Annotated in this window: 57 protein-coding genes, 1 tRNA gene, 1 pseudogene and 1 riboswitch (1 of these 60 only partly in view); of the genes and pseudogenes, 33 read left to right on the forward strand and 26 right to left on the reverse strand. The window is 57.2% G+C overall.

All coding sequences use genetic code 11. From position 1 onward, the window contains the following. Positions 1 to 372: 372 nt before the first annotated feature. From HYPGJ_RS19480 to HYPGJ_RS11560, 9 genes and pseudogenes are all read right to left on the reverse strand, one after another. Positions 373 to 510: pseudogene (locus HYPGJ_RS19480) on the reverse strand (transcriptional repressor NrdR); the annotation flags it as partial. Between the two features lie 78 nt (positions 511 to 588). Continuing rightward, on the reverse strand, positions 589 to 1,893 hold the full coding sequence (gene glyA / locus HYPGJ_RS11520) for a serine hydroxymethyltransferase (protein WP_046847291.1): 1,305 nt from the start codon (positions 1,891 to 1,893) through the stop codon (positions 589 to 591). 369 nt (positions 1,894 to 2,262) lie between these two features. Next, a complete protein-coding gene (locus tag HYPGJ_RS11525) occupies positions 2,263 to 3,582 on the reverse strand; it encodes a porin (RefSeq protein WP_046848354.1) in 1,320 nt (439 codons plus the stop codon). Between the two features lie 709 nt (positions 3,583 to 4,291). Continuing rightward, positions 4,292 to 4,780, reverse strand: coding sequence for a 6,7-dimethyl-8-ribityllumazine synthase (gene ribH, locus HYPGJ_RS11535; protein ID WP_046847293.1), 489 nt, complete (start codon positions 4,778 to 4,780; stop codon positions 4,292 to 4,294). 193 nt (positions 4,781 to 4,973) lie between these two features. Further along, positions 4,974 to 5,948, reverse strand: coding sequence for an electron transfer flavoprotein subunit alpha/FixB family protein (locus HYPGJ_RS11540; protein WP_046847294.1), 975 nt, complete (start codon positions 5,946 to 5,948; stop codon positions 4,974 to 4,976). Continuing rightward, positions 5,948 to 6,787 (reverse strand): electron transfer flavoprotein subunit beta/FixA family protein, encoded by an 840-nt coding sequence (locus HYPGJ_RS11545; protein ID WP_046847295.1) that lies wholly within the window; start codon positions 6,785 to 6,787, stop codon positions 5,948 to 5,950. Before HYPGJ_RS11545 ends, HYPGJ_RS11540 begins: the two co-directional genes overlap by 1 nt. Next, entirely contained in the window at positions 6,784 to 7,611 is an 828-nt protein-coding gene (locus HYPGJ_RS11550) for a (Fe-S)-binding protein (protein WP_052750889.1), read from the reverse strand. The genes HYPGJ_RS11545 and HYPGJ_RS11550 overlap by 4 nt, the downstream gene beginning before the upstream one ends. Before the next feature lie 15 nt (positions 7,612 to 7,626). After that, positions 7,627 to 8,901, reverse strand: coding sequence for a (Fe-S)-binding protein (locus tag HYPGJ_RS11555; protein ID WP_046847296.1), 1,275 nt, complete (start codon positions 8,899 to 8,901; stop codon positions 7,627 to 7,629). 87 nt (positions 8,902 to 8,988) lie between these two features. Further along, complete coding sequence (locus HYPGJ_RS11560) at positions 8,989 to 10,311, reverse strand: acyl-CoA dehydrogenase family protein (protein ID WP_046847297.1); 1,323 nt, start codon at positions 10,309 to 10,311, stop codon at positions 8,989 to 8,991. A 375-nt stretch (positions 10,312 to 10,686) separates the two neighbouring features. On the opposite strand from HYPGJ_RS11560, the gene HYPGJ_RS11565 reads away from it, so the two are divergent. Then, positions 10,687 to 11,322: an HTH domain-containing protein gene (locus HYPGJ_RS11565; protein WP_046847298.1), complete on the forward strand. Its 636-nt coding sequence runs from the start codon at positions 10,687 to 10,689 to the stop codon at positions 11,320 to 11,322. Between the two features lie 235 nt (positions 11,323 to 11,557). On the opposite strand, the gene HYPGJ_RS11570 is transcribed toward HYPGJ_RS11565, so the two are convergent. Next, entirely contained in the window at positions 11,558 to 12,193 is a 636-nt protein-coding gene (locus HYPGJ_RS11570; protein ID WP_046847299.1) for a GTP cyclohydrolase II, read from the reverse strand. A 23-nt stretch (positions 12,194 to 12,216) separates the two neighbouring features. Continuing rightward, entirely contained in the window at positions 12,217 to 13,824 is a 1,608-nt protein-coding gene (locus HYPGJ_RS11575; RefSeq protein ID WP_244466103.1) for an acyl-CoA dehydrogenase family protein, read from the reverse strand. Between the two features lie 68 nt (positions 13,825 to 13,892). Here HYPGJ_RS11575 and HYPGJ_RS11580 point away from each other — a divergent pair, with 68 nt between their 5' ends. The 9 genes from HYPGJ_RS11580 (at position 13,893) to HYPGJ_RS11615 (ending at position 20,572) form a co-directional block, all read left to right on the forward strand. Then, positions 13,893 to 14,432: a flavin reductase family protein gene (locus HYPGJ_RS11580; protein WP_083984110.1), complete on the forward strand. Its 540-nt coding sequence runs from the start codon at positions 13,893 to 13,895 to the stop codon at positions 14,430 to 14,432. A gap of 723 nt (positions 14,433 to 15,155) precedes the next feature. After that, complete coding sequence (locus HYPGJ_RS11585; protein WP_143440516.1) at positions 15,156 to 16,094, forward strand: hypothetical protein; 939 nt, start codon at positions 15,156 to 15,158, stop codon at positions 16,092 to 16,094. A 95-nt stretch (positions 16,095 to 16,189) separates the two neighbouring features. Then, positions 16,190 to 16,435 carry an AlpA family phage regulatory protein gene (locus HYPGJ_RS18805; RefSeq protein ID WP_200185728.1) on the forward strand — a complete coding sequence of 82 codons (246 nt, stop codon included), beginning with the start codon at positions 16,190 to 16,192 and terminating at the stop codon, positions 16,433 to 16,435. A 57-nt stretch (positions 16,436 to 16,492) separates the two neighbouring features. Continuing rightward, complete coding sequence (locus HYPGJ_RS11590) at positions 16,493 to 17,158, forward strand: hypothetical protein (protein ID WP_143440517.1); 666 nt, start codon at positions 16,493 to 16,495, stop codon at positions 17,156 to 17,158. A 39-nt stretch (positions 17,159 to 17,197) separates the two neighbouring features. Further along, positions 17,198 to 17,551: a hypothetical protein gene (locus tag HYPGJ_RS19115; protein WP_046847302.1), complete on the forward strand. Its 354-nt coding sequence runs from the start codon at positions 17,198 to 17,200 to the stop codon at positions 17,549 to 17,551. Between the two features lie 62 nt (positions 17,552 to 17,613). Further along, positions 17,614 to 18,687, forward strand: a complete 1,074-nt coding sequence (locus HYPGJ_RS11600; RefSeq protein ID WP_046847303.1) for a hypothetical protein — start codon at positions 17,614 to 17,616, stop codon at positions 18,685 to 18,687. Further along, the gene (locus HYPGJ_RS19220; RefSeq protein ID WP_046847304.1) at positions 18,671 to 19,321 is read left to right on the forward strand and encodes a hypothetical protein; all 651 of its coding nucleotides are present in this window, start codon (positions 18,671 to 18,673) and stop codon (positions 19,319 to 19,321) included. Before HYPGJ_RS11600 ends, HYPGJ_RS19220 begins: the two co-directional genes overlap by 17 nt. A 123-nt stretch (positions 19,322 to 19,444) precedes the next feature. Next, entirely contained in the window at positions 19,445 to 19,792 is a 348-nt protein-coding gene (locus HYPGJ_RS11610; protein WP_046847305.1) for a hypothetical protein, read from the forward strand. Positions 19,793 to 19,999: 207 nt separating this feature from the next. Further along, entirely contained in the window at positions 20,000 to 20,572 is a 573-nt protein-coding gene (locus HYPGJ_RS11615; RefSeq protein WP_046847306.1) for a helix-turn-helix domain-containing protein, read from the forward strand. 65 nt (positions 20,573 to 20,637) lie between these two features. Here HYPGJ_RS11615 and HYPGJ_RS11620 read toward each other — a convergent pair whose 3' ends face one another. Beyond that, on the reverse strand, positions 20,638 to 20,826 hold the full coding sequence (locus HYPGJ_RS11620; protein WP_046847307.1) for a hypothetical protein: 189 nt from the start codon (positions 20,824 to 20,826) through the stop codon (positions 20,638 to 20,640). Then, positions 20,819 to 21,070: a hypothetical protein gene (locus tag HYPGJ_RS11625; protein ID WP_046847308.1), complete on the reverse strand. Its 252-nt coding sequence runs from the start codon at positions 21,068 to 21,070 to the stop codon at positions 20,819 to 20,821. Before HYPGJ_RS11625 ends, HYPGJ_RS11620 begins: the two co-directional genes overlap by 8 nt. A gap of 366 nt (positions 21,071 to 21,436) precedes the next feature. Here HYPGJ_RS11625 and HYPGJ_RS18450 point away from each other — a divergent pair, with 366 nt between their 5' ends. The 4 genes from HYPGJ_RS18450 (at position 21,437) to HYPGJ_RS19340 (ending at position 24,332) form a co-directional block, all read left to right on the forward strand. Next, complete coding sequence (locus HYPGJ_RS18450) at positions 21,437 to 22,336, forward strand: SEL1-like repeat protein (protein ID WP_052750891.1); 900 nt, start codon at positions 21,437 to 21,439, stop codon at positions 22,334 to 22,336. Positions 22,337 to 22,462: 126 nt separating this feature from the next. Then, positions 22,463 to 23,005, forward strand: coding sequence for a hypothetical protein (locus HYPGJ_RS11635; protein ID WP_046847309.1), 543 nt, complete (start codon positions 22,463 to 22,465; stop codon positions 23,003 to 23,005). A gap of 563 nt (positions 23,006 to 23,568) precedes the next feature. Continuing rightward, a complete protein-coding gene (locus HYPGJ_RS19225) occupies positions 23,569 to 23,739 on the forward strand; it encodes a hypothetical protein (RefSeq protein ID WP_159108298.1) in 171 nt (56 codons plus the stop codon). A 134-nt stretch (positions 23,740 to 23,873) separates the two neighbouring features. After that, complete coding sequence (locus tag HYPGJ_RS19340; RefSeq protein ID WP_070104067.1) at positions 23,874 to 24,332, forward strand: hypothetical protein; 459 nt, start codon at positions 23,874 to 23,876, stop codon at positions 24,330 to 24,332. A 325-nt stretch (positions 24,333 to 24,657) separates the two neighbouring features. Here HYPGJ_RS19340 and HYPGJ_RS19540 read toward each other — a convergent pair whose 3' ends face one another. Next, complete coding sequence (locus tag HYPGJ_RS19540) at positions 24,658 to 24,792, reverse strand: hypothetical protein (protein WP_280136163.1); 135 nt, start codon at positions 24,790 to 24,792, stop codon at positions 24,658 to 24,660. A 63-nt stretch (positions 24,793 to 24,855) separates the two neighbouring features. On the opposite strand from HYPGJ_RS19540, the gene HYPGJ_RS11650 reads away from it, so the two are divergent. The 3 genes from HYPGJ_RS11650 (at position 24,856) to HYPGJ_RS11660 (ending at position 28,946) form a co-directional block, all read left to right on the forward strand. Beyond that, entirely contained in the window at positions 24,856 to 26,946 is a 2,091-nt protein-coding gene (locus tag HYPGJ_RS11650; RefSeq protein ID WP_143440518.1) for a hypothetical protein, read from the forward strand. Between the two features lie 360 nt (positions 26,947 to 27,306). Further along, on the forward strand, positions 27,307 to 28,443 hold the full coding sequence (locus HYPGJ_RS11655) for an ImmA/IrrE family metallo-endopeptidase (protein WP_244466104.1): 1,137 nt from the start codon (positions 27,307 to 27,309) through the stop codon (positions 28,441 to 28,443). Next, positions 28,443 to 28,946 carry a DUF4411 family protein gene (locus tag HYPGJ_RS11660; RefSeq protein ID WP_046847313.1) on the forward strand — a complete coding sequence of 168 codons (504 nt, stop codon included), beginning with the start codon at positions 28,443 to 28,445 and terminating at the stop codon, positions 28,944 to 28,946. Before HYPGJ_RS11655 ends, HYPGJ_RS11660 begins: the two co-directional genes overlap by 1 nt. A 42-nt stretch (positions 28,947 to 28,988) precedes the next feature. Here the strand turns inward: HYPGJ_RS11660 and HYPGJ_RS19120 are convergent, their stop codons facing one another. Beyond that, complete coding sequence (locus HYPGJ_RS19120; RefSeq protein ID WP_143440519.1) at positions 28,989 to 29,363, reverse strand: hypothetical protein; 375 nt, start codon at positions 29,361 to 29,363, stop codon at positions 28,989 to 28,991. A gap of 14 nt (positions 29,364 to 29,377) precedes the next feature. After that, positions 29,378 to 30,325, reverse strand: a complete 948-nt coding sequence (locus HYPGJ_RS11665) for a tyrosine-type recombinase/integrase (protein ID WP_159108299.1) — start codon at positions 30,323 to 30,325, stop codon at positions 29,378 to 29,380. A gap of 170 nt (positions 30,326 to 30,495) precedes the next feature. On the opposite strand from HYPGJ_RS11665, the gene HYPGJ_RS19230 reads away from it, so the two are divergent. Beyond that, a complete protein-coding gene (locus HYPGJ_RS19230; RefSeq protein WP_159108300.1) occupies positions 30,496 to 30,642 on the forward strand; it encodes a hypothetical protein in 147 nt (48 codons plus the stop codon). 23 nt (positions 30,643 to 30,665) lie between these two features. Here HYPGJ_RS19230 and HYPGJ_RS11670 read toward each other — a convergent pair whose 3' ends face one another. Beyond that, positions 30,666 to 32,492, reverse strand: a complete 1,827-nt coding sequence (locus HYPGJ_RS11670; RefSeq protein WP_046847314.1) for a methanol/ethanol family PQQ-dependent dehydrogenase — start codon at positions 32,490 to 32,492, stop codon at positions 30,666 to 30,668. A gap of 231 nt (positions 32,493 to 32,723) precedes the next feature. Then, positions 32,724 to 32,786, reverse strand: a riboswitch (Fluoride riboswitch). A gap of 542 nt (positions 32,787 to 33,328) precedes the next feature. Here HYPGJ_RS11670 and HYPGJ_RS19235 point away from each other — a divergent pair. Further along, positions 33,329 to 33,499 (forward strand): hypothetical protein, encoded by a 171-nt coding sequence (locus HYPGJ_RS19235; RefSeq protein WP_159108301.1) that lies wholly within the window; start codon positions 33,329 to 33,331, stop codon positions 33,497 to 33,499. A 476-nt stretch (positions 33,500 to 33,975) separates the two neighbouring features. Here the strand turns inward: HYPGJ_RS19235 and HYPGJ_RS11675 are convergent, their stop codons facing one another. Then, positions 33,976 to 34,266, reverse strand: coding sequence for a hypothetical protein (locus HYPGJ_RS11675; RefSeq protein WP_046847315.1), 291 nt, complete (start codon positions 34,264 to 34,266; stop codon positions 33,976 to 33,978). Positions 34,267 to 34,340: 74 nt separating this feature from the next. Between HYPGJ_RS11675 and HYPGJ_RS19545 the strand changes: the two genes are divergently transcribed. Then, a complete protein-coding gene (locus tag HYPGJ_RS19545; protein ID WP_280136164.1) occupies positions 34,341 to 34,475 on the forward strand; it encodes a hypothetical protein in 135 nt (44 codons plus the stop codon). Between the two features lie 2 nt (positions 34,476 to 34,477). Here the strand turns inward: HYPGJ_RS19545 and HYPGJ_RS11680 are convergent, their stop codons facing one another. Then, positions 34,478 to 34,945: a PRC-barrel domain-containing protein gene (locus HYPGJ_RS11680; RefSeq protein WP_070104068.1), complete on the reverse strand. Its 468-nt coding sequence runs from the start codon at positions 34,943 to 34,945 to the stop codon at positions 34,478 to 34,480. A 125-nt stretch (positions 34,946 to 35,070) separates the two neighbouring features. Here HYPGJ_RS11680 and HYPGJ_RS11685 point away from each other — a divergent pair, with 125 nt between their 5' ends. The 4 genes from HYPGJ_RS11685 to HYPGJ_RS11700 all read left to right on the forward strand — a co-directional run bounded on the left by HYPGJ_RS11685 (position 35,071) and on the right by HYPGJ_RS11700 (position 38,433). Beyond that, positions 35,071 to 36,564, forward strand: a complete 1,494-nt coding sequence (locus HYPGJ_RS11685) for a CHASE3 domain-containing protein (RefSeq protein ID WP_046847316.1) — start codon at positions 35,071 to 35,073, stop codon at positions 36,562 to 36,564. 25 nt (positions 36,565 to 36,589) lie between these two features. Beyond that, a complete protein-coding gene (locus tag HYPGJ_RS11690) occupies positions 36,590 to 37,003 on the forward strand; it encodes a response regulator (protein WP_046848362.1) in 414 nt (137 codons plus the stop codon). Position 37,004: 1 nt separating this feature from the next. Then, positions 37,005 to 38,030 carry a response regulator gene (locus tag HYPGJ_RS11695; RefSeq protein ID WP_046847317.1) on the forward strand — a complete coding sequence of 342 codons (1,026 nt, stop codon included), beginning with the start codon at positions 37,005 to 37,007 and terminating at the stop codon, positions 38,028 to 38,030. A 61-nt stretch (positions 38,031 to 38,091) separates the two neighbouring features. Beyond that, positions 38,092 to 38,433, forward strand: a complete 342-nt coding sequence (locus HYPGJ_RS11700; RefSeq protein WP_046847318.1) for a cupin domain-containing protein — start codon at positions 38,092 to 38,094, stop codon at positions 38,431 to 38,433. 300 nt (positions 38,434 to 38,733) lie between these two features. Here the strand turns inward: HYPGJ_RS11700 and HYPGJ_RS11705 are convergent, their stop codons facing one another. Together HYPGJ_RS11705 and HYPGJ_RS11710 are read right to left on the reverse strand one after the other, a co-directional pair. Continuing rightward, on the reverse strand, positions 38,734 to 39,087 hold the full coding sequence (locus HYPGJ_RS11705; RefSeq protein ID WP_046847319.1) for a response regulator: 354 nt from the start codon (positions 39,085 to 39,087) through the stop codon (positions 38,734 to 38,736). A gap of 16 nt (positions 39,088 to 39,103) precedes the next feature. Beyond that, on the reverse strand, positions 39,104 to 40,105 hold the full coding sequence (locus HYPGJ_RS11710) for an HWE histidine kinase domain-containing protein (protein ID WP_046847320.1): 1,002 nt from the start codon (positions 40,103 to 40,105) through the stop codon (positions 39,104 to 39,106). Positions 40,106 to 40,846: 741 nt separating this feature from the next. On the opposite strand from HYPGJ_RS11710, the gene HYPGJ_RS11720 reads away from it, so the two are divergent. Further along, positions 40,847 to 41,098, forward strand: coding sequence for a hypothetical protein (locus HYPGJ_RS11720; RefSeq protein WP_046847322.1), 252 nt, complete (start codon positions 40,847 to 40,849; stop codon positions 41,096 to 41,098). A 44-nt stretch (positions 41,099 to 41,142) separates the two neighbouring features. Here the strand turns inward: HYPGJ_RS11720 and HYPGJ_RS11730 are convergent, their stop codons facing one another. Together HYPGJ_RS11730 and HYPGJ_RS11735 are read right to left on the reverse strand one after the other, a co-directional pair. Next, positions 41,143 to 42,366, reverse strand: a complete 1,224-nt coding sequence (locus HYPGJ_RS11730) for a site-specific integrase (RefSeq protein WP_046848363.1) — start codon at positions 42,364 to 42,366, stop codon at positions 41,143 to 41,145. 174 nt (positions 42,367 to 42,540) lie between these two features. After that, positions 42,541 to 42,630, reverse strand: a tRNA-Ser gene (locus HYPGJ_RS11735). A 151-nt stretch (positions 42,631 to 42,781) separates the two neighbouring features. Here HYPGJ_RS11735 and HYPGJ_RS11740 point away from each other — a divergent pair. Together HYPGJ_RS11740 and msrA are read left to right on the forward strand one after the other, a co-directional pair. Continuing rightward, on the forward strand, positions 42,782 to 43,279 hold the full coding sequence (locus HYPGJ_RS11740) for a hypothetical protein (RefSeq protein ID WP_046847323.1): 498 nt from the start codon (positions 42,782 to 42,784) through the stop codon (positions 43,277 to 43,279). 115 nt (positions 43,280 to 43,394) lie between these two features. Next, positions 43,395 to 44,042 carry a peptide-methionine (S)-S-oxide reductase MsrA gene (gene msrA, locus HYPGJ_RS11745; RefSeq protein WP_046847324.1) on the forward strand — a complete coding sequence of 216 codons (648 nt, stop codon included), beginning with the start codon at positions 43,395 to 43,397 and terminating at the stop codon, positions 44,040 to 44,042. A 41-nt stretch (positions 44,043 to 44,083) separates the two neighbouring features. Here the strand turns inward: msrA and mepA are convergent, their stop codons facing one another. Beyond that, positions 44,084 to 45,559, reverse strand: a complete 1,476-nt coding sequence (gene mepA / locus HYPGJ_RS19585) for a penicillin-insensitive murein endopeptidase (protein WP_046847325.1) — start codon at positions 45,557 to 45,559, stop codon at positions 44,084 to 44,086. Positions 45,560 to 45,832: 273 nt separating this feature from the next. Between mepA and HYPGJ_RS11755 the strand changes: the two genes are divergently transcribed. Beyond that, the gene (locus HYPGJ_RS11755; RefSeq protein ID WP_348270905.1) at positions 45,833 to 46,435 is read left to right on the forward strand and encodes an alpha/beta family hydrolase; all 603 of its coding nucleotides are present in this window, start codon (positions 45,833 to 45,835) and stop codon (positions 46,433 to 46,435) included. 117 nt (positions 46,436 to 46,552) lie between these two features. Further along, on the forward strand, positions 46,553 to 48,205 hold the full coding sequence (locus HYPGJ_RS11760) for a lysine--tRNA ligase (RefSeq protein ID WP_046847327.1): 1,653 nt from the start codon (positions 46,553 to 46,555) through the stop codon (positions 48,203 to 48,205). Positions 48,206 to 48,220: 15 nt separating this feature from the next. Here the strand turns inward: HYPGJ_RS11760 and HYPGJ_RS11765 are convergent, their stop codons facing one another. Beyond that, positions 48,221 to 50,026, reverse strand: a complete 1,806-nt coding sequence (locus HYPGJ_RS11765) for a DUF262 domain-containing protein (RefSeq protein ID WP_083984115.1) — start codon at positions 50,024 to 50,026, stop codon at positions 48,221 to 48,223. 161 nt (positions 50,027 to 50,187) lie between these two features. Here HYPGJ_RS11765 and HYPGJ_RS11770 point away from each other — a divergent pair, with 161 nt between their 5' ends. From HYPGJ_RS11770 to pdeM, 4 genes are read left to right on the forward strand one after another with little or no spacing between them, the layout of a single operon-like run. Beyond that, a complete protein-coding gene (locus tag HYPGJ_RS11770; protein ID WP_046847328.1) occupies positions 50,188 to 50,541 on the forward strand; it encodes a DUF952 domain-containing protein in 354 nt (117 codons plus the stop codon). Next, positions 50,535 to 51,623, forward strand: a complete 1,089-nt coding sequence (locus tag HYPGJ_RS11775; RefSeq protein WP_046847329.1) for a quinone-dependent dihydroorotate dehydrogenase — start codon at positions 50,535 to 50,537, stop codon at positions 51,621 to 51,623. Before HYPGJ_RS11770 ends, HYPGJ_RS11775 begins: the two co-directional genes overlap by 7 nt. Before the next feature lie 31 nt (positions 51,624 to 51,654). Further along, positions 51,655 to 54,237 (forward strand): ligase-associated DNA damage response DEXH box helicase, encoded by a 2,583-nt coding sequence (locus HYPGJ_RS11780; protein WP_046848365.1) that lies wholly within the window; start codon positions 51,655 to 51,657, stop codon positions 54,235 to 54,237. Further along, the gene (gene pdeM, locus HYPGJ_RS11785; RefSeq protein WP_046847330.1) at positions 54,203 to 54,925 is read left to right on the forward strand and encodes a ligase-associated DNA damage response endonuclease PdeM; all 723 of its coding nucleotides are present in this window, start codon (positions 54,203 to 54,205) and stop codon (positions 54,923 to 54,925) included. The genes HYPGJ_RS11780 and pdeM overlap by 35 nt, the downstream gene beginning before the upstream one ends. A 3-nt stretch (positions 54,926 to 54,928) precedes the next feature. On the opposite strand, the gene HYPGJ_RS11790 is transcribed toward pdeM, so the two are convergent. After that, positions 54,929 to 55,478: the 3' portion of a TIGR02186 family protein gene (locus HYPGJ_RS11790; RefSeq protein ID WP_046847331.1), read on the reverse strand. Its footprint extends 245 nt past the window's final position; the window shows 550 of its 795 coding nt (coding positions 246–795); its start codon lies off the right edge, out of view — the gene reads right to left on this strand; it ends in the stop codon at positions 54,929 to 54,931.

Consider the following 55,478-nt stretch of genomic DNA (forward strand, 5'->3'; position numbering starts at 1 on the left):
TCGACAACCCAGCATCCTCCGGGCGGAGGACGTGGGCCGTGCATATGACAAACCTACCGGCCGATTTGGACGTGACCTCACCGACGTCCGTATTCAATCCTGTAAACATCGCCTAACGTCATTCCTTTGCCGTGAAGCGGTGAAACCGCCACATCGATCACTCCCCATCACGCGACGATCCCGAGCGAAAGCGCCAAGGGCCGAGCTGACGCGCGACGGCACTTAGCGCTTCGTCGTCGGACGGCGCGCCGGCCATATGTCGAAAACGCTAATTGTGGGACATCCCTGCTAGTGCTTCTTCTGGCTCGCCGCATCGTCGAGCTCGACACCGCAGCGCTCGCCGATATCGAGATGCCTGCGCGCATCGGCGGCCAACTCGCGAATCCGCGCGCGCTCGAAACGTCCATTACTGTCCGAACAAATTCGGCGATGGCGGATCGCAGCGTTTTCGCCCCACGCCCGGCTGTCCTTAACCTGGCTATCCTCCCTTCCTCAGAACGGACGGCACATCGATTACTCCTAGCCGCAAGAAAGACAGTTTATGGCTCTTAGCCATCCGCGGAACCCTAGTGAGTTATTAAGTGCGGCTCAGGCGTAGATCGGAAAGCGCTCGCAGAGCGCCGTCGCCTTGGCCTTGACGGCTTCCTCGACGGCGCCGTTGTTCTCTTCGCCGTTCTTTGCGAGGCCTTCGAGCACTTCCGAGATCAGACGGCCGATCTCCTGGAACTCGGCGACGCCGAAGCCGCGCGTCGTGCCGGCCGGCGAACCGAGGCGAATGCCCGACGTCACCATCGGCTTCTCGGGGTCGAACGGAATGCCGTTCTTGTTGCAGGTGATATGCGCGCGGCCCAGCGCCTTCTCGGCCTTGTTGCCCGTGATCTTCTTCGGACGCAGGTCGACGAGGATGAGGTGCGTGTCGGTGCCGCCCGAGACGAGCGCGAAGCCGTTCTGCACCAGCACCTCGCCAAGAGCGCGGGCGTTGTCCATCACGTTCTTCATGTAGACCTTGTAGTCGGGACGCAGCGCCTCGCCGAATGCAACGGCCTTGGCAGCGATGACGTGCATCAGCGGGCCGCCCTGAATGCCAGGGAAGATCGCCGAGTTGACCTTCTTCGCGATGTCTTCGTCGTTCGTCAGGATCATGCCGCCGCGCGGACCGCGAAGCGTCTTGTGCGTCGTCGTCGTCACGACGTGCGCATGCGGGAACGGGCTCGGGATGAGACCAGCCGCCACGAGACCGGCGAAGTGCGCCATGTCGACGAGGAACGTCGCGCCGACTTCGTCAGCGATGGCGCGGAAGGCCGCGAAGTCGATCTTGCGCGGATAGGCCGAGCCGCCGGCGATGATGATGCGCGGCTTGTGCTCATGCGCCAGCTTCTTCACTTCCTCCATGTCGATGAGGTGCGTGTCCGGCTTCACCGTGTAGTGCACGGCCTTGAACCACTTGCCCGACTGGTTGACGGGCGCGCCGTGGGTCAAGTGACCACCGGCTGCGAGCGACAGACCGAGGATCGTGTCGCCGGGCTTTGCGAGCGCGTTGAATACGCCCTGGTTCGCCTGGCTGCCGGAGTTCGGCTGCACGTTGGCGAAGCCGCAGTTGAACAGCTTCTTGGCGCGATCGATTGCGATCTCTTCGGCGATGTCGACGAACTGGCAGCCGCCGTAATAGCGCTTGCCCGGGTAGCCTTCGGCATACTTGTTCGTCAGCACCGAGCCAGCGGCGTCGAGGACAGCCTGCGAGACGATATTCTCGGAGGCGATGAGCTCGATCTCATGCTGCTGGCGACCAAACTCTTTCTGGATCGCGCTGAAGATTTCGGGATCGGTTTCCGAAACATGCGCCTTGAAAAAACGCGACGTCTGCGAAGTTCCAGCGGCCGGTGCGGTCGACATCAGGGTTTCCTCTGAAAAAGGATGATTTTTTGAATTCTGGCATTTCGGGCATGGACCACGCCGAATGGTCGAAATGAGCCCGCTAGCGTATTTCCCGCGCTGGAAGAGGAGGCGGGATTCGATTGGCGAGATCTGCTTTGCAGATCACATTGGGCAACCTCATTGCCTCGACCGAGAAGGTGGGAAATTTGATCGAGTGCTCTCGGAACATCAGCCCATTGGAGCGCAGGTGCCTTCTCAACGGTTTTCTGGTCAAAGCCAAACGGATCTTCTCCGCATTCGCATTTTGTCACGGGAGAAGGAGTTGCGGGTTTATTATTCCCTCAACTCCCTCCGCGCTTTGACATGCTGTGATTGGGTAGGTCAGCGTTAGTAGCTAATCATGGCGCCAGCACCGACATATTGAAATCCTTTATAGCTCACTCCGACTTGGTTATCGTCCGCATAATCAAGGTGACGATATTTCAACCAAATCGACATGGCTGCTGCATCGATTTCCTGCACGACTCCAATACCCCAAAGCTTAGTTGTGTTTTCGGTCGCATCGAAGTTGTTCGCGATTTGCGCTGATTGCGAAAATTCCCCGGTGCCATGCACGTGCAAGAACTCGCTGTAGAGGACGCTATGGCCGAGCGAATTCCAACTCCGCCTAATTCCGCCTTTCAGGTGGTATGCCTCCGATTGCCCCGGAGCGGAGTCATAGCTATCGTGTCCATAAGCTCCGTAAGCAAACAAACCTGTGGGAATGTGCTGAAGGTATGCAGCCGCTTGAAAATACTGCTGAGTAGCGCTCACTCCTAGATTAAGATTCTCGTCAGTGCTCTCAAAATATGCCGCCGTAGCGGTAATCTTGAAATCAGCCCACTCGCCGGCGTATCGCCCGGCAAGCGACCAGATGTCGTCCTCGCCCCAAGAGGCCGATCCCGAAAAACCCGCGAAGGTCGGCGAGTCATATCGAACGACGTTCCTTGGAAAACCATCGCAATCGCCCAGGGCTCCGCCGGCGCTCTGGCAGTATCTCCCGCCGCCCCAGATCAAGGCCGATTCGGATGCTGTTCGTACAGGACCTGTCGGGCCGACAAACGCCCCATTTTTCATCCGTATGCCGAAGCTATTAACATCGTAAGCGACCCAGTTCGCAAAAAGTGCCGAGCCTGAACCATCGATGAAAATGGCCGCGTGGGTCGATGCCGTATGTTGCTTTCCGACCGACAGCTTGCCGAGTTGATCGCTCTTGATGAACCAATACGACTGCAGGGCCGAAACTCCGTTGGACCCCGATGTTTGGCTTACGACATTGAACCCGTCAGCTCGATCTTGATTGGTCGACAAGCTGTCCGATCCAATTGTTTCAAGATGCAAAACATAACCTGCCGTCCAACCTTGAGTGATTGTCGCTTCACCAGTAAACTTCACATTGCTCGCAATTCCCGATCCGAGATCGTGAACATAGGCGTTCGACTCTGAACCGTCGTCCCACCACATCACCTGCTGGCCGATCCATCCCGATACGGTGAGTGAAACCTTGCGGTTTCCCTTACGCGCGGTGGTGGCCTCCAATTCCGCTATGCGTTCCTCAAGATCGGCGCAGCAATTGCCGCCCAGATCAGCGGCATCCGCTGGTACCCCCCACGCCAACAGCCCTGCCAGGCTGAGTAGTACAGGCGCCCCAAACTTCATCTTGCTCATTTCCATTGCCCCTAATGCGACCGTTACTCCGGCCAATTCGCACTCCCCACCAACTATCTTCACTTTTCTATTTAACTTTAATTCGCGATTCTCATGATAAAAACCGCTACATTTTAATTCCAGTTTTTCGCTGTTGCTAAAAATTGAATTCACAATTCAATGAATATCTTACTCATAAATCTGATTACGATCAGCCCTTCCAAATTTTTGGAATTATACAAACTCGGCAGCCGCCAAAAAGGCGCTATTATTATTGATTTTCTCGTCATTTTTGATGCATTTGGCACTAGAACCGAGCCGTATTCTTTTCCAAAGACAGCGCGAGCCAAATCACCAATCCGAACGAGCACTCTTCAATTGCCCACAATCAATTCGGTGATTGCGTTTAGCGTACTCGAGATATACCAATTTTCGTTTTTTTATTCTGACAGTGCGTGAATGGAAATCCCGACCCCGATACGAGCCGACCTTGAGGCGGCTAGTGACGACGCCGAATTCACTCTCTCCAAAAGCTGATCGTTCCCCACTTTCAACGCGTACCGCGCCGCATCTCGAAAACTTCTTTGGTCTTACGATCCCCCAAGCACGGAGCCACTACGCTATCACCATATAAGCTACTTTAAATGCTTTTATGTGTCAAAAGAATTTAAGGATGATGCCACAAGTTTTTTTGGACTCGCCTTCGACCATTAAAGCCAGGCGTTTTAAGCTAGAACGATCGTGCGATTTTTATGAGCTGCGCGCAGGCACGCACCCCGTCGCCACCTTTGCCGCGCAAACCGCCTTCAGCACGGGCTAACGCTTGGGCACGAGTATCTACCGTGAGAATTGCATTACCGACCGGCACTGCCTGCTGAACCGCAACATGCATCAGCCAATGATTGGTGTTGTTGCAAACGACATCGTAATGTGCCGTCTCGCCGCGAATGACACATCCGAGCGCAACCACGCCGTCAAATTTCAAGATGCCCGCCTTGCGCGCCGCAACGGCGGCAGCAAACGCCTGTGGAATTTCTAACGCACCTGCAACAACGATTCGCTCGTACGTAATGCCGTGCTGACCGCACGCTAGGGCGGCGCCTTCGACAAGCAAATCTGCAATATCTTCGTAAAATCTCGCTTCAATGAAAAGAATATGCGCTCGAAGGTGAAACGCGGCGTTTTCCTTCAAAGGCGCTGGCAACGTGCTCCGAACCATATCGAGTTCTCTATAGCTTCTGTTGACAGGTTAACTCCGGAGCAAACTGTCCAGCAGATCAGCAGATCATGCCCGCCAAGCCGCTGATGATCTGTTGGCCCGCGCCACAAACGAATTGGCGGTGAACTTCCGTTCAACCACCAACCCGCCATCGGACAAGAAGCAATGGATTGCTTATCTACCTATCGTGCACTCAGCTTTGCCGAGCGCGCGCGCATGCTTCCATAAATGCTGGAACGAACTCATAGAGATCACCGACGACACTATAATCCGCCTCGGCATGTATTGGCGCTTTTGCATCGCTGTTAATCGCAACTACGGTGCGCGAATCCTTCATGCCGACGATGTGTTCGATCTGCCCGGAAATACCGCAAGCCACATAAAGATTGGGTTTGACGGTCTGACCTGAAAGCCCAATGCGGCTATCGACAGGCAGCCAGTCGACGTCGCCCGTCAGAGGACGCGATCCAGCGAGAACGCCCCCCAACGTGTCGGCGAGCCCGTTCAGCAACGCCAGATCTTCCCTCTTCTTCACTCCTCTACCCGCTGCCACAATAACTTCCGCCTTAGTCACGTCGACGGCACTTCGCACACGCTGGGCCGCCCCTAGAATACGAACGCGCGGCGGAGACGAGGTGATGGGAACTTCTTTGATCGAAGCTTTCGGCGCCTGCACGGGATTCGCTTTGGCAAATCTATTGGGCGGAATCGACGCAATCCGCGGCGAGCCCTCCAGAACCTGCAGCGCGACGAAGCGACCGCCATAGACCCGTCGTGTAATTTCTATCTCACCATCGGCGATCCGTTTTAGTGTCATGCAATCGCTAGCGCAGGGCGCCTTCAGCTTCTGAGCAAGGCGCGCTACCGTATCCGCTCCGAGGCGCGTCGCACCGACCAAAATCGTCGCCGGATGAACCTTCTCAACCACCTCATGAAGAATTGCAGCCATTTGTCCGGCGTCGGACTCAATCTCGGCCGATGTCTTCACTACTAGAATTTCGTCTGCGCCATGCGCCAGGCTCGTCTCCGCCATAGCTTGAGGCGCTTCACCGATCGCGGCTACGAAGATCGGATCGTTGGCATCGCCTCTCAGCGAGAGCGCGACAGTTAGAAGCTCAAGAACAAGGTCCTGATCTTCGGAAAATATCAGTATGCCTGTAGCGTCCATCAGAACTTTACCTCTCCATCAGCACCCAGCTTCGCAAGAAGCTCTGCGGCTTTTGCTGCGATGTCATTACCTTCGACGATGATGTTTTTACGAGCCCGCACCGGCGCCAGAACATCAAGCGTCGAAAGCGAGGGGCCTTCGTTGAATGATTCGACGTCCAACCCCGGTAAGTCGGCAAGCAAGACTTCGCGGATCGGCTTTCGGCCTGCACCCATGACTTGCAGCACGGTGGGAATGCGTGCCTGATTGATTTCCATGCCAACAGTCACCACACACGGGAGGCTTGCCTGCAAGGTTTCCGACCGGTCCTCCAGGGCGCGATCCGCTACGATGGTGCTGTCCCTGATTTCGATGCGCGTAGCATAGGCAATAACTGGAATGTCCAATGCAGTCGCCAATCGCGGGCCGACTTGGGCATTGTATTGATCCGCAGACGCCTCACCGCAAATAAGCAGATCCCATTCTGAAATCTTTTCCTCGCTACAGATGAATCGGCTCGCCGACGCGAGGGCCGCGGCAAGACGATAAGGCTCATTAAGGAGATGATCCTGATCGACAATGAGATAAAGTTTCTCCAGTCCCATAGCCATCGCCCTGAGCAAGACATCCCGAGGCGGCGCCTTGCCGTGTACGACGCTTACACCGTAAACGCCTCCTCCGTGTGCGGAGCAAAGCTGAAGTCCGGCCTCTATGGCATTCTCATCGAAGGTGCTGATTCGAAATGGCGCCGCCCCTAAATCCGGACGACCGTTTGAGTTGACCTTCAACTGATTAGGATCCGGAACAAATTTTATAAGAGCCAGGATCTTGAGCGATTGATTGCCGTCCGTGTTCGTCATGAATTTTCCCTTCCATCGTGCGAAGACCGCGCGGCGGAGCTTTCGGTCTTTGAGTGTGAATCCGTATCGCTAACGTCAAGCGCATCCGCCACGACTTCGGCGATGTCCTTGACGCGAATTTTGTCGTCGGCGCCGGAAATCTGCGCCCCCTGCTCGAGCATTTTTATGCAGAATGGGCATTCAGCAACGACGAGCTCAGCTCCCGACTGAACCGCCTCAGTTACGCGTTGCGCACCCGCCGGCGTCTTTTTCTTCTCGACGTCGTACCAATAATTCGCGCCACCGGCGCCGCAGCAAAAGCTGTCCCTACGGCTTCTTGGCATCTCGACAAGCTTTTCACCGTAGACAGCCTTCACAACCGAGCGAGGCGCGTCGAAGATTCCGTTGTAGCGACCGACGTAACAGGAATCGTGAATTGTCACTTGCACATCGGCATCGCCGCGCAACCGTATTTTTCCATCTTCCAAAAGACGAGATATAAGCTCCGCGTGATGCATGACCTCAAAGTCCGCACCGAAGCGGGTGTATTCGTTTTTCATGACGTGAAAGCAGTGCGCACAGTGCGTCACGATCCGCCGTGCGCGGTGCCGTTGAAGCGTTTCGATATTTTGCAACGCGAGTTGTTGGAAAAGACCTTCTTCGCCGAGGCGTCGTGCTGCATCTCCAGAACACGCCTCCTCAGATCCGAGGAAACGCACATTGAGACCGCCAGCGCGGAGGACCTTCGTCGTTGCCTTGACTACGGCGGCAATGCGAGGATCGTAGTTCGCGGCACACCCTGTCCAATAGATCCAGTCGTCCAAGGTTTCTGCATCTTGGCTCATGCGCAATTCCATTCCCTATTGACTATCCAGCTTTGAACCAAGTTCTTCGGCGAGCTGCGCTCGTCGCTCGGCGGCTAAACCGTACGGGTTTGCGCTGCGGCCAAGATTGGCAAGAAAATCACTCTGCCGTTTTTGAAGAATCTGCCGGCTGACGAGTTCGCGTCGAAACGGAATGATATAATCAACCGGCCTGATGAAGACGGGACACGCCTCGACGCACGCAGCACATGAGGTGCACGCCCAAAGCTCCTCCGCCGTTATGACTTTTGACGTCAGAACATCGTCTGAAATGTTTCCACGCAGCATCACTTTGCGGAGCGTCTGCACGAGTCTGCGAGGAGACAAAGCCGTACCCATCGCGAAGGCTGGGCAAACGCTGTCACAACGTCCGCAATTTGTGCACGCCTGGACCGCGAAGCGCATTTCTGGTTCCAAATCGGCAAACGTCGCTACCCCAGGCTTTACGTCGAAGTTGCCACTTTCTAAAACCTCGCGGAGATCGAACGGCGTGCTGAGTTCAAGCCTAGGTTTGCCAGGCTGCGCCATGACGTTGAGCGGCGCGGCACCCGCGTGAAGAAAAACGGTGTATGGAAGCGACGCAATCAGCGCAAAGACAACCAAGCCATGCGCCCACCAAATCCAGTTGTAGAGCGTCGGCGCGATCGCCTCGACACCCGTTCCGGAAAGCATTGCTGCCAAATGCGCACCGACAAATGACCAATTTGCCCACTCCGTAGGACGAATGATCAAGCGCAGAGATTCAAGCAGAAAGCCCGTCACGCCAAGATACAAAAGGACCGTCGTCAAAGCCAAAAACTGGTATTGAACCCGGCGTTGATCCGGCCCTGCTTGCGGCAGCTTCGCGAGCCTCCAAACGAGGGCGCCGGTCAATCCAACAACAAAAATCAAACCGAGGGCGTCAACGATGAATTCGAAATAAAGATAGCGCGCTCCGTTCAACACGCGAAATCCTAGAGGCCGTGCAATATCCCAATCGATAGCGACAATCGTGGTCGCCAGAAGCAATGTTATGAAGCCGGAAAAAATCGCCAGATGCGGCCAACCGCGAGCACGCCGGCCAACGCGCCTCTGAAGAAAAACATTGAGCAGCAGACGCCGTACTGCGCCGGTGAGACCTCCTGGACCGCGCAGAATTGCAAGTACCAACCCGGAACGACCCAGCCGCAACCACAAACCATAGGCGAATACGGCTGCGAATGGCAGAAACACGAGATAGAAGATCGACACTGTTCCAGGCGGCACGAGGCCGAATGTTTCGCGTACGGGCATCGTTTGTCTGCTTGCGATGAAAAAGGGGTGTGACGCGGGAGCGAGTCACACCCCAAGTACAGAGGAAACGTGGGACTTAGACTTTACTTAGCCCTTGGGGGGAGGTGTTCCCGCTGTACCGATACCCTCCATCTCCTTCGTGAACTCGATGCGCTCATTGTCCATGAAGGCCCGCGGATTAAAGTTCTCCTGCGCCATGACACCCCAGATCTTACGACGCTGCATACCCATATTGCCGGCGTCGTAGATCGGGAAGCACAGCACGTCGCGCAGGTACTTCTCCAACGGATGGCTACGGCGATCGTAGCTGTTGATGCCCATGACGCGCATGCAGTCGTAGACGGCCTGGAAGCAAGTCTCGCCTGCGTATATCTTCGACATCGCACCGAGAGCATGGTTCTCGTAGTTGTGGCTGTCGGCATAGTGCGCGGCTTTATACGAGAGATAGCGCGATGCTTCGATGCGCATTGCGATATCCGTAAGCATATAGCCGACGTTCTGATGATAGATGATCGGATCCAAACCGCCTGCCGTGTATGTTTTCGCCCAATTCAAAACATACTCGTAGGCAGCGCGCGCTGTGCCGACGGCGGCAATACCAGCAACAGGACCTGACCACGTGAAGGCCTTGCTGATAGCAAGATCGCCATCACCCAGAGCAAAAACGTTCTCAGCCGGAACACGGACGTTGTTGAAGTGGATGTCGGCGTTCTGGTTGAGGCGCTGCCCCATCGTGTCTATCAGAGGTTCGTAAGTAATGCCTGGGGTACCGCGCTCGATAATGACGCACGACAGGGCACCGCGACCGCCCTTATTGCGATCCGTGCGAACGACCATGACGTTGACGTCAGCGCCTTTCATGTCCCAACCAGCAGCGCTCGATGGCCAGTACTTGCGGCCATTGATGACGTATTCGCCATTCTTGAGATCTGCCGTCACCTGGATGCCAGCTTTCGGGCTGGGATGGTCGAAGTTCGCCGTTCCGCCGGGGCTTCCGGCCGGCTCAGACACCAACCAACCTGCCAGGTAATCCTTTGATTTCGACGTGCAGGCCTGCGTTAGCCATTTCTTTTTCTGCGCGTCATTGCCGAACCAAAGCAGCGGCATCAGCGCCAAACCGTTGACCAGCAAAATGCAACCGAAACCTGGATCGACTGCCGCAATCTCTTCGACGGCAATTAGAACGTCCATATTCGTGAGGCCGCCGCCGCCATATTCTTTCGGCAGATAGCCCGTCGCAAAGCCCATCTCATAGGCCTTTTCGTAGGCCGGCTTGATCGTCTGAAAACCCTTAAGCGGATCAGGTTCGGCATCGGCCGCACGGACAAGCGGCTTTAAAATATCCTGTGCGAACTCCCTTGCGACTTTTTGCAAGGTTTGCTGCTCCGGGGTCAGCGAAAAATCGATCATGGCATTTCATCCCAATTGCTTGTTGTTTTTCGATCAACAGCCAGCCCGGAAGGATCGCAAAGATCTTGGCAGACCCCTGCGATCTAGCGCCGGCGCGTGGCAGGTGAAATCACGCCGAGGAGGTAAATGACGTGCAGACCGCCTTTGTATATTTTATGCAGTTTATTTAGTCAAAAGTATTTTTGCAAAAAAGCGCCGCTTTTTCGCTGGCCCCTCGGAATGGATAAGGCGGTCGACGTGCACTCCCGGGGGCTTACCGCCAATAGACCTAAATGTTGATGGGCGTGCGTCGCGGCGGAGACCTTGCGCCGAACGCAGGTTTAGCTATAAATCGTTGAAATAGGCGAAGGTTTACAAACTAAGAGCGCTACAAACATGCTTGTCGGCGGCGACAGCCAGCAACAGGTTCTGAGACGGCTGCTAGAACATAAGACTGGCATGACCGTTGATGAGCTCGTGGATTCTATCGGACTAAGCCGAAGCGCCATTAATCAACATCTTTTGGTGCTCGAGCGCGAAGGTCACATAGAGCAGGTGACAGCGCGAAAAACAAAAGGTCGTCCCGGCCGCGTTTATGTCCTCACGGAAAAAGGCACGAATACCTTTCCGAAAAAATATTCCTGGTTCTCGAGAGTGCTTATCCAGGCACTTGAAAGGAGCGTAGGAAGCGAAGGATTGGCGAAGTACATGTTCGACCTCGGGGTGGATATGTCCGCAGTCGCAATCCCGAGATTGGTAGGAAAAAATCGTGCGGAGCGCGTGGATGAGATTGTAAAAATCATGAACGAAACGGGCTTTTCCGCCTACACCGTTCCCGGCAAGAAAAATGAAAAGCTTCCGAGGATCGAATGCAAAAATTGCGTGTATCACGATCTCTCGAAGGAATTCACCGCGGTATGCAGATTTGATATTGGCTTCCTGTCCGGATTAATGGGAGTCGAGGTCGAACATGAAACATGCATGCAACAGGGCGAAGATGCGTGTCGATTTCGCTTTAAGGCGCCTTCGTAACCTCATACCGACTCCTACCCTTGCTGGTTAGAGCGGCAGTCCCCCATAAAGGGCGCAAAATCGATATATGTCCGCGTCCATCGTCTATAGACATTTAAACGTACGGGGCGCCGACTGGCCGTATAGAGATCGGCTCCTTCATCAATCCAGAGCATGGAAAGCGCCGTCGTTTTTTGGGCCCCTGCAGGACTCGGGGATTTGCCGCAGCAATTGAAAGCTATTGAAGTGCGCTACCCTAGAGATCGTGCGCCATCCGTTCGCGCTTCGTCTCGAGATATCGCCGATTGAATTTGTTGGGCGGAATCACAAGCGGCAATCGTCGTACGATATTGATGTCCAATGCCCGAAGCGCCAGTTCTTTTGCCGGGCTATTCGAGAGCAGATTGATATTGGTCATGCCGAGGTCATGCAACGCACGAGCGGCTAACGTATAGTCTCTACCGTCGACAGGAGCGCCAATCTTGATATTGGCTTCGATAGTATCCAATCCTCTGTCCTGCTGAGCATACGCCTGAATTTTTTTAAACAGGCCAATACCTCGACCTTCGTGATACGGGACATAGACGATGGCACCGAAGGATGTGTCTGCAATCGCGATAAGCGCTGCCTGAAGCTGCTCATAGCAATCGCAGCGAAGAGAGTGGAATATATCACCCGTCAAGCAACCGGAATGAACCCTCACAACGGGCACAGAATCAGGGCGTGCATGTTCGCTACGATGGACAAGTACAATAACCTCGTGGTCGGCAGACTCCCCTCGAAAAGCATGAGCTTCAAGAAGAAGCTCGCGACCTTGAAACGCAATAGGAAGGAGCGTTTCAGCGCCCCCAGCAAGGGGAAAGGGCGATCTTGCCGATGGATTTGGCTTCATCTGCTCTAAGAACCTTTCGAGGTCTATTTGTTCTTCTCGCCAATGCGATTGCGATCGCTAGCACCTTGGCGAGTTTTGCGTGTCTTAGCTAAAGCTGCGCGTGGCGTCGCAACATCCCCGCCTGCACATTTGCTCGTCTCTCGACCAGTGGTGATAGCTTCGGGAATGTCAGCTTTCGTAAATTTGCAGCCATCCGGGTTCGTCGCTGACTGACGTGACAAATTAGAGGTGCTTTCATTCGATATCCAAGTCCCGGCACCTTCCATGGATTTGTCAAACCGGATAGGCCGACAGTCGGCTATCGCCCGCGGGTCAAATTCTGAATCCTTCATTACCCCCCAAATTTTCCGCATCTGCATGCCGATATTGCCGGCATCGTATAGGGGGAACACGAGTGACTCGCGCAAAAATTTCTCTACAGGATGGGCTTTGTCCAATGCGTTGACGCCCATTGCCTGCATTGCGCGAAAGACGGCTCCGAAGAGCGTTTCACCACAGTGGACTTTCGCCATGGCAGCAACAGCGTGACCTTCCGCATCGTGCAGATCGAGATAGTGCGCCGCCTTCCAAGCAAAGGCCCTGCAAGCTTCGATCTTCATCGCAACTTCTGCCATAAGATAACCGACCGCTTGGTGATTAATGATCGGCGTTCCTCCACCAGCGGTGTAGGTCTTTGACCACTTGAGAATGTATTCATAAGCCGAGCGGGCAACACCGACTGCCGCGATCGCAGCGACGGGACCAGACCAAGTGAAGGCCTTGCTGATAACCAGGTCGCCGTCGCCAATCGCAAAGGCGTTTTCCTCGGGCACCCGGCAGTCCTCGAAGACCATGTAGTTGTTTTGGCAAAGGCGGTGGCCGATCTTTGAAATCGGCTCATGATATGTCACGCCAGGCGTTCCGCGCGGGACAATTATCGCAGACAGCCCAGTCTTACCGCCTTTGAGGGGATCGGTGCGGACGATACAAACATTGATATTTGCACCAGCTAGGTCCCAGCCGCCGGCGTTGCAAGGCCAATACTTGTTCCCGTTCAGAATATATTCGCCACGCCCTTTGTCGTGCTTTGCAACAAGACCAATCCCCGCTGGTGCTCCGTATTCACTGTCGAAGTTCGCAGTACCCCCCGGAGTTCCGGCAGCTTCACTTATAGTCCAGGCAGCGAGATATTCTCCACGCGGATCGCTGGTAGCTTCCCCAATCCAGCGCCGCTTCTGATCTTCGGAACCGAACCAAACTAAAGGCATCAACGCCAAACCGTTGACCAGCAGCACGGTCCCGAAACCAGGATCGACCGAAGCAATCTCTTCAACGACGACTTGCAAATCGACGTTGCTAATGCCGCCCCCGCCATATTTTTTGGGCAAAAAACCCGTCGCAAAACCAAGTTTGTAGCATTCGATGTACGCCGGCTTCATGGCCTCGAAGGCCTTCTGGGGATCGTGCATTTCGTCTGCCTGCCGGACGAGGGGCTGCAAAATATCGATGGCAAACTCACGTGCATTGCGCTGCAATCTTCGCTGATCGGATGTCAGTGTGAAGTCGATAGCCATCTGATTTTCCTTCTGATTTATGGCCAAGCTTTCAAAGCAGAACACTCCGTATTGATTAAAAACATATTTTACCGTCATATATAACAAAAGCTCAAGTGAACTTCTTTTTGCCTGCACGTCTTCACCAAGTCACGAGGGAAAGTGCTATGCAATTTGCTACTGTGAAGGACGTCTTGCACAGCTTCGTCGCTAGGCTCGTCGGAAAAGCATCTATCGTCGATGCAGACACCTTCAAAAGCGCCATGCGTCGGCTCGCGGGTTGCGTCACCGTCATCGCAACTGAGGAGGATGGGAAGTGCTATGGCTTCACGGCAACGGCCGTTTGCAGTGTGTGCGTGTGCCCACCTACCGTACTTATTGCCGTCAACAAATCGGTTCGCACGCATCAGCACATCGATCGCAGAGGTGCTTTCTCCATCAATATTCTGGCGGACAATCAAAAAGGCATCGCCGAACATTTTGCCGCGAAAATCGATGATAAATTCAAGATTGGCGGCTACACTTTTGGTGCTGCGGGTATGCCTTTGATCGATGGCGCCGCTGCCCATCTTGAGTGCTCAATTCAACGAAGAATTTCAATTGGTACGCACACGGTGTTTGTCGCGCACGTGACGAATATCGACACCAAAGCCATGGCACCCTTGATCTATCACGATACAAAATATGGGTTGGTGGCGCATATTTGAGCGTCAGACTGCGCGGCCCTATTTCTTTGATTTCAATTGTCGACCGCGACTGAAGGTAGGCCATCGAGCACACCAGTGAAACGATCAAGGCGGTGGGAGTGCTGCGTCTTTGACGATGAGAACCTCGTTATTAGTTCTTGCCGTCGGAACCGTCGGAACCTAGCGAAGATGTGAGGTCTGCCCTTTGCGCTTTGTCAAACGTGCTTATGCCGGTTTCCGTCGGGCGCTGTAATCGACAACCTCGACGGCGCTTCGTAGTCTAATGGGTGAGCGTTGAAAGCTTCAGTTGCGAAATTAGAAACTGGCTGGCCGCAACGACCTGACTAGGAAATTCAAGTGACATTGGCGTGCCTCGAACCGGGACTTACGTCAGTCCGTATGCGCCTCGATTGCAGATGGGTTGAGGGATGGGTAAGTCAGCGACAGAACATATTAGGTCGCGGAAAAACACGGAATTTTCCGGACAATCTGGCGGAGAGAGTGACCGCCAAATTAGTCTCATAACGGCTTGATCTGTCGTGCAACCTTCGAGGCACCGGTAAGCGCGTCCCTCAGTTTATCCCACAGCCTACGCGGAGCATTGAAATCCTGCGCGCTCTCATCATGAGGGCGTGCTTTTCTCCGTCTGGGCGAACAACACGCCGCTTTGCGGCGAATGATCCATGTCGTTCCAACCAAGGCTTATGCGGTGTATAAACGACAAGCTAAAAGGGAAGTTAGCTTGTGACCAGATTGAATGAAAGATCAGGCCGCTACGGCCGGGGCGCTCCAAAACTGATTAGCGGTGCTATTTTTGGCAAGCACGCGCAAGCAGTGCGTTTTGGCTATTCGCTCGCTTCGACCGAACTGCGACGCAACGGCCATAAGCTAGTCGGTGCTTCAAAGACTGCCATTTCCCGGGCGGTCGAGGCCACTGTCCACCGCGCAGTCGAGCACGCCGAGAACATTGCCGTCCTGCATTGGGAGCCGACAGGGAAACCGATCGACGAGATAAAGCACGAGGCCATTTACACGAGGGATAGTTTTCGAGCGATCAGAAGCAACGGCCGTAGCTATGCGGTTGGCGAAAGCGCGCGAATTCGCAACCGCCGCGGACAGTCGCGGCAGTTCTTAAAAAATAAGATCATCGCTGAAATGGTTTTTTGCTCGCAGCGTACACCCGCGTCCGAGCTAAGGCGAACGGTTGTCAGTCGCTTCCTCTATTTGGACAGTACCGAGGTGTCGTCTAGGTGGGCGCTCGACTCGAGACGCTTCCAAAAAATAGTCTCTCAAGGCACCGAGTATGAGCACCGTCGTCTCCTCCTGGAGTACTTGGGTATCGAGGTAGTTGATTTTCGTAAGTTGCAGGAAGCTTCATTCGTCTCCTGCTACCATTGTGCCTCTCATTCACCGACCGTTATAGAAGTCCTCAGTTATGCATTGCTCGTATACCTCGATAGCGGTGAGGTAGAAGGATTGCGAGTTCTCCGGGAGGCGCTCGTTGAAGGGCCCATTCGCATTTCGCGGACGGTGCGTGAGGCTATCGAGATTGTGTTGGCAAGAACGGCCTTTTGGGAAGGCCAAGATTACGTTCAGCGTCCACCCGCCAAGCCAGAAGCTGTTCTAACCTCATCTCGTCTCCGTTTACTCGTTCCTCCTCACCTTTCGTCCCCGACCGAATAAATTCTCCACGCCTCCGATTTTTTTCTCCACTCCTTCGATGCCCCGGATCACAGCACTCTGTCCAAAGTGATCCGCACCGATGCGAGGAGAATCCCGTGGCGATCCAAGTCGATGATGGGCAGCGACTGCCCCAATTGCAGACCTCGGAGCGTCTTCTACGCGCCCGTGAAGTTTATGAAGGACGGCTCCAAATTTCTCGATCTTCCTTCTACGCGCTTGTACGAGCCGGTGAATTTGCCCGACCCGTTCAGATCACAAAACAGCGCGTCGGCTGGCGACAGAGTGATGTCGACGCCTTCATCGCGAGCCGACCTGAGGCCGCGAAAAGCTTAGGGATCTGATGCTTTGGGCCATCGAGTTATCAACTGTGCTGGCTTGTTCGAGGGAAAGAACGAGAAATGTCCAGAGTAAGTCTTGAACGCTTCGCCCGGGCGTTTCTGGGTCGTTCCTTGCCGCCGCCAATCTACCCTATGGAGTTGCCAACCCTCACGGTAGCGCCATCCCAGTTCGAGGCCGACGCAGCATCACTCGCGCAAATACAGGTGGTCCACGAAAGGGATAATGACCTGCGCGATGACTGGACGGATACGAACCGGCCGCTGAAGCCAAGAGAGAAGCCGATCCATTTCCGTCCCTTGCGGCCAGCCGTCGAGCTTAACAAAGCCGTCGATCACTTCATCCGCTGGGCGAATGACGCGGCCCTCACCGGTCTCTTCACGGCCGCAGAAATTGACGAGCTATGGCGCCGGGCGAACAACGAGTTAGGCTTTGCCGAAATTCAGACGATCTTCGTGCGTGGTGCACTGTCCGAGCGAAACCTGCGCGTCGGTAAGCGGCGGACAATGACGCCGGAATATGCGGCTGTCCGGCAGCGAACCGGCACTCAGCGCGGTACTCTCTATCGATTGCCGGTCGTCAACGTACAGGTCGGACAGGAGCCGGTCCAGGTACCGGGCGAGCCGGACTTGTTGCCGGGCTCGGGCCGGCATGAAGACGGTCTCCATGTGGTCTCCAGCAAGAAAACCCGAGAAACACAGGACATTAGTTACGCAGATGCCGCGTGAAGAAAAAGCCCCCGCAAATCTCGCACGGGAGGGCCAGGTATGATCCCGGCCGTTGATCCGCACATCATGAAAGCCTGCCTCGACAAGATGGAAGAGACGTCGTGGCCTTGCAGTGATTTTACCGAACTGATTGCGCAGTGCGCCCTGTGGGCAACAGGCGGCGACAACGTCACGGCGCTTTCTATTTGTCAGCGCGTTCAAGCCCTGATTTTGACGCTGGAGGTCAATCCGTCATTTCTGGCTGATTACGGTCCCCAGCCCAAAGACCGCATTCCCACGGAACTACGTCGGGCCGCCGGTGCCACTCCGCTCTCATGCGCCGCGTCGGGGTTCGACGCGGCTGCACTCCAAAAAGCAGCACTTTTCGTGGCGACGCCAAGGGGGTCCGCATGACGTCGCCACCATGGTTTCCATTGTATTCGCAGGACTTCGTCCACTCGTGTCGAACGGGTAGGATGACTGCCGACGAGGTCGGCGCCTTGATCATGGTAATGTGCCAACAGTGGGAAAAAATGGGTGTTCTTGTTAGCGATCCGGCGCGCTTTGCTGCCTATGCAGGCTGGGACATTCGCGTCGCGAAGCGGCTCCTCGCGCGCCTGATTGAGATCGATAAAATTAAGGCGACCGAGCGCGGTATCGAGAATGCGCGCATGAGTCAGGAAATTTCAAAATATATTGCCAAGGTGCGCGGGGCTGAAGCCCGCGAAGCACGGCGCAGAGCCGAGAGCGAAAATCAGTTTGCAGATGAGAAGCGCCGGATCTCTTCCGAACATGCACCGAACTTCTCTAAGAAGTTCGAAACAAGTTCACCAGAACTTTCCAGAAAAGACAACCAAATCAACAAACCTTCCAGCAGAGCAGCACCACTACTAGAGTCAAAGTTAGATACAGATAGTAAGAGTGCCCGCCCCTCGTTGGTTTTGGAGAAGGCCAACCGAAAAGTTCAAGCTCGCTCTGCGATCGAGCAGTTCAACCACTTCGCTCGGCAGCACGGCTGGTCGGTCGTTTCGGAGTTCAGTGACAAGCGCCTCGCCGATACGGCGAAGCGGCTCGACGAGATCGGAGGTCTCGATCGGTTTGTACTCGCACTTAATCAAGTTCCGTATGATGACTTCCTCATGGGCCGCATTCCCGGCCGCAACGGTCGGAAACCATTCAGGCTTTGCTTAGAAACATTGCTATCGACTGGCTCCGGCCTCGGTGACGTGCTCGCCAGACTGATCGACAAGGCGAGCGAAACGCCCGAGCTGATAGGTCCGAACGGCGAGCGGTGGGGCTTCTGGCGCCCCGATATCGAAAAACTGAAAACACTCTCAGCAGCGTTCTGGCGCAAGCGGCTCGACGATGTGAAGTCGAACGGGACGTGGCCGTGGTGGCTTCTCGGTCCGCCGCCGGGGCACGAGGAATGCTTCGTGCATCCCGATATCATTACCGAACTTGGTCTCGCCGATAAATATCGCGACACAGCTGCAAAGGTTTCCGTGTCTACCACCGCCAATCCGAGGCCTCCGCATGATCAACTTGGATGAGATTTCGTTGGTCGATCTCGTTCCGGGCACCAAGACTGTCGCCATGATCGCCAAAGCCCTTGGCACAACCGATGAGACTCTGGCGATTGGGCTTTGCCGTCAACTTGCCCACATCAGCAGCGCTGGCCAGTCGCTTCCAGTCGATCGGCTGAACTTCACTCTCTCCGCCGTTGCGGGCATCTGCCCTCGCGATCCGACCGAGGCGCTCCTGGCTTCGCAGATGGTAGCAATTCACTGTGCCTTGATGGAGGCCGTTCGTCGCGCCGGCTCTGCCGTCGTTACTGACAGGCTAGCGTCCGAACTGGGTCTCGCGATGCAGCTCGCGAAGGTATCGGCCCTCCAGCTGGAGACGCTGAAGCGCTACCGATCGAAGGGCGAGCAGCACATCCACGTTCATCGTCCACAGGTTACCGTCAACGCGGACAAGGCCGTCGTCGGCATCGGTCAGGGAGATGGGGGAGAGAGGAAAATTGACAATCAACCTGTTGCAAAGCTCCAAAATGGCGGAGGCACACAGCGCCCCGCGCTGCTCGGCCAAGTCCCGCCGGACAGGCAAGCCATGCCAAGCCCCAGCGGTGAAGGGATGGCGCGTCTGCCGTCTGCACGGGGCGAAGGGCGGCGCTCCGTCCGGTGAGGCCAATGGCCGTTATCGAACGGGACTGCACACCAAGACGGCGATTGAAACGCGACGAGCGGTTCGCAAGCTTATTCGCGAAGCGCTTGGCGCGTTAAAGACGCTAAGCTAGGGAGATCCGAAATGAGCGGTTCAAAGAATGAGAAGATGAAAAAGCGCCAGTCAGTGCGCGACGAAATTCTCTCGGTTCCATTTGATCAAAATGATGTCCAGATGGTTTATCACGCGCTTGAAGCGCTCATCCCGCCAATTGAACTATCGGAAGCGGCCCGCGCGAAGCTTGAGGTCGTGGCGTGGATGTTAGCCGATGCGACAATGACGGCGATCGAATCTGGCCTTGGGAAATCAGCCGGCAAGGACTGCGAAGAAGAGGTGCGCAGCGCAATGGAAGAGTTAGTTATGGAAAAGGCGGGAGCAAAAATTGATCACTGGATTGGTCGGCGGGTCCCATCGCCGGCGTTTTTGTCCTAGGGGCGGGGAGCGCAAGTAGGCACAGAACGCGGCCCATTCCTGCTCGAAGAAAACTTTACATTTTGCCAATTGACGCCCGCCCCCAAATCACCCCTACATTTATCAATCTCGCAAAAGATTGTCCGAAAAGCCCGAAGTGCCCTTAGCACCGTCGGGTTTTTTCTTTTTCGATTGAACGACCATTCCCTTTGAGATTGGAGAATTCTCATGTCGTCCACCGAAGGCGGCAGCGCCGCCGTCGTGCGCGCGCGCCCGCCAAAGTCGAGAAGACCCAGCGCCCCGAAAAAGCTAAAGCCGCGGAACGAGGAAACGAAGCGTAAGCAAGCCGAGCTTGCGCAGAAAAAGAACAGCGCCCGCGAATATCGCGTTCAGGGCTACAGCTATCGCGCTATCGCCGTAGAACTGGGTGTTGATCCTTCGACCGTTTGGCGTTGGGTCAATGAAACAATCGAAGAAGACCCGCGTGACTCGATCGAAGCAACGCGCGAGCTTGAACTCTCGCGGCTCGACGTGATGCAGCAGAAGTTCTTTGAGATGTTTCAGGAGACACCCGATCCGGTTCTTGCCGACGGCATCTTGAAGCTTATGGGAGCGCGAGCGAAATACATGGGGTTGATCGATGTGCCGACTGCAAACAAGCTCGGCAGCGATCGTATGCCGATGACAGCCGAAGGGCTCCGAAAATCGTTTGATGCCGATAGGCCGATCATCGAGTTGACGCCGCTTCCCGCGCCCATCCTTCGACCTGACGAGCCTATTCCTGCCAATCCAATGCTCTGAGTGGTCAAAAATAATGGGCAACCCCGGATTAAGGGTCGCCCACTCTTTCATCGACAATCACTCGCTCAATCCGTAACTGAGTCTGACCCGTCAAACCCAAATTCAGCTTTGAGCTTCGCCAAACGAGGCTGAAGGCAGTCAACCAGAAATTCCACCTCGTCTGGGCAGTCGTTGATAGTGTTGACGACATGCGCGAGCGTTCGAATATTTGATTGAAGTTCGATCAAAGCCGTTTCGATACGGAGTTTATCCATGTGCGCCTCCATCAATAAGTTCGAGTGACATCCTCTTTCCCGTCAGAGGCAAGCCCAAATGCCAGCGGAGAGTCGCATGGTGCTCGCGAAGTAATTGGATAACGTAGCGGAGGGCGCCTTCCAGTTCTGGACGACCGACCTTCTCCGCTAGCATCAACAGCGCGTCGGCGTTGCTGTCGAGAGAACCGAGGGTGGCCTCGACTTCTTCCCGATCGAATGTAAATTCCATAACAGCCTGATTCATGGTCACTCCATGGATTGAGGTTAGGACTGTTGAAAATTAGCCCTTTTCAACAGTCCGATTTATTGGTACCATAAAATTATGAACAGATCAAACAAAAAAGATACCAAAAAATCAACAAAGATGGGGCGGCCTGCGACAGGCCAAGGCCAGCAGATCGGCACGCGATGGTCCGACGACGTTTTACGTCGCGTCGACGACTGGCGGCGGGTTCAGCCCGACATCCCAACGCGCCCCGAAGCGCTTCGTCGGCTCGTGTTGCGAGGACTGGAGGTAGACAAGAAATAGGGGAGCCCACTGCTTCTGGCCGAAGCTCGCGCCCATTCAGACTTTGCCAGCGGTTGAAATCAATTGATCCGGAATGAACATATGAGTTTGCGAACGAAATTCGTCTGGGCGATTGCCGTACTCTGTGCGGTCGCCATTTTCCCTGCTATAGCCGATGATTTGCCGATGAATGATTGCGATCGCCTAGCCGCTAGCGATTCCGATCCGGATCGAAAGGGCCGTGGCGTCCCTCTCGATCAGATCGACGCAGTTGCTGCTATAAAAGCATGCCAGGAGGTCATCTCAAAATATCCAGATAATCCTCGCCTGAACTACCAGCTGGCGCGAGCATTTTACAGCGCCCGCGATTTTGACAACGCGTTTAAGCACTACGAATTTTCCGCTGAACATGGCTATGCACCTGCTCAGAATAACTTCGGCAGCATGCTAATGGATGGTGAAGGATCAAAACAAGATGCGGTAGCCGGTCTTTCATGGATACGCAAATCGGCGGAGCAAAGAAATCCCATCGCAGAAGCGAACTTGGGGACCATATATTTCAGCGGGCACGGTGTCCCACGAGACACGAGCGCCGCGATTGCATGGTATCGAAAAGCAGCTGCAGATGGGAATACCGGCGCAGCCGATATTTTGACTCATCTTCCTGAAGCGTGCCCAGACCAAAATAATGACGGCACACAGCGAGTCGCACTGGCGGACCTGTTCATCGATTTGAATGAGCATATCAATAAGCAGGTCGTCGTCGACGGTGCGGATATCTCGGCCGCTGGCAATAACGGCGCAATTCTCAGGAGCGGAAATCTAACATTCCTTCTGGACGGCTCGTCGATGGAACGAGAAACATATCGTTTCCTCTTGCAACACTGTAGCGGCTTCACCTCCTCCAACACCTGCAAGTTCAGTGTGAAAGTTGTGCCCACAGGTGAAGTGCAGAATGTTACGCAATATCCGATTTTGAGCTGTGGGAAGCTGATCAGGTAATAAGCCGATAGTCCTGGACATCGCTAGAACGCCAGGCCTAGTTCGGCACCTCCGGGCTTTTTGAATGAGCGTGCCGAACGCAGCTGAGACCGACAAAAGTCCGATCAAAGGAAGGTCAATTAGCGAATGAGATTGCTGACGAACTGTGGCGCTGCACTGACCATCTTATGGATCATAATCTTGTTCCGCATCGCTCCACCGGTCGCGTCTAAACTACTCGTCGCTCCGGCCTTCGGCGATGAAATTCCGAAGCCCACATTTTCCATTGATGACTGTCGAGCTTCAAACGACAAGACGTGCGTAAAAAACGCGTGGAATGAATACAAGTCGGCAATTGTTACGGAATACGATGCGTGGAAGACGCTTCTACCTACTGCGCAGAGTGGTGATGCAGATGCAGCGAACAGGATTTTAGGAGTTCCGATTAGAAACGGTTGGTACGTTCACAATCATTGGACGCCGATCGTTCCGCAGGATGGCGAGTTCGACATCATTTCTTTTGACGTCGCAGAAGCAGTCGACGCCTGCCGCACGGCGATAATCAATTTGAAGTTCTGGCTCGTCAACAACAGCAGCGATCATCCAGACTTTGAAAGCGATCAAGTTTCCTATGGCCAAAGTGCCAGGAAATGTGAGGCTGGCATCAAGAAGTACCATTTACGGAACTAATCTCAATTTCTTGCGTACGGGCCAGAGCCCTGGCCAAGCGCCATAGTAGCCGAGCTCAAATAATCTCCCCGCCCTCGCGCGTCGTCGTTGCGTAATATGGCTTGACGCCGCCCCCAAATCACTGCGATTCTCTCAATATCGCAGAAAATCGTCCGAAACCCGCATCGCCTCCCAGCGCTGTCGGGTTTTTTGTTTTGGAGGCATCGATGTCGAAGATCGAACCCGTCCTACTCAGCCGCAGGGAGACAATGGCGATGCTTGGCGGCATGTCCTACGTTCCGTCGGTTGCTCGCTGACGGCACAATTCCGCAGGGCATTGCAATCGGCGGGCGAGTGCGGTGGCGCAAAGATGCCATGCTGCGCATCTCGATCGCCGGTCGACACCCAATCGATAGTTCGATCCGCCTTCATGCGCCGGGCAAATCACGCTAACATACGACTCTAGCCGTAGCTTCATCGGGCCTTGACGGTCATGGAGGCGTCCAGAGAGGAACCTCCACATGAAAAATATCGCTTGCTGGCTGTATCCCGAAAAAAATGTAGCGTCGTTGTTAGGCTTTAACATGCCGGCCCTCGCCAAAGTCGCGCCCAATTCGCTACAGCTTCGTCTTGGCGATCGCGTGATGGGCAACTATCGCGCAAGCAGCGAACTTGCTTCGAAGATGGGCTTCAAGCCATCACACTCTCTCGGCCGTCTTCTGTTGGAAGTCGTCGCCGACCATGACGAAGCTTAAGCTCGCGAAATTTGCCGGTCGCATCGTTCGCTCCAATGCGGCGGCAAAGGCGGCCCAAAAGCTAAATCCGTTCACCATTAAATCAACAGCCCCCATGCGATCGTCAGGCTCCTGACGACATCAAAGAGGTTATCATGACCAAAGCAGTTCGTCGGATCGGCCCAGCGCCGGAAATCAAAGAAAGCATCAACACGGTCGAAACACCTTCGTCGCAGATCCTCAAAGCTGCTCAGAAGGACATCGAAGTTCCTGACAGCCTCGGCCGTATCATCAAGGTGCGCGCCATCACGGCCTTGCAGCGCATGCGCATGTTCGAGGCCATCGGCGCGCTATCCCGCAATGAAATGTATCTGGGGCACGCCTCACTTGCCTGCTCGGTCATCGCAATTGACGGTGAGCCTGTGCGATTTCCGAGTTCCAAACGGGAAGTCGAAGCTTTGGTCGACCGGCTCGATAACGAAGGTCTGGCGGCGGCCGGTGTCGGTCTTGCAAAACTCAACGGGGCCGAGATTGACCCCGAAACTGGGGATCTGACCTTCGACAGGAACGGCAAGGAAAAAGCAAAAAACTCAGCAGCGACCCCGAATTTGTAAACCGCGTTTGGCTTATTCGGAACAACGTCCCTTATGACGTTGCATGGTCGCTCCCCGAACACGAAGTTTTAGCCTATTGCGTTGTCCTCGGTCAGTTCGAGGGCAACGTCTTCGATTGGAACGACATGCGGTTTAAGAGGCAAGATACGTAATGGGCTAACTAGCGTTCGCGGACGCCGCCCACCTCTTCGCCGAAATCGCGCTTTCGTCCATAGAGACCGAACGGGCTCCTTAGACAAGCTATCCTCGACGATTTGGATCTCGGCGGGCCGAAGGATCTAGCCGACCAGTATGGTGAGGCCGCCGAGAACGGCGAGCCCGAAGATCAACCGAAAACGAATAGCGCGACATAGATCACGCCCTTGATGGCTAGAGGCAGTCTACGAAAGCCACCGATGCGCTCATCACGCTCACGGCTCAGTCTCCGTTCGTAAATCGCCGCCTCAAAAGCTCTGCTCATCATCGATGCTCCCTGCCGCCAATTTTAGGTGGGGCTTTTTATTCCCACAAGGAGCGAAATCCGATGTCGTCCATGTACACGATTGGGCTGCGGCTCGTTGCTCACAACAACGCCGGGCCGCAACTTTTAAATCTCGCGGCGCAGCTCATGCACGTGCATGAAGTCGCGAACCGGACAAACATGGCTTTAGGCCGGTTCAGGACGGCCCTCGCTGGCATGGCGGGCGTTTTTGTTGGCACAGAATTGATCAAGGGCGCCGTTGGTCTCGTCGACCACGGCGCCGAGCTTTTGCATATCCAAAATCAAATGACGACGCAGGGTGCGACGCAGGCCGATCAGGCGGCAGCGATTGCAAAAGCCTGGGAAGTGACGGCGAAATATAAAAACATTTCCGTCACCGAAAGCCTCGAAATGCAGAAGGAAATGGGCTTCGTGCTCGGCTCTTTGCCACACGCGACCGAACTCGCGATGGAAATGGCAAAGATGCAGACGAACCTCGAAGGTGCGCTCGGCGTCGACAGCGGCGCAGCGATGACCGGCCAGGTGATGGCCGCCATTCGGGCAGCCGAAATGAGCGGCAACTCGATGAGCCACGTTCGCATGGACAAGTACCTCGATCAGATGAGCCGCATAATCATCGGCACCGGTGGTACGGTGAAGCCGAGCGACATCTTGATGGCGACGCAATATGGTCGCGCCTCTGCGATCTCGTGGTCGGATGACTTTACGTCCTATGTGTTGCCGACGTTGACGCAGCAGCTCGGCGGTTCAAAGGTTGGCACGGGCTTCATGTCGATGTGGCAGGCCGTTGTCGGCGGCCACATGCTCAAATCGGCGATCCCAGAGTGGCAGAAGCTGGGGCTGCTCGATCCAAAACTTGCGAACGATAGGAACGTAACGCCCGAGGGCCGCTTCAAGCATTGGGATGCGCACGCGATGAAAGGGCTTGAACAGTTCAAGTCCGATCCCGATCAGTGGGCCGCCAGCGTCCTGATCCCGGCAATGATCCAGCACGGCGTGATCTCAAAAGCCGGATGGGAGGAAATTCAGAAGGGTAACATCAAGGAAGGTCTCGGCGCTGATACACGATCAAAGATCGTCGACGAGCTGACGGCCCTGTTCTCGAACAGGACGGCAAACTCGATTGCCGACGCTCTGACGCTTGAGACCTACAAAATCCAGCGTGACATCGAAAAATTAAAGCAGACGCAGACCGGTGGGGCTGCTGCAGATACGATGCTCGAAAAAGATTGGGAAATGAACAAGAAGGCTTTGTCGAAGCAGTGGGATGATTTCATGACGTCACTCGGCTCGCCAGCGGTTGCCAACGCCGTTACCGGGCTCAAGGCTATCAACGATGCTATCGGTGAAATGGCCCAGGCGTTCGCCAAGCATCCGGGTTTGGGCCGAGCATTCGTTGGCATCGGAATGACCACTGGCGGGCTCCTTGCTGGTGGTGGCCTGCTGGCACTTGCGAGCCTTGTCCCCGGCGGCCCGATTATCGTTGGTCTCGGACTATTAGCTGCTGGTGTTACGGCGCTCGGCGCGGTCAAATGGGATGGCATCAAGAACTTTTTCGGAGCGATCAAGGATTGGATCGTCGGCACGCCCGAGCAGATGGACAAGAATGGCGGAATGCACTCCCGTCAAAAGGGCCTCATCGATAACGTCAAGTCGATGTGGAACTCGATTGTGAATTTTCGCGTGACGCCGGACATGCTCGGAGGCTTCGTTACGTCAATCGGAACAGCCTTTACCAATGCAATGAGCGCAGCGTGGAAAAAAGCCAATGGCGCCATTTGGGACTTGGGCAGCAAACTCGGACAAGCCATCCACGACGCCATCGCCAATGCTGCGAGCATGATCGGCGGATTTTTTTCTGGCAGCACCGGCAAAGGGCCGGTCGGGGCGCGCGGCTCAGGAGGTAGCGGCCCGACGATGCCGATGGGCGGACCCGGCCTTTTGCAAAAGCAGGGTTATATACCGGAAGGCGGGTCACGACCCGTTGTTATTCACACGGCACTTCACCTCGACGGCCGTCAAATTGCGGAGCAGGTTACGATGCATCAAGCGCGGTCGGCGATCTACGTCGGATCGGCGGCAACATTCGACGGCATGATGCACCCTGGCCCCGTCGATCAGAGCTATGCATGATTGCTTTGACATCACACCGACACCAAGCATTGCGCATTATTACTATAATAGCTATAATCTAAACTAGCATATTTCGCGCCGCTGGAGTCTCATGTCCGGAACTCGCATCACATCTGTCGAACTCCATACTCGATTGGGCGCTACCATCGATCGTGCAGTAATCGAGCCTGTTATTATAACCAAGCATGGCCGTGACCATCTGGTAATGCTTTCCGCTGAGCGCTACGCTGCCCTGCTTGCAAATTCCGCGGGGAGGCTAACGCGGCAAACCACCTCTCGACCGGCGATGCGGAAAACGCGGATCCTCTGATGCCCAAAGTAAGTCCTGCCATATTGCGATGGGCGCGTGAGACCGCCGGGATGAGCCTTGAGCAGGCTGCCAAGGCAATCGAACTCAACGCTGCGCGTGGACAGACGGGTGCCGCACGCCTTGCGATTCTCGAAGCAGGTAATGCTGAGATATCGCGCCAGTTGCTCGGGCGAATGGCAGAGAAGTATCGACGGCCTCTGATTACATTCTATCTTGCTGCGCCCCCGCCCCCAGGGGAGCGAGGCGAGGATTTCCGACGCTCGCCTAAAACTGCTCCCCAAGAATTCAATCCGCAGCTCGACACATTAATCCGCAACGTCCGGGCACGACAGGATGTGGTGCGGTTTCTTCTGGAGGACGATGAAAGCGAGCCTTTGCCTTTCGTGGGATCGTCAAAAATCGCCGACGGTGTCGATAGCATTGCACGCGGCATCATCGAGACGACAGGGTTCGATCTTGCCGAATTCCGGAGATCTTCCGATATTGACAAAGCATTCGCGTATTTGCGTGATCGGCTGGAGCAGTCTGGTATTTTTGTGCTTCTGTTAGGGGATCTCGGATCGCATCACTCAAAGATTGAATCGCGGGCTTTTCGAGGCTATGCCATTGCCGACCCTATCGCTCCATTTATCGTCATTAATGACAATGACGCGCGTTCGGCTTGGTCGTTCACCGCATTGCACGAGGCAGCACACGTATGGCTCGGACAAACCGGATTGAGCGGAGCGTCCCACGAAGCAGCAGTCGAACGCTTCTGCAATGACGTAGCAGGGGCGATACTTCTGCCAGCAATTGAAGTACGCGCGATCGATCGTACTCGACTCCGCGATTGGGAAAATACCGTTAATGCGATCGGCGAATTTGCCGCTGAGCGCAATATAAGTCGAGCGATGGTTGCTTACTCCCTCTTGCGTGAAGGCAAGATAACTACAGCGCGCTATCGTGATCTCGACGATCACTTCTACGGTGCGTGGCTCAAGACAAAGGAGAAGAAGCGGGACAAAGATGAGGAACGACGCGGCCCCAATCGTTACGTCATCCTGCGCCACCGTCTCGGACCTGCCCTTGTGGGACTGGCGCGTCAGTACGTCGAATCCGGAAGCCTCTCCCCGACCAAGGCATCGAGTCTTCTTGGCGTGAAGCCGAGTGCAGTTCGCACCTTCCTTCATCCTGAAGGGGCGCGTTGATGCTCTACCTTATCGATGCAAACTCTATCATCGACGCCAAAGATTTGTATTACGTAATCGACAGGGTTCCAGAATTCTGGGAATGGTTAGTGCATCACGGCCAGGCCGGGCGACTTAAAATTCCGGCTGAAAACTTTGAAGAGATCAGCCCGGGCCCGGACAAGAAAGACCCCTTCTATATCTGGCGAAAGGACGCGGCCACCGCCGAGTCTCTGGTTCTGAGCGAGGACGCCGACACGACTTTGGTGCAGCATGTTCTTGACCGTGGCTATGCTAAAAACTTGACCGATGATGAATTGATTATCATCGGCAAAGACCCATTCTTGATCGCTTACGCGTTGTCAGGAAAGGAGCGCGTGGTGGTGACAAGCGAAAAGTCGAAGCCGAAAGCGCAGCGAAAGAACCGCAAAATTCCAGATGTATGCAACGATCTCGGAGTGCGTTGGATAACGCCGTTCCAACTCAATATCGAACTCGACTTCAAGACAAATTGGAAGAAATAATATCGATGGTCAAACGCCGACGATATGCGCTTTCCTAACTTCTTAGAGAAATCGTTCTACGGTTTCCCACGAGATGACCTTGCGGATACCTGCGCATTTCGCCGAAAACGTGCTTGTATTTTGTCTTGCTAACCTTGCAGCTCTTGCCACCAGATACCCATCGACTCTCGATGCCTCTCCCAGCCAAAGCACCATCGGTGGACAACCACAATGGTTGTAGGCAAACGCCGCGTCGTAATCTCGACCTATTCGACCATAAGCGCCGGATGTACCGTATTCGCTCAGCCAGCCAAGCCAATGCTCTTTTTGGCTGACGTACCAAGTCGGCTTCTTTAGAAGAAGCTTCTCCAGCGCCTCGGTGTGCGGCGCCCGCTCTGGAAGCGCCCTGATCTTTTTGATGAGCTGTTGTGGCGTCATACCCAGTGCCCCCCCTATCTTCTTTTGAGAAAGCGGCTCGAACTTTCATTCGGACGCGCATGCGCATAGACGCTCGTCGTCTTGAGGTCGGCATGGCCGAGTGTTTGCGAGACGAGTGTGATCGGAGCGCCGTTGTCAATCGCATGGCTAGCATGCGCATGCCGGAACCAGTGCGCAGAGGCGGCTTCGTTCACCCCTGCCCGATTTGCTGTGCGCTTGATCAGGTAATTGATCTCCCGCTCTTTGATGCCAAAGACGCTTGCCTTGGCCGGTGCTCCGCCTCTCAACGCGAGCAGCCGTGCTGCGACGTCTGCTGGCAAGAGCACATGGCGCGGCTTGTCGCCTTTGCCTATGACGGCGAGCTGCACTTCCCCGTTCTCACGCGGAATGATCTCGTCCCATGTCAGCGTCGCGAGTTCCGAAACGCGAAGACCTCCGTAGTACGCGGTCTCAAATAGAGACCGATCGCGTTCAGGATGCCGAGAGTCAGCGGTCGCGCGGATCAGAAGCTGGATATCGACTTCGGGCATTATCCGTTGTGCGAGTTTCCGCGGCGCGCGCTTGAGCTTGATCAGCGGCCCGACGTTGAAACGGGTGTATCCGACTTGGTGGGCGAACCCGAGAAGTGCCTTCACGGCTGCGACCTGCGTGTTGATCGTGGCGGCGCTCGCTGGCGTACCATCGACCTTGACCCGCATCGCTTCGAGCGCCGACTGCACGTCGTCGATCGTTGCATGTCGAAGATCGGTGCCTGCGGCTTCGATCGCAGCAATGAACCGATGTCCGATCCGCTCGTAAGCTCTGAGCGTATGACGCGAGCTATCAGCATGAGACTTGAGCCAGACGGCCACAAGCTCGTTGTCCTTCTTGGCCGTCGTGTGCAGCGTCGGCAACCGCTCGGCGTCGCCGCCAGCGATCTCCGTTCGCTTCGGTTTGATGATCTGCAGATCAGTACCAGTCATGACATCACCTGGGTTGCAGCTCCAAAACAGGCCCAAAATGCCCATTGCATTGCATGCCGATAAGGGATATTATCAGCATATATCTGAAGGTCAATTCTTGGGTCCCACGGATTTGGGCGCATTCTGAATTTGATGGATTGCGCAGGCAGTAATAGCAAGCGTGGCCGCCCATGATCCAAGACGAGTTTGGCTACGATTACATTGATCCGCCCAACTACGCCGAGAGTTCGGACGTCAACCCAACCGATTTTGCCATGGGCCTTCATCCCAAAGGACCGGCGCATCGTCATGCGCCGGCCAAGTTGCTCGCAGCCTAAAACGTCTCTTTATGGAGGAAGCGCTACGGCAGCGAGAAGACGGTGAGCGAGCCACCAAGGTTGGTGTACTGTTTGAGGCCGGAGTAGCCGCCCACGGCACCGAGACCATCGGTCGGATTGGTGAGGCCAGCCGCGAGACCGATACCGGCCCAACCGCCAACACCCGAGTACACGGCAACGTACTGTTTCCCATCATGCAGATAGGTCATCGCGTTGCCGATGATGCCCGACGGCGTCTTGAACCTGAACAACTCCTTGCCATCCTTCTGGTCGACGGCTTTGAAGTAGCCCTCGAGCGTACCGTAGAACGCGATGCCGCCAGCGGTCGTTAGAGCACCTGACCACACCGAGAACTGCTCAGGCTTCGACCAGACGATCTTGCCCTGTGCACCATCCCAGGCAATGAAGTTACCCATGCCGCCATGGCTGTCGGGAGCCGGATACATCGACAGCGTCGCACCAACGTAAGGCTGACCCGCCGTGTAGGAGACCTTGAAGGGTTCGTAGTCCATGCACACGTGGTTGGTCGGAACATAGAACAAGCCCGTCAACTCCGAATACGAAGCCGGCTGCTGGTCCTTGGAGCCGAGAGCCGCAGGGCAGATGCCCTTGTGGTTCACATCGGTGCCCTTGCCTGCCGCAAAGGTCGAATACTTCGGATCGCGGATCGGACGGCCGTAATTCGGGCTCGACTTGTCGAGATCGATCCCGGACGCCCAGTTCACGGCCGGGTCGTACTTCTCAGCAACGAGCGGCTCTCCTGTCTCGCGATCGATCGTGTAGCCGAAGCCGTTGCGATCGAAGTGCGTGAGCGTCTTGTGCTTCTGACCCTTGATGTCCAAGGTCGCGAGCAGAGACTCGTTGATGCCGTCATAGTCCCATTCGTCGAACGGCGTCATCTGATACGCCCACTTCGCGATGCCGGTATCGACGTCACGCCCGAAGTACGTCATCGACCACTTCTGGTCGATCGGCTTGCCGTCCGGCCCAGCGCGCTGAGCGGCGTTCCAGGTCGAAGGATTGCCCGTACCGTAGTAGACCATGTTGAGATCCGGATCGTAGGCCATGTAGCCCCACGTCGAACCGCCGCCGATCTTCCACTGATCGCCATTCCAGGTCTTCAAGGACGAGTCCTTGCCGACCGGTTTGCCGAGCGACATCGTCTTCTCCGGATCGACGAGTATGTCCGAATCCGGCCCCATCGAATAGGCGCGCCAGACTTTCTTGCCCGTATTGATGTCATAGGCAGTCAAGTGGCATCGCACGCCAAACTCGGCGCCGGAGATTCCGATCAACACCTTGTCTTTCACAACAAGCGGCGCGCCGGTGCCGGTCTCGCCTTTCTTCGGGTCGCCGTCGACGACCTTCCAAAGCTCCTTGCCGGTCTTCGCATCGAGAGCGACCAACGAAGTGTCGGCCTGGTGCAGGAAGATTTTGCCTTCAGCATACTGGACACCGCGGTTGACCGTATCGCAGCACATCACAGGAATGACCGAGGGATCCTGCTTCGGCTCATACTTCCAGATGATCTTCTGCTCGTTCGCCAGATCGAGCGCGAACACGATGTTCGGGAACGCCGAATGAACGTACATCGTGTTGCCGATGACGATCGGTCCGCCTTCGTGACCGCGAAGCACGCCGGTCGAGAACGTCCATGCGACCTTGAGCTGGCCGACGTTGTCCGTCGTGATCTGGTCGAGCTTCGAATAGCGGTGACCGCTATAGTCGCCCGACTGAATCGCCCAGTTCGCCGGGTCGCTCGAAAGCTTTATCACGTCCTCGTTGGCCCAGGCTGGCGACGAACACACCAGCAGAGCAACGGCGGCCGTGGAGTTTGCCCACTTCCTCATTACTTCCTCCATATGCTAGCGTCGCAAGCATGCGACGCCGCTGAGCCCACTCAGCTGTCGCCGGAGGATGAGGGAGTTCAGAAGAGAGGGGTTGCAAGCGTGGAAAGCTCAACCGCTCAACTGTCTCCATCATCCCCCGACTTTCCGAGTTGATGAAAGAGACACGCGCTCTCCCGAGGCAGGCATACGAAAATATCCCTACCGCGGCCTCACTCAAAGAGTGAGGACATCAACGCAGTAGGAATCATCAGCCATCGGGGCGGTTATACGGGAGATTCCATTCCCGAGTTGCCAAACTATCCCGACCCCTCACGGAGTCAACGCGAAAATTCACGGACCCGAGAGATTTCGTTATTGACGGTCGGCATGTGTAATCGATTTTTTGTTGCAGCGTCGACTACGGCGATCGCGCATCCGAGCGACATGATCTCGTCAGCGCAACGCAGTCTTTAGGCTGCCGCGATCGCGAGGCGCTCGTATCCATCCACCCGAACTCCTCCACGAATTCCAATTTCCAGCACTCGCAAATCTCGTCTCACGAACATCACGACATGCCGCCGCATGGGCACCCCATTCGCCCAAAATGGCTGCTCATCATGGGCAGGAGCATAAGCGGCCTGCAGGACTTCCGCATCAGGGCAAGCCGAAGAAGGAGCACGTAACGTCTTGGAGAGGCGCGATGCTTGATGCGGCGAGCGCGCCGAAGTCGGCAGTGCTTCGCCAAATCGGCATTCGCGAACAACATTAAAGTTTGCCGTGCTTCGCTTTGCTGTCATCGAAATGCCGTAAGCTGAGAATTGGGTTCATGTCGTTATCTTCTCGGGGGAGATCACATTATGAACGGAGAACAGGAACTCGTTCTGCGCGAGCAAGGGCGCAGAGCATTGATCAGGGCACTCGTGGGCATCGCGAACTCAAAAACACACGAGGAAGCGGTGACGATTGCCCAGCGCCAACTCATTAGGGCGGGCCAGACATGGTACGACGGCACTGCTCCCGTAATGTGAGTTAAAGACTCTCGCCAATTCCGGACCGGACGAGAGCTGCACGGATTGCGCGATGCTATCGATTTTGACCTTGCTCTTTATCCAAGTCACCGAACGTTGGGTGCATCCTGTTGCCTGAAGTCCGAGTTCCTCAAATCGGCGAGGGCCACGTTAAGCCGGTGCCTCGCTTCGCGGAGCTCGTAATCATCATCGCGGGGCACGAGCGCTTGTTCGGATGAGCGTACCCGATCTTCGATCGCTTAGATCAGCGTATAAATTCGGTTGATCGCTTTCTTGCGCATGGCACCTTCCAACGTATCGATCCGGAACCCAAGCGGTAGGGTAGAGTTCCTCCGTTCACCAAGCGAATTCGATTCTGCACTGCACGCTCATCGCAACGCAGCAACTTTGGTTTGTGTGAGCTCATTCCTTTTTTCCGCGCGATACTTCTCCCAGCGCTTGCGCTGTGCGGCGACGATACGCTCGCGACCATGCCGTCACCTGGATCGGATCGATCGTCGAGCGAACATTGACGTCGGCCTGCACGCGCTGCGCGGCGCAGCTTGCGCATTAGCGGCCGCATCGGCTGCCAACGGCGCACCCCTCGGGTTGAAGCGTCGTTCTTCTTGGGCGCCGTAGTTGAACAGTACGGCAAACTCCTGAAGCTCGCGCCGCACCTTCATGGCCAGACGTTCTGTTTCGCAGAGCTTGCGCATGCCCTTGAATAGCGTGGAAACGCCGATGACGAGCGCGAGGATCGCAAGGTTGACGAGATCTTCAATGCTCATTTGGCTCTCGTTTGAAACATTCGCTGGCGCTGGCGCGTTAATGGGCTACGTGGAATCTCACGCGGAGCACCAAAATGACGATCCGAAAGGTCAAGGCCGGCTACCGCCTTGTTTCGAAAAAAGGGAAGAATCTCGGCACTTACAAATCCAAAGGCGGTGCAGAGAAACGCGAGCGGCAAGTTCAGTACTTCAAGAAAAAGAAGGCCTAACGCTAGCCTCCATCGCCCCGATACGAATTGAATACGCTTAAAGGATTTTCTCTTATCCTTCGGCCGCGTCGTGGCGATGCATCGTTACACCTGATCCCTGCCCCCTCAATGACGTCAGAGTGTCGTGGCCATTCCTGATAATAGCCGTCGATTGTTTCTGTCAGTCGTCTGTCCCACGCATTTGTGTCATCGAGCGTCGGACCGGATCGCAACGCTTCCCGTGGAATGCCGACGACGTAGCCGCCAGCATCAGGAACATATTTGAGCGCATGCCAGGGCAATGGATGATACTTCGTGCCAATACCGAGAATGCCGCCGAACGACATCAGAGCATAAGCGATTTTTCCACTCCGTTTCTCAAGCATCACGTCGTAGATTTCACCCAATGTCTCGCCCTCGGCGGAGAGGACAGGCGTACCTTGCACTTTACCGGCCGATATGAGGGTAAATGTTTCATCAGGCGAATTCATGTGACCTCCTCGTTATTTCAAGAGTAACGGCAATCCTGAAACCTAGGTTCCAGCTTGGCGAGGATGATCTTTTGAAAGAACTATCGGCGGTTAGAGCGGCGATACTACCGGGGACTTACTGAGGCATGACTGAAAATTCGCAGCGCACACTCCGTATGACATATGTTTTCGGGGCAGCGGCGTTGGTCGCCTTGATGCTGTTAATAGCAGCTTCATTTTGGCTTGTCGCACAGACACAATCAGCCGCCACTGACGTCTTAAAAGCGCGGGAACGGCTGACGTCGCTCTCGAACATGTTGGTCACCACGCTTAATGCTGAGACGGGCCAGCGAGGTTATCTGCTGACAAGTGAACCCCGCTATTTGGCGCCCTTTGAGTCGGCGGGCCGAAACGTCAAGCCGAGGCTGGAATCGCTTGCCGCGGTTTTTCAAGACGACGTCTCGGCAAAATCTGCCGTCGATAACATTCGGTCGACTGTTCAAGCAAAGATGGACGAACTGTCCGAGACTGTCGAACTCAAGAAATCCGGAAAATCCGCCGAAGCACTCGCTATTGTAACGAGCGACCGCGGTAAGGATTTGATGGATCAAATTCGCTCTCAGATCGGTCAAGAAACGGACCGCGTCAATCAAATGCTCGGTGCGGGCGTAGAGAAACAGCGAGGAAATGCATCTTTAGCGCGCCAGTTTGCCATCGGTGCAGCGCTTGCCATTCTCCTTGCGGCATTGGGAGCGATCGCCACCATCTTGAAATACACGAGAGAACTATTGTTCGCGCGGTCTGAACTTCAAACTCTGAATACTGGACTAGAGGACCGTGTGACAGAACGGACGCGCGACCTCAAGCGCGCCAATGATGAGATCCAGCGGTTTGCCTATATCGTGAGCCACGATCTCCGATCGCCACTCGTCAACGTTATGGGCTACACGAGCGAACTTGAGACGAGCCTGGATACTCTTAAGGAATTGGGGAACGATCCTGAGCTTGAAACCTTGTCTTCTGGTCCAACCGCAAAGGCCGTTATCACAACGGACATGCCGGAATCGATCGGCTTCATCCGAAAATCGACGAGCAAGATGGATGCCCTTATCAAAGCAATTTTGAAGCTATCGCGGGAAGGTCAGCGCATCCTTACTCCCGAACAAATCAATCTAGAGGAGTTCTTTGCGTCCATCCTAACCAACGTGCAGCACCGGATGTCCGAATTGGAAGGACAGATCACGATCGCAACACGCCTGCCCGTCCTCCATAGCGATCGTCTTGCGCTTGAGCAGATCTTCGTCAATCTGGTCGACAATGCCATCAAATACAGAGCTTCAGACAGGCCACCTGAAATCACGATCCGGCAAGCCTCTGGCGCCTGGGGATCTGTCGTCATCGACGTTGAGGATAATGGTCGGGGAATAGCTGCCGTGGACCATGAGCGGGTATTTGACCTTTTTCGCCGCGCGGGCCCGCAAGACCAGCAGGGCGAAGGTATCGGGCTGGCACATGTGCGCGCGCTCGTTCGGCGCCTCGGCGGCGAAATTACCATGACTTCCGAACTCGGACATGGCACGACCTTCCGCGTCACACTTCCCAAGACACTCCAAACCGTAGCGGAGCAATCGAGTGGATAACAACGGGACGCCCGTCAGAATCGTGATGATTGAGGACGACGAGGGGCATGCGCGGCTCATCGAGCGAAACATCCGAAGAGCCGGCGTTAACAATGAGATTATGCCGTTTACAAACGGCACCGACGCACTGGCCTATCTATTCGGAGCCGACGGAAGCGGCGAAGCAAGTGCAAGAAGGCATCTCCTCGTTCTGCTGGATTTGAATCTTCCCGATATGAGCGGCGTCAGCATTTTGGAGAAAATCAAGGCCAATCCCCATACCAAGCGCACGCCCGTCGTGGTTTTGACGACCACGGACGACCAACGGGAAATTCAGCGCTGCTACGATCTCGGCGCCAACGTGTACATTACAAAACCCGTCGACTATGAGAATTTCGCGCATGCCATTCGGCAGCTCGGTCTTTTCTTCTCCGTTATCCAGGTTCCGGAAATCCAGTAGCATGCCGCGCCCCAAGATCCTGTACATCGACGACGACCCTGGGATTGGGCGACTTGTTCAGAAGACGTTGGAAGCCAACGGCTTTGATGTGTCCCTTGCGCAATCCGGATCCGCCGGGATCGCGCTTCTCCGCACAGAAACGTACGATATCGTTGCTCTCGACCATCACATGCCGGGTCACACCGGCCTCGACGTGATGAAGGATATCCGTTCGCTGCCGGACTATCCCCCCGTCATCTATGTCACCGGATCCGAAGACAGTCGCATCGCCGTCGCGGCGCTCAAATTGGGCGCCGTCGACTACGTTTGGAAGGATGTACAGGGGCACTTCCGGGAATTGCTCGTCAAAGCCGTCTCAACAGCAATTGAACAAGAACGGCTGCGCCGCGAAAAGGAGGCTGCCGACAAGGAAGTTCGCGCTGCCCGCGACCGCGCAGAGATGCTTTTAAAGGAGGTCAATCATAGGGTCGCGAATTCTCTCGCGATCGTCGCCGGTTTGGTCGGATTGCAAAAGTCATCACTGCAAGATGAAGCCGCGCAACAGCTCCTGGAGCAGATGCGCGCTCGCATTATCGCTATCGCAGGAGTCCATCGCCGTCTCTACACATCTCACGACGTGAGTAGTGTCGATCTCAAGGAGTATTTGGGCAGCCTCGTCGATGACCTTCGGGCCGCGATGACAGATCAGGGACGAACGCACCCGATACAGCTGAATTGCGTGCCCATCTCTTTGCCGACGGATAAGGCCGTCTCCGTGGGCATCATCGCAACCGAGCTTGTGACGAATGCTTATAAATACGCCTATCCAAATCGCCAAGGCGACATCCGCATCAGCGTTACGCGAGACGGTAGCAGCATATGTTTATTCGTCGAAGATGACGGCGTCGGGCTCACCGAGCTCTCATCCAGTGCAGGCACCGGCCTTGGATCGAAGGTGATTGCATCGATGACCGCCAAACTGCAGGGCTCCGTCAGCTATCCGACGGTGGCGACAGGAACACGTGCATTGCTCCAATTCGAGCTATAGTAACTCTCGTAGACCGGCGGAGCTTCGCGCAAAATGCGAACTCTCTCTTCTCGAGGCGAAGATGAAACACCTTTCCGTGCCTTATGCTGAAGGCTTCCGCGTTTTGATCGGCGACGACCATTCTCAGGCGGCGTCGATGGTGATTGCAGTGGGTGACAAAGAGGGCGGCGCCGACAACCGCCACAGTGGAGCGGATCAGTGGCTCTACGTCGAAAGCGGAGACGGCGAAGCCCGGATCAATGGGCACACCTATCTCCTGGAAGCCGGGTCGCTGATATTAATTCAGCGGGGTGATCGTCACGAAATTCGTAACACGGGTCGGTCGCCACTTAAGACGCTGAACATCTACGTTCCGCCGGCGTACACGTCGGACGGAGACGAACTGCCAGCAGCGAAAGCCTAGCGGAACAGCCGAATTCGCGCTCATCTGCCCCGGCGTTGGTGCGGCCGCTTTTTGCTGTCAGTATTCTCGGAGAGATTTTCGCGGGCTTTGATGCGGTCTTCAGCTTCTGTGCTGCTGTTGGCGCCGTTGCTGCGAACTGTCGTCGTCCGGCTTCGCCGTAGGGGTTTTACTTTTCATTGTGCTGCATCTCGCGCCAAGCGCGCATGCCCATGCACGGCGAATGAGGCTAACGTTTTTTTCCGATGCAGCGTTCCCATCCAGCACAGTGTTCGACCATCGTGGGCAAAGCCTTATCGCGCTTCACTCCAGCGATCGCTCCAAAGCTGCAAGAAGCACGAGCTCGTCCGTGGGTTTACCTACATTGGGCGCTCCCGCCAGAACGTCGCCTCCGTAAAGTTCAGGTCGGCTGTGCGCGCTCGCCATGACAAATGGGATGTTACGGGCCTTCAGCGCTTCGGCCACTAATGTCACAGGTCCGTCCACCAAATTGACATCGAGTAATGCTATCGTCGGCGTCTCAACTTCCAGCAGGCGCAGCGCCTCTTCGACGCTCGCTACCGGTCCGAGCACGGACCATCCGCGCTTCTCCAGCACCAGTGTCAGATCCAGCGCGATCAGGAATTCATCTTCGACAATAAGGACGGTTTTCGACACGCAGGCCCACTCGACGTCAGCCTTCTGACGATGGTCGCAACGGAATGAGTATCTCTGCCTTCAAACCTGCCGGACCGTAAGCGAGTTCCGGATGGCCGCCCAGTTCAGCCGCGGCGACCTGGATGAGACGCGTTCCAAAGCCCGTGGACGTCGGCGCCGATGCCGGAGGTCCTCCAACCTCCTCCCAATCCAACCGCAATCGCTGAGCATCCTCGGCTTGGAAAGACCACCGGACCCGGATCTGGCCGTTGGGCGCCGATAGCGCGCCATACTTAACGGCATTCGTTGCGAGCTCATGAAGAATCAGACTGAGCGGCTGGAGCTGCTCCGACGCGAGGACAATCGGCGGGCCAGGTTCTATCAGGACCGCCGAAGAAACTCCTGTATAGGGCTCAAGCGTTCGCTCGACCACGCGCTGAAGCGGAACGTCCTTGTTTTCTGAAAAAGCAAATTCATGCGCTCGCACGAGCGCGTTGAACCGTCCAAGAAATGCCTCGCGATATTCCGCGCCCGAGCGACCCTCCACGGAAGTTTGGCGTGCCATCGCCTGGACCAAAGCGAGGAGGTTCTTTACGCGATGACGGAGTTCGCCAATGAGAACGTCCTTTTCCACCTCCTGCTTTCGGCGATCGGTCGCGTCAACCATCGAGAGCAGAAGCGTCCGGCTGATGTTATCTGGATGGTGGAGCCGGTGGGCCGTAAGAAGCATCGTTCGCCGGCCGAGATTCGGAAAATCATGCGTCACTTCATAGTCGACGATCGAAGAGCTTTTGGGAATGACATCTTCCAACAGTCGGCGAAGCTCTGGAATGTCCCATTGGCCATTTCCAAGCTCGTAGAGATGCTTTCCGATCGTTTCGTCCTGGCTGACGTTAAAGGTTTCGTGGAAAGCACGATTGGCCGTTTCAACGGTGAGTTCCTGGTCTAAAACCAGGAGGGGATCTGGAACAGTGTCGACGATGCCCTGCGCGCGAACATGGCCATTCCGAATAACGCGGTAGAAATCTTCCAGGTTCATGAGCCAACCCCAGGTCGCGGCTGATGCACCTGGGTACTATACCTGATCGCCTGCCGAAATGCCGTTGTTGGGCTCGCATACAGGCCTACACATTAGTTAATCTTCGGGACATTGAGAGACCTACTTTCTCAATGCCGGGATCATTGCCGCGGCGCAGAAAGACTCTTTCTGGATTGGACCTCCAGATGCGGCGGCGGTCACTTCTGATGCACTCTAACAATTACGGCTGAACGCTGCCGATCACGCCGCCAGCATCCTCGGAATTCGGCCATTCGAGGTTAAACGCGCAAACTGCGATATGTTCTCTTCCGCTAGCCTGGGATTCCCGTCGGCGTATGATGAAAGGGGAAAATCCCAAAAATCCAAAACAGCACGGCCGCCGCGATAAACGCCAATATAAAGCCAGCCACGAGCATCACGAGCGTGTCCCTGGAATTGTCGGCGCCCTTCACACGTTCTTCTGTTTCGGTCGTTCCGTTTCGCATCGGATTTGGACGGACCATCACGAGACCTCCTGCAGCTCTCTAGTGAAGCTCGAAACGTGTGTGCAGGTTCCTCTACCGGACCAGCCCTCCAACTTGTTCGACGACACTTCAAGCTAGGCGTCAGACTATGCACTCAGCCTAACGCTCTCGCGTCTTTGATTCGGAAACAATGGGCCGAGGTTTTCCGCTATTGGTAGCGGGAGGGCGACTTGATCCACCGACCGCATCGACCTTCGCCTTCGGAGGACAACACTCTTTGGAGCGCTTCGTTTACACCAAAGGGGCAATCGGTCTGTCGATTGTTTCCAAGGTTGATCGCAAGGATGCAATCGCAGTCGGTAAGGCGATGCCTGACACCAGCATGATGGCCACCGACGTGATCAATGCGCCAACCGCCGGCATCAAGCCACCGCGACTGGCGGAAATTGCGCGCGATCGCTGCACCGGATCGCACCGGGATCGCACCCGACGAATTTTGGCCATCTGCCGAAATCCGCTAATGTCTTGAAAACAATGGTGGGTGATCACGGACTCGAACCGTGGACCCGCTGATTAAGAGTCAGGTGGTTCCGCCGACATTCCGTTGCCAAGCGCAAAGTTCGCCCAATCCGACATCAGTGCGCGACGCTTTTCCAGGAGCTTACCTCTCCGGTACGCGGCTTCCACCTTTGACTCGATGGTGTGAGCGAGTGCCATCTCCACGACCTCTCGCGAGTGAGACGTTTCTTCGCTCGCCCAATCGCGAAAGCTGCTGCGGAACCCATGTGCTGTCGCCTCGATCTTGAGCCGTCGCAGCAACTCAGTCAGCGCCATGTCGCTCAAGGGCTTCTTAGCGTTGTTGGGAGATGGAAACAGCAGCTCGGCTTCGGGAAAAAGCGCGATGGCGGCCTTTGCGATCTCGGCCGCACGCGGCGATAACGGCACGACGTGCTCCTTACCGCCTTTCATCCGTTCGGCCGGAATGGTCCAGAGTGCTCTATCGATATCGATCTCGCCCTTGGGCGCGAGCCTCACTTCGCCGCTGCGGGACGCGTTCAACACCAAAAACTCGAACGCCAACTTAGTGATTTCCGCCGCGTTAGAGGCTCGAAGCTTTCGAATGAACCCAGGAACATCTGAGTAAGGCAGCGCCGCAAAGTGCACCACCTCGTCAGTTTGCTTCGGGAGGCCAAGGACGGCCAACCGGCACGGGTTCTCGCCGCTCCGCATGCCGGAGGCCGTGGCGTAGTCGATGATAGTCGAGACGCGTTGAAGCACTCGCCGAGCCGTCTCGGCCTTCGTCGTCCAGATCGGCAGTAGGAGCTTTAGGATTTCTGCCGTGCCAATACGGTTGACCGCCGTCTTACCGATTGTCGGGAATGCATAGAGTTGGAGCGTCTTCAGCCACTGATTGGTGTGCTTGCCGTTGCGCCACGTCGATTTGCGGTTCTTGTGCACGGTGCGTGCGCATTCCTCGAATGTCGGCACACCTTCCCGAAGCGCAAGCCGAGCCGCGACCGGATCTTCGCCTGCCTTTGCGAGCTTTCGAAGCTCATGCGCTTTATCGCGGGCTTCGGCCAAGGACACAGTTGCAGAACCACCAAGACCGACGTCTCGCCTCTTGCCATTACACATGACGCGCAGCACCCAGCGCGACGCGCCAGATGGATCGACGACAAGGTAGAGACCATTACCGTCGCCATAGCGACCGGGCGCTTTTTTCTGACGGACGAATACGGCTGTCAGGCCGTTCGAGCCGCGCGAAGGTGCGGTTTTCGGATGTGACTTGCTGGACATGATGGGCCATCTCACCGACCCACATTTCATCCCACAAAAGATTGGGGATGGCATAGAACAAACCGAAACCTGTCCACACCGGCTTGGACAGTCCAAATTAGCGGTTTAGGTCTATATTCCTTGATTTTTCCGCACTTGCTTGGACAGCTTTGGACTAGTGCGGATCGGCGGTCATGGCGGAGAGAGTGGGATTCGAACCCACGAGACCCTTACGAGCCTACACGCGTTCCAGGCGTGCGCCTTCAACCACTCGGCCATCTCTCCGCGGCGCACTAGCTAGGCGGCGCGCACTATACGCATCGAGGCTCCCAGCGCAACGTGTGACTGACAGGTTCCTGACATCCTTTGCCTGTGTCTCTTGACCGCGCTCCCGCCGAGCCACAAAAAAGCGCGGGTAATTAAGCAAACGGGCTCCATGACCAGTTCGCAACTCCTCAAAACGCTGGCCGTTTTATCGATTTCATGTGTTGCAGCTGCCGTCTGGGTATGGCACGCGACCGGCGAACCGCCGAATCACTGGCTGTTTCGGATCGCCGGGCTGGCGTTCTTCGCAGCCTTGATCGTCGCGATCGTAAGCCCTGACACGCGGCCCCGGATATTGATGCGATTTCTCGCGGCTCTCTTCGCATTGTTCGCCCTGATCTCGTTCGCCTCCGACGTTTCCCGCCCGGCCGTCGACGGCCAGGGTCCGGGCACGATGTCCCTGTTGCAGCATTTGCAGTCGCTCGCGCCGACGTTCGTCGCCGCGCTCCAGCGCACGATCGAGAATGCAACAGGTGCATTCGTTTGGGACCCGCTGCTTACGTCGTTTCTATCGCTCCCGGCTTGGCTGCTATTTCTGCTGTTCGCCGTTGGAGCCGGGTTTCTGGGGCGGCCAAGGCGGCGTGTCCGCATATTCGTCAACGACTACTGATAGGATCGACCTGCCGCACCCCGGCTGACGGCAGAATTGTCCCGCCCCTGCAACGTTCTTGCTCTGAGCGCCGTATAAAGGTCGCAACGTTTCAAGAAGAAAAAGGAGCAAATCCATGTTCGCCAAAAGCCGCGCCGCCATGCCGACGCCTGAGACCGCTCTGCGCGGCAGGTCAACGCCGATCCTGCCTGCATCCGCCGAGCATTATCTGTTCTCGCGCCCTCTCCACGGGCCCTATCCCAATGGACTCGAAGTTGCGATCTTTGGGCTCGGATGCTTCTGGGGTGCCGAGAGGCTGTTCTGGCAGCTCGGAGACGGCATCTGGATCACGGCGGTGGGTTATGCCGGCGGCTTCACCGAAAATCCGACCTACGAGGAGGTCTGCTCCGGCCACAGCGGTCACACGGAAGTTGTCGTCGTGGTTTACGACCCGAAAGTGCTCCCCTACGAGCGACTGCTGAAGACGTTCTGGGAAGCGCACGACCCGACGCAGGGCTTTCGTCAGGGCAACGACGTCGGCACCCAATACCGCTCGGCGATCTACACGACGACGCCCGGCCAGCTCGGAGCCGCCCGCGCCTCCGAGCAGGCCTACGCCAAAGCCATTGCCGCCAAGGGCTACGGTCCGATCACGACGGAGATCAAAAGCGCCGGTCCGGTCTATCTGGCCGAAGATTACCACCAGCAATATCTGGCGAAGGTTCCGCACGGATACTGCGGCTTGGCAGGAACCGGCGTTACCTGCCCGTCGCCAAACGCCTGATATTTACCGGAAGGCATCTCGATAACCCGCCGCCGGGACGATCACTTCGTCTCGGCGGTGGTCGTCTTTTTGACATGCGGCCGAAGCGCCGGATGCGCCGCGGCCGCTGACGCTGGAACAATCGCGAGACCGGCCGACCGTGCGAACGCTGCACGCGCCGCCGCCGCTTTTGCCAGAACCTGATGCACGGCGACCTTCGACATCAGCGCCTCTTTCGGAACTGGCACCGGGTCCGGATCGGCGGCAAGAAGCGCGCGGCACTCCGGCGGCAGATCCGCGAGCATGATCGGAGGCGCCGGCGGACGCACGCTGACACTCTGGGGCGGTTTCGGGATGGGCGGCGACGTCGACGGCTTAGCCGGGATCACCTTCGCCAGCCACTGATCGACTTCTTTCCCGCAGCCATCGTCGCCTGTCGGAGGCGGCTGCGGCTTGCACCCGGCAAAGTCCGCCGGGCATTTGATGCGCATATGGAAATGATAGTAATGCCCGTAGAACGGCCGCACTTTGCCGAGCCACTGACGGTCCGTTCCGGCCGCCGTGCACAGCGCCTTCTTGATCGCCGGATGCACAAAGATGCGCTCGACTTCCGGATATGACGCGGCGCGCTTGATCAGCGACACCTGCTTGTCCGTGAACACCTTCGGATCGACGGCGACGCCCGTGTCATCGAGCATCGAGGTCGCATTGAGCGTCTCACGTTCTTTGCGAGTCAGCCGCCGCTTCGGCATTGGCGTCAACCAGATGTCGGCATCGAGACCGACCTGATGGCTCGCGTGCCCCGTGATCATCGGGCCGCCGCGCGGCTGAGCGATATCGCCAACCAGAAGACCCGGCCAGCCGTCCTGCTTCTGCGCATCGTCGGCAAATGTCTTGATCAGCGAAATGAGCTGCGGATGGCCCCAGTTGCGATTGCGCGACAAGCGCATCTCCTGCCAGGCCGGCCCGTCGATCGGCAGAGCTTCCGCGCCCGACAGACAGCCGCGTGAATAATAGCCGATCGCGCGGGCGGCCAGCGGCGCCGGCTTTTTCACGACGCCGAACAGCTTTTTGGCGCCGACGAATTCCGGCCATTTTGGCGCCGCGCCACCGGCCTTGAGGCTCGCTGTGATCGACGTGCTGGTTCCGGCGATCGGCTCCGTCGTGAGCGTAATCGTTCGTGCGGTGGAACTTTCGGGCGGAGGCGACGCAGTGGTCACATCCTTCGCGGCCGAGTCGCTGTCGGGCTCTGTTGCGCCGCCGCCCTCTGCATCCGAAGAGCCATCCGCCGCTTGCGTCAGAAAACCGTTGCCAGGTGCGAACGCAGGCAGTTTGTGTTCGCCGCTCGCTGGAGCCGCTTTCGGATCAGGGCTCGGCTTCGCCAGGGCTGGCTGCCCGCCTTTCGCGTTCGATTGCGGATCGGCCTGCGTGGGATCGGCATAAGCGGGAGCGACCGGCGACAGTCCAGCTGCCCCGGCAAGGAATAATCCAGCCAGACTTGGCGCGAAAAACAGCGCGAATAGCCTCACGGCCCTCATGCCCAATCCCGCTTTTGCGTAAGACCAGTCCCCTTTTACTCCATAGTCGGGCAAAAATCCGACCTGCAATCCAGAAACGCCTCAATGCCGCTCGGGCGTGACCCAAAAACCGGCATTGGAAAACCAGATCAGCGCATTAAACAGCGCCGATGCGCGAACAACCAGTGTTCAATTTCGGAAGTTCCCTCGCTATGAAGCAGACCCGATTGAGCGAAAGGATCAGCTCTGACATTTTCCATTGAAACCGGCACCGCGACCGCCCGCAATCGCCTTATCCTCGCCCACGGCGCGGGAGCAGGCGTCGAGTCGCCATTCTTCGCCAGCATCATGGAGCTTCTGGCGGCGCGCGGCATCGCGACGACCGGCTTCGAATTCGGCTACATGTCGGCACGGCGCACCGGCGGCTCGAAGCGCCCGCCGCCGAAAGCCGAAGCATTGACGGCGCAATATCGCGACACCGTCCACGTCCTGACGAAAAACTGGAAAAAATCGAAACCGGTCATCGGCGGAAAGTCGTTAGGCGGCCGAGTCGCAAGCCTGATCGCCGACGAGCTTTATGCCGAGGGAAAAATCTCCGGCCTCGTCTGCCTCGGCTATCCGTTTCATCCGCCGCACATGCCCGAAAAGCTGCGCACGGCCCATCTCGAAACGCTGAAATGTCCAGCGCTCATCGTCCAGGGCGAACGCGATCCGTTCGGCAACCGCGCCGAGGTCGAAGCCTTGCCGCTATCGAAAAGCATCAAGCTGGTCTGGATGAACGACGGCGACCACGATTTCGGCCCGCGCGGGCGTTCCGGCTTCACACGCAAAGGCAATCTCGCGGAAGCGGCGGACGCCGTTGCGGCATTTATCTCGAGCCTGCCGCAGCCGCGTTGACGCAATCACGCGTGCAACCTACGGTGCGCGCCTAGCCAGCCGACCGGAGACGGCTTCATGTCCTCCGCCCGCTCATATTTCTCAAGCCGTTCAGAAAAATAAAGATAGCCGCCGCAAATGACCTCCCTTGCCTTCACCGCCGACCAAGTCGCCGCCAGCGAAGCCTCGAAGGCATGGCCATTCGAAGAAGCCCGGCGGCTGATCAAGCGGCTCGAACGGCTTCCGGGCGGCGCCGATAAGACGGTCTTGTTCGAAACCGGCTACGGACCCTCCGGCCTGCCGCACATCGGCACCTTCGGCGAGGTCGCGCGCACGACGATGGTCCGCCACGCCTTCGAACTTCTGACCGAAGGCAAGCGCAAGACGCGACTGCTCTGCTTTTCCGACGACATGGACGGCATGCGTAAGATTCCGGACACCGTACCGGACAAGAAGGCGCTGGAACCCTACATCCAGATGCCACTGACCAAAGTGCCCAATCCCTTCGGTGGCGATTATCCGAGCTTCGGCGACCACAACAACGCGATGCTCCGCCGCTTCCTCGACACCTTCGGCTTCGATTACGAATTCGCGAGCGCGACTGAATACTATAAGGCCGGCCGCTTCGACGAAGTGCTCCTCCGCGCGGTCGAACGCTACGACGACATCATGGCCGTGATGCTGCCGACGCTCGGCGCCGAACGCCAGGCAAGCTACAGCCCGTTTCTTCCCATTTCGCCGACGAGCGGCCGCGTGCTTTACGTGCCGATGAAGGAAGTCGACGCCAAGGCCGGCACGATCACCTTCGCCGACGAGGATGGCCGCGACGTAACGCTCCCCGTCACCGGCGGCCACGTGAAGCTGCAATGGAAGCCCGACTTCGGCATGCGGTGGGCCGCGCTCGGCGTCGACTTCGAGATGTTCGGCAAGGACCACCAGACAAACGCCCCGATCTACGACCGGATTTGCGAAATCCTCGGCGGCGTCGCGCCTCAGCATTACGTCTACGAACTCTTCCTCGACGAGAACGGCGAGAAGATTTCGAAGTCCAAGGGCAACGGCATCACCATCGACCAGTGGCTGACGTATGCTTCGCCGGAAAGCCTCGCGCTCTTCATGTTCCAGAAGCCGAGAAGCGCCAAGAAGCTCTACTTCGACGTCATCCCGCGCGCTGTCGACGAATACCTGCAGTTCCTGTCTGCCTATCCGAAGCAGGACGGCAAGCAGCAGCTCGACAATCCCGTCTGGCACATCCATGCGGCCCAGCCGCCGAAGCCGGAACTGCCGATCACTTTCGGCCTGCTCTTGAATCTGGTGTCGGTTTCGCACGCGCACAGCAAGGACGTGCTCTGGGGCTTCCTGGCGCGCTATGCGCCAGGCGCAACGCCCGAGAATAATCCGATCCTCGATCGCCTCGCGGGCTATGCGATCCGCTACTACGAGGACTTCGTCAAACCGACGAAGAAGTTCCGCGCGCCCGACGACGTCGAAATCTCGGCGCTGCAAAGCTTGGATGCAACGCTCGCATCGCTACCGGCAGGCGCCGACGGCGACACGATTCAGAACGCGCTGCTCGATGTTGGCCGCGCCATCCCGCGGTATCAGGACCCGACCAAGGTCAGCCCCAGCGGCGGCCCCGGCGTGAAGCTCGACTGGTTCCAGGCCATCTACGAAATTCTGCTGGGACAGGAGCGTGGGCCGCGTCTCGGGACGTTCGTCGCGCTTTATGGAATTCCCGAAACGCGCGCCCTGATCGCCAAAGCACTCAGCGGTTCCCTCGCAACCGCTTGATTGCGTTACGTTGGATCAAGCGGCGGGCGGCATCGGCTTTTTCTGATCTTCAATCGGCGCGAGGTTTCGCGAAGACGGGCGCTGCGATTTGAGATCAACGCGCCAGATTTTTTCGATCAGCGCGATCAGACGTTGCTCGCGCGCCTCGATTTCAGGCCGCCGCCAGTCGCGCTCGCCAAGAACATCGCGCGTGACCGCAAGCAACGGTGCATTGCCCACGGAAATCGTGCCGTAGATTTCCTTCTTCTCCGCCCACGACGCGTTGCGCGCCCGGTCGTTCTCCTGCTGCGTGATGAGAACGAGGTTGCCGAGACAGTCGACGAGCTCGGCGCGCACTTCGGCACTCGGAACGCTCTGCCGCCACGCGCTCGACGCCGACGGCCGCTGCGGCAGGACGTGCTCGATCGTATAGAGATCGGGATCGGTCATGATCGCGGCATCGCCCATCTCGTCGCTGAGACGCATCAGCAGCAAGCGGCAGATCTTCGGATTGCGCTTGTGAAGATCTCTGAGATGAAATGCGATGCTGCGGACTTCATCCCGTGACATTTGCAAAGCTGGATGCGTCTCGTCGATCGGCTCTTCCGACCGGATGACCTTGATCAGCTCCGCAAAACGCCGCGTCCGCTTGCCTGAGCCCGCGCAAAGCATTCGCGTGAGCATTGCCAAGCGCTCGATTTCGGCGAGCAGGAACGCCGCCCGATCCGGATTGCTCGTCCACTGCTTGAGCGCAAGGATCGCGGCAGGCGCCCAGTCCGCATCCGGCAGACGGTTCAAATACCGGAGCAGCCTCGGCATGTCGCCGGGAAGCACGTTGTCTCCCTCGTTGCGGACCAGAGCATAGGCCTTGGCGTAGGGGACGAAAACGTCCCTGAAAAATGCTTCCGATCCGCCCGCATCGCGGATCACCCGCCGCACGCCGGTAACGATCGGCAGTCGCGCATATCCGAAAATCGTTCGAAGATGTCCGAAAAACGCCTCGAAATCCTCGCCCATCGCGAGGCTCAGATCGTCCCACGTCCGCGCAGCCCACCCGACATCTCCGGTCGTCATCCGGCTCAAGATGTCCGATTTCAGAATATCGTCGCGTTGCAGTTTTTTGCCGCGCTCGTTCAGGACGACGAACATCTGGTGCGAGCGGTCGATGTCGGTCCCGACGATGACGACGACATAGCAACGATCCGCGATGAAATCGGCAAGCGCCTTGCGGGCCGTCCTCGGCAGATCCGCCAGCACCGCGCGAAATCGATCGCGGACCTCGATCAGCGTCGCTTCCGCATGCGAAATCGGCAGCACGTCTGGCGGCAGAACCGACTTGCCCAGACGTAAAATATTGTTCTCGAAGCTCGCGCGCTCACGTCCCGCCAAGTGCAGCCGGAACCGCTCGGTACGGCGAAATCTCGAGCCTTGTTGCGCCAGAAGCATGCCTTGAACGCGTTTGATCAAGGCCGTCCTCGGACCGACCTCGAGATCGCGCAGCACCGCCAGCAGCGTCATCAGCGTGACCACACGCTGCTGACCGTCGATGACACCGAATTCGCGAGGCGACATCCGGGCCGACAGCTTGGTCGTCAGAACGCCCGGCTCGTCCATCAACACGACGGCGCCCAAAAAATAGTCGCGATCGGGCACGCCTCCGAACCCGATGCCCGCGGCTTCCATCAAATCGTCGAGCAGTTGTTCTGCTTGTTCACGGCCCCAGGAGTATGGGCGTTGAAATATCGGAATATTGAGAAGGTAAGGGCCGGACAGAAGCTCGGAAATACTGAGAGATGCCGTTGGATACACGGAGACTTCGACCTTTTCGTCTGGCGCGCGCACGAGCCGGACCTTGATCCTGCGTGTTCATGTGTCGCGCCATTCGCTAAACCCGGTTGTGCAGATATCCGATCGTGATACCAACGATCGCGAACAACCGCTACTCCCGTTCACGTCACAAAATATGGTTCACGTGAGACGCAGCGTCAAAGTCGTTCTTTTGAATGAAACAGATCGTCTACAAAATCGCCACAGTCGTTGACTGGCGACAAGCGGTGACCGACGGATTTTACGCCGGCTCGGCCGACGATGTCCGCGACGGCTTCATCCACCTCTCCTCGAAGTCCCAGCTTTCTGGAACTTTAGAGAAGCATTTCAGCGGCAAAACCGATCTCATTCTGATAGCGTTCGAGGAACAAAAGCTGGATCCGCACCTTAAATGGGAAGCATCCCGCGGCGGTGCGCTCTTCCCGCATTATTACGGTCGCCTTCCCGTCGCGAGCGCGTCGTGGGAACGCAAACTGGAAATGAGCCCCTCCGGCTCGCACATTATGCAGGACGAATGGTTCGTATGCTGAACACCCTTTATCGGTTCGCTCGGCCAGCCCTGTTTGCGCTCGATCCGGAAGACGCGCACGAAGCGACCATCAAGGCGCTCGAACGCGGCCTGCATCCTCGTTCGCTCGGCGAGGATGACGCCGTGCTCCGCCAAAATGTATTCGGCCTCGAATTCCCAAACCCGATCGGCGTTGCCGCAGGCTACGACAAGGACGCGCGCGCCGCCGACGCCGTGCTCGCGATGGGCTGCGGGTTCGCCGAGATCGGCACCGTGACGCCGCGACCGCAATCGGGGAATCCGAAGCCGCGCGTCTTCCGCCTCGTCGGCGACCGCGCCCTGATCAACAGCCTCGGCTTCAACAACGGCGGACATGCCGCTGCGCTGGCGCGACTTGAAGCGCGCAAGGATAAGAACGGCATCGTCGGCGTCAACATCGGAGCCAACAAAGACAGCACCGACCGTCCGGGCGACTATGCGAAAGGCATCGAGACGTTCTCGCATGTCGCGAGCTACTTCACGGTGAACATTTCGTCTCCCAACACGCCGGGGCTGCGCGATCTGCAAGCGCCCGCCGCGCTCGACGAACTGCTTTCGCGCGTCATGGACGCCAGAGCCCGCGCCGTCTCGCAGGGCATCCCACGACGACCGATCATCGTGAAAATCGCACCCGACGTTGCGCCGGACGACATTGCCCCGATTTGCGAGCGCCTCGTCGCGCACGCCGTCGACGGCATCGCGGTCTCGAACACAACCCTGTCGCGCGACGGGCTGAGCGACGCTCAATCCACGAAATCCGGAGGTCTCTCTGGCCGCCCGCTGTTCCGCCGCTCGACCGTCATGCTCGCCCGCGTGTTCGAACAAACCGGCGGCAGGATTCCGCTGATCGGTATCGGCGGCATCGATAGCGGCGAGACGGCACTCGAAAAAATCGAGGCCGGCGCGACGTTGCTGCAGGTCTATACCGGATTGGTCTATGCCGGACCGGGCCTCATCGGCGAAATTAAATCGCAACTTGCGCGTGACGTGCGCCGCCGCGGCTATTCGGACGTCGGCGCATTGCGCGGCACCAAAGCCAAACAATGGGCCGCCTTACCATTGTAAACTGAGGCGCGCGGTTCCACCTCGGAGCATGATGCTCACGACGCCAAAGAAAGCCGGACGCAAGCGACAGCCACCCGCGCCGAAAAAGCCGGTGCTGCCGCCCGAAATCGCCGCGTGGTTTTCGCGCCGTGGCTGGCAACCCCGAGCACACCAGCTGGCGCTCCTGGATGCCGCCCGTCAGCGGCAATCGACACTCCTGATCGCTCCGACCGGCGCGGGCAAGACGCTTGCCGGATTTCTGCCAAGCCTCGTCGCGCTCGGCGGCGAGAAGCGGCCGCGCTCCGGCGCCGGACTCTTCACCCTCTACATTTCTCCGCTCAAAGCCCTCGCCACCGACGTCGAACGCAACCTGATCGAGCCCATCGCTGAAATGGGCCTGAAAATCCGCACCGAGACGCGCACCGGCGACACCTCGGCTGCGCGCCGCCAGCGCCAGCGCGTCAAGCCTCCACAGATCATGCTGACGACGCCGGAGCAGGTCGCGCTCCTTCTCAGCCATCCCGACGCACCGCATCTGTTTGCCGATCTCGACACGGTCATCCTCGACGAATTGCACGCCCTCGCGCCATCGAAGCGTGGCGATCTTCTCGCGCTCGATCTCGCGCGGCTTAGAACGCTCGCACCGAACATGCGCACCGTTGGATTGTCCGCGACCGTGGCACGTCCGAGCGAACTTCGCGGCTACCTCGTTCCCCAGACTGCTCCCGACAGCATGACGCTGCTCTCCGAGCTGGTCACCGTCGAAGGCGGCGCCAAGCCCGAGATCAGCATCCTCGAGGTCGAGGATGAAATCCCCTGGTCCGGGCACACGGCGCGCTATGCGATGCACGAAGTGTACGACGCGATCCGTGCTCACAAGCTGACGCTCGTCTTCGTCAACGCACGCCTGCAGGCCGAAGTCGCGTTTCAGGAGCTGTGGCGCATCAATGACGACAATCTGCCGATCGGCTTGCATCACGGATCGCTCGAAGCGCCTCAGCGTCGTAAGGTCGAAGCCGCGATGGCGGCAGGGAAACTGCGCGCCGTCGTCGCAACATCGACGCTCGATCTCGGCATCGATTGGGGCGACGTCGATCTCGTCATCCACCTTGGCGCACCGAAAGGCGCCAGCCGTTTCCTGCAACGCATTGGCCGCTCCAACCACCGCATGGACGAGCCGTCGCGCGGCCTTCTGGTTCCCGGCAACCGCTTCGAGGTTCTCGAATGCCGCGCGGCGCAACAGGCCGCCGAGGAGGGCGCGCAGGACGCCATTCTCTCGCGCTCGGGAACTCTCGACGTTCTCGCACAGCATATTTTGGGCATGGCCTGCGAAGCGCCGTTCAATCCCGACGTGCTGTTCAACGAGGTCCGATCCGCCCTTCCCTACGCGGACCTCACCCGGCAGCAGTTCGATCGCGCCGTCGAATTCGTCTCGACCGGCGGCTATGCGCTGAAATCCTACGAACGCTTCGCGAAGCTACGGCGCGAGCCTGACGGTAAGCTCCGCGTTTCCAACCCGCGCGTCGCGCAGCAATATCGCCTGAACGTCGGAACGATTGTCGACTCCCCGATGCTCAAGGTCCGCCTCGTCTCCGCGCGCCGAGCAAAAAGCCGGACGGCGATGGGCGGCCGCGTTCTCGGCGAGGTCGACGAGTATTTCGCTGAGCAATTGCCGCCCGGCGCAACCTTCGTCTTCGCGGGCGAAGTCCTTCGCTTCGAAGGCATGCGCGACACCGAAGTTTTCGTATCGCGCGCCTCGTCCGAAGACCCGATGGTGCCGAGCTATGGCGGCAACAAATTTCCGCTCTCGACGCATCTCGCCGCGCGCGTGAGGGCCATGCTCGCCAACCCGAAAGATTGGCCCAGTCTGCCGCCCGCCGTCGGACAATGGCTGACGCTGCAAAGCGAACGCTCCGTACTCCCCGCAACCGACGAAGTGCTCATCGAAACATTTCCGAGATCCGGCCGCCATTTCCTGGTGGCCTATCCGTTCGAAGGCCGCCTCGCACATCAAACGCTCGGCATGCTTCTGACGCGGCGGCTCGATCGCGCCGGACTTCATCCGCTCGGCTTCGTCGCCAACGACTACGCGTTGGGTCTCTGGACGCAAGGCGATCTCTCCGCACACATTGCCGACGGCCGCCTGTCGCTCGCCGACCTCTTCGACGAAGACATGCTTGGCGACGACCTCGACGCCTGGCTCGCCGAAAGCAATCTGATGAAGCGGACGTTCCGTCTGGCCGCCGTCATCGCCGGACTGATCGAGCGGCGGCATCCCGGCAAGGTCAAATCCGGGCGTCAGGTCACGATGTCGACCGACCTGATCTATGACGTCCTGCGCCGTCACGATCCCGGCCACCTGCTGCTCGAAGCGGCCTGGGCGGACGCGGCCACGGGGTTGCTGGACATCCGGCGGCTCGGCGACTTTCTTGCCCGCATCAAGAACCGAATCAGGCATCAATCTCTGTCGCGAGTGTCACCGCTGTCTGTTCCGGTGCTGCTCGAGATCGGCCGCGAGGCCGTTGCCGGCCACGCTCGTGACGCATTGCTGCGCGAAGCCGCCGAGGCGCTCGCCGAAGAGGCGATGGGGACATCTGAGAATGGGCATTCTGAAGCCGGAACGCATCGGACTTGACGACTTCGCGGATCAACCCGTTTCGATCTGCGGCAAGTCTTTTCTCGCGCACAAGTCCGGCGCGCTCTACTGGCCGGCGGAACGTGCCCTGATCGTCGCTGACCTGCACCTCGAAAAAGGTTCGGCATTCGCAGCGCGCGGTCAGATGCTGCCGCCCTACGACACGCGCGAGACCCTGATGAAGCTCGCCGCGATGATCGACCACTACAATCCCGAAACGGTCATTGCCCTCGGCGACAGCCTGCACGATCCCGACGGCGCCGCGCGCATGGACCGGAGCGACGTCGAAAGCCTGCACATGCTGCAGGAAGATCGCGACTGGATCTGGATCACCGGCAATCACGATCCCAAGATCGATCGCATGCTTGCGGGTTATGTCCTGCCGGAAATCGTCGTCGAAGGGATCGCGCTTCGCCACGAGCCGCGCCCCGGCACCGTCACGCACGAAATCGCCGGGCACTTCCATCCTGCCGCCCGGCTCGTCATGCGCGGCACCTCGCTCCGCCGTCCCTGCTTCGTCGGCAACGGGCTGAGGCTCGTCATGCCCGCGTTCGGCGCTTACACCGGCGGCCTCAACATTCTCGATCTCGCGTTCGAGCCGCTGTTCGGTCTGGATGGACTTGCGGTTTGGATGCTCGGGCACGAAGGGCTGTATCCCGTCGCCCCGCGCCTTTTGCGCGACGACTGATCGCTACGTCCCGCGCGGGAAGGCGAAGGCGGCTGCAAGCCCGGCGACCGCGGCCATCGCGACCGTCAGCAGCCCGTATGAAAACGGCTTGTTCAACGCGAACTCGTGAATGAACCGCTCCACGCCTTCGCGCTGAAGCATGACTCGGCTTTTCGTTTGCCCGAGAAGCTTTCCGTCTTTGAACAGATAAACGCTCGTGGTCAGCAGCGCGACCGGCACATTCGGCGGCAACGCGATGGTTGCGCGAAACAAGCTCCGCCCGACGAACGAAACCCCAAAATCCGATTTGACGTAAAGCCGCTCCTCCGATTTGAGATGGATGAGCGCTTTCTTGAAGCTCTCAACCTCAGCAGGATCGAGCTGCGTGTTCCATGACGTATGCGCCGGGACCATGCGAATGTGATCGAAGCCGATACCGTTCGCATCGAGGATTTTGGCATTCGCGATCTCATCGACCGGCCGCGTCGAGACGATCGCATAATAACTCGGAACCGGCATGAACCGCAGCGACGACGTATTGATCCACAGTCCGCCGACGCGTGACTTCTTCCGC

Origin of the sequence: Hyphomicrobium sp. GJ21 (assembly GCF_001006785.1) — a bacterium.
GTDB lineage: Bacteria > Pseudomonadota > Alphaproteobacteria > Rhizobiales > Hyphomicrobiaceae > Hyphomicrobium_B.

Excerpts from the sequence above, each read along its gene's own strand:
- glyA (WP_046847291.1), bottom strand. The coding sequence starts at position 1,893 with ATGTCGACCGCACCGGCCGCTGGAACTTCGCAGACGTCGCGTTTTTTC.
- HYPGJ_RS11525 (WP_046848354.1), bottom strand. The coding sequence starts at position 3,582 with ATGAGCAAGATGAAGTTTGGGGCGCCTGTACTACTCAGCCTGGCAGGG.
- ribH (WP_046847293.1), bottom strand. The coding sequence starts at position 4,780 with ATGGTTCGGAGCACGTTGCCAGCGCCTTTGAAGGAAAACGCCGCGTTT.
- HYPGJ_RS11540 (WP_046847294.1), bottom strand. The coding sequence starts at position 5,948 with ATGGACGCTACAGGCATACTGATATTTTCCGAAGATCAGGACCTTGTT.
- HYPGJ_RS11545 (WP_046847295.1), bottom strand. The coding sequence starts at position 6,787 with ATGACGAACACGGACGGCAATCAATCGCTCAAGATCCTGGCTCTTATA.
- HYPGJ_RS11550 (WP_052750889.1), bottom strand. The coding sequence starts at position 7,611 with ATGAGCCAAGATGCAGAAACCTTGGACGACTGGATCTATTGGACAGGG.
- HYPGJ_RS11555 (WP_046847296.1), bottom strand. The coding sequence starts at position 8,901 with ATGCCCGTACGCGAAACATTCGGCCTCGTGCCGCCTGGAACAGTGTCG.
- HYPGJ_RS11560 (WP_046847297.1), bottom strand. The coding sequence starts at position 10,311 with ATGATCGATTTTTCGCTGACCCCGGAGCAGCAAACCTTGCAAAAAGTC.
- HYPGJ_RS11565 (WP_046847298.1), top strand. The coding sequence starts at position 10,687 with ATGCTTGTCGGCGGCGACAGCCAGCAACAGGTTCTGAGACGGCTGCTA.
- HYPGJ_RS11570 (WP_046847299.1), bottom strand. The coding sequence starts at position 12,193 with ATGAAGCCAAATCCATCGGCAAGATCGCCCTTTCCCCTTGCTGGGGGC.
- HYPGJ_RS11575 (WP_244466103.1), bottom strand. The coding sequence starts at position 13,824 with ATGACGGTAAAATATGTTTTTAATCAATACGGAGTGTTCTGCTTTGAA.
- HYPGJ_RS11580 (WP_083984110.1), top strand. The coding sequence starts at position 13,893 with ATGCAATTTGCTACTGTGAAGGACGTCTTGCACAGCTTCGTCGCTAGG.
- HYPGJ_RS11590 (WP_143440517.1), top strand. The coding sequence starts at position 16,493 with ATGTCCAGAGTAAGTCTTGAACGCTTCGCCCGGGCGTTTCTGGGTCGT.
- HYPGJ_RS19115 (WP_046847302.1), top strand. The coding sequence starts at position 17,198 with ATGATCCCGGCCGTTGATCCGCACATCATGAAAGCCTGCCTCGACAAG.
- HYPGJ_RS11600 (WP_046847303.1), top strand. The coding sequence starts at position 17,614 with ATGACTGCCGACGAGGTCGGCGCCTTGATCATGGTAATGTGCCAACAG.
- HYPGJ_RS19220 (WP_046847304.1), top strand. The coding sequence starts at position 18,671 with ATGATCAACTTGGATGAGATTTCGTTGGTCGATCTCGTTCCGGGCACC.
- HYPGJ_RS11610 (WP_046847305.1), top strand. The coding sequence starts at position 19,445 with ATGAGCGGTTCAAAGAATGAGAAGATGAAAAAGCGCCAGTCAGTGCGC.
- HYPGJ_RS11615 (WP_046847306.1), top strand. The coding sequence starts at position 20,000 with ATGTCGTCCACCGAAGGCGGCAGCGCCGCCGTCGTGCGCGCGCGCCCG.
- HYPGJ_RS11620 (WP_046847307.1), bottom strand. The coding sequence starts at position 20,826 with ATGGATAAACTCCGTATCGAAACGGCTTTGATCGAACTTCAATCAAAT.
- HYPGJ_RS11625 (WP_046847308.1), bottom strand. The coding sequence starts at position 21,070 with ATGAATCAGGCTGTTATGGAATTTACATTCGATCGGGAAGAAGTCGAG.
- HYPGJ_RS18450 (WP_052750891.1), top strand. The coding sequence starts at position 21,437 with ATGAGTTTGCGAACGAAATTCGTCTGGGCGATTGCCGTACTCTGTGCG.
- HYPGJ_RS11635 (WP_046847309.1), top strand. The coding sequence starts at position 22,463 with ATGAGATTGCTGACGAACTGTGGCGCTGCACTGACCATCTTATGGATC.
- HYPGJ_RS19225 (WP_159108298.1), top strand. The coding sequence starts at position 23,569 with ATGCCGGCCCTCGCCAAAGTCGCGCCCAATTCGCTACAGCTTCGTCTT.
- HYPGJ_RS19340 (WP_070104067.1), top strand. The coding sequence starts at position 23,874 with ATGACCAAAGCAGTTCGTCGGATCGGCCCAGCGCCGGAAATCAAAGAA.
- HYPGJ_RS19540 (WP_280136163.1), bottom strand. The coding sequence starts at position 24,792 with ATGAGCAGAGCTTTTGAGGCGGCGATTTACGAACGGAGACTGAGCCGT.
- HYPGJ_RS11650 (WP_143440518.1), top strand. The coding sequence starts at position 24,856 with ATGTCGTCCATGTACACGATTGGGCTGCGGCTCGTTGCTCACAACAAC.
- HYPGJ_RS11655 (WP_244466104.1), top strand. The coding sequence starts at position 27,307 with ATGAGCCTTGAGCAGGCTGCCAAGGCAATCGAACTCAACGCTGCGCGT.
- HYPGJ_RS11660 (WP_046847313.1), top strand. The coding sequence starts at position 28,443 with ATGCTCTACCTTATCGATGCAAACTCTATCATCGACGCCAAAGATTTG.
- HYPGJ_RS19120 (WP_143440519.1), bottom strand. The coding sequence starts at position 29,363 with ATGACGCCACAACAGCTCATCAAAAAGATCAGGGCGCTTCCAGAGCGG.
- HYPGJ_RS11665 (WP_159108299.1), bottom strand. The coding sequence starts at position 30,325 with ATGACTGGTACTGATCTGCAGATCATCAAACCGAAGCGAACGGAGATC.
- HYPGJ_RS19230 (WP_159108300.1), top strand. The coding sequence starts at position 30,496 with ATGATCCAAGACGAGTTTGGCTACGATTACATTGATCCGCCCAACTAC.
- HYPGJ_RS11670 (WP_046847314.1), bottom strand. The coding sequence starts at position 32,492 with ATGAGGAAGTGGGCAAACTCCACGGCCGCCGTTGCTCTGCTGGTGTGT.
- HYPGJ_RS19235 (WP_159108301.1), top strand. The coding sequence starts at position 33,329 with ATGAACGGAGAACAGGAACTCGTTCTGCGCGAGCAAGGGCGCAGAGCA.
- HYPGJ_RS11675 (WP_046847315.1), bottom strand. The coding sequence starts at position 34,266 with ATGAGCATTGAAGATCTCGTCAACCTTGCGATCCTCGCGCTCGTCATC.
- HYPGJ_RS19545 (WP_280136164.1), top strand. The coding sequence starts at position 34,341 with ATGACGATCCGAAAGGTCAAGGCCGGCTACCGCCTTGTTTCGAAAAAA.
- HYPGJ_RS11680 (WP_070104068.1), bottom strand. The coding sequence starts at position 34,945 with ATGAATTCGCCTGATGAAACATTTACCCTCATATCGGCCGGTAAAGTG.
- HYPGJ_RS11685 (WP_046847316.1), top strand. The coding sequence starts at position 35,071 with ATGACTGAAAATTCGCAGCGCACACTCCGTATGACATATGTTTTCGGG.
- HYPGJ_RS11690 (WP_046848362.1), top strand. The coding sequence starts at position 36,590 with ATGATTGAGGACGACGAGGGGCATGCGCGGCTCATCGAGCGAAACATC.
- HYPGJ_RS11695 (WP_046847317.1), top strand. The coding sequence starts at position 37,005 with ATGCCGCGCCCCAAGATCCTGTACATCGACGACGACCCTGGGATTGGG.
- HYPGJ_RS11700 (WP_046847318.1), top strand. The coding sequence starts at position 38,092 with ATGAAACACCTTTCCGTGCCTTATGCTGAAGGCTTCCGCGTTTTGATC.
- HYPGJ_RS11710 (WP_046847320.1), bottom strand. The coding sequence starts at position 40,105 with ATGAACCTGGAAGATTTCTACCGCGTTATTCGGAATGGCCATGTTCGC.
- HYPGJ_RS11730 (WP_046848363.1), bottom strand. The coding sequence starts at position 42,366 with ATGTCCAGCAAGTCACATCCGAAAACCGCACCTTCGCGCGGCTCGAAC.
- HYPGJ_RS11740 (WP_046847323.1), top strand. The coding sequence starts at position 42,782 with ATGACCAGTTCGCAACTCCTCAAAACGCTGGCCGTTTTATCGATTTCA.
- msrA (WP_046847324.1), top strand. The coding sequence starts at position 43,395 with ATGTTCGCCAAAAGCCGCGCCGCCATGCCGACGCCTGAGACCGCTCTG.
- mepA (WP_046847325.1), bottom strand. The coding sequence starts at position 45,559 with ATGAGGGCCGTGAGGCTATTCGCGCTGTTTTTCGCGCCAAGTCTGGCT.
- HYPGJ_RS11760 (WP_046847327.1), top strand. The coding sequence starts at position 46,553 with ATGACCTCCCTTGCCTTCACCGCCGACCAAGTCGCCGCCAGCGAAGCC.
- HYPGJ_RS11770 (WP_046847328.1), top strand. The coding sequence starts at position 50,188 with ATGAAACAGATCGTCTACAAAATCGCCACAGTCGTTGACTGGCGACAA.
- HYPGJ_RS11775 (WP_046847329.1), top strand. The coding sequence starts at position 50,535 with ATGCTGAACACCCTTTATCGGTTCGCTCGGCCAGCCCTGTTTGCGCTC.
- HYPGJ_RS11780 (WP_046848365.1), top strand. The coding sequence starts at position 51,655 with ATGCTCACGACGCCAAAGAAAGCCGGACGCAAGCGACAGCCACCCGCG.
- pdeM (WP_046847330.1), top strand. The coding sequence starts at position 54,203 with ATGGGCATTCTGAAGCCGGAACGCATCGGACTTGACGACTTCGCGGAT.